The organism is Pseudomonas sp. 3B-A001-10F, assembly GCF_056313565.1.
In genome coordinates, this window is the sequence record NZ_JBQYFW010000017.1 from 55,024 (window position 1) to 111,579 (window position 56,556).

The 56,556-nt window shown below is 59.9% G+C and carries 52 protein-coding genes (2 of these 52 cut by a window edge); 38 read left to right on the forward strand and 14 right to left on the reverse strand.

The window, feature by feature from the left end; genetic code table 11:
• The 9 genes from pepP to gcvP form a co-directional block, all read left to right on the forward strand.
• A protein-coding gene (gene pepP / locus AC0ZWN_RS16940; RefSeq protein WP_093429756.1) for a Xaa-Pro aminopeptidase crosses the window boundary here: on the forward strand, positions 1-143 show its 3' end. 1,192 nt of this gene lie to the left of the window's left edge; only the last 143 of its 1,335 coding nucleotides appear in the window; its start codon lies off the left edge, out of view; its stop codon occupies positions 141-143.
• Positions 140-1,327: a 2-octaprenyl-6-methoxyphenyl hydroxylase gene (gene ubiH / locus AC0ZWN_RS16945; RefSeq protein WP_093429757.1), complete on the forward strand. Its 1,188-nt coding sequence runs from the start codon at positions 140-142 to the stop codon at positions 1,325-1,327. The genes pepP and ubiH overlap by 4 nt, the downstream gene beginning before the upstream one ends.
• Positions 1,320-1,805, forward strand: a complete 486-nt coding sequence (locus AC0ZWN_RS16950; protein WP_095049393.1) for a DUF4442 domain-containing protein — start codon at positions 1,320-1,322, stop codon at positions 1,803-1,805. Before ubiH ends, AC0ZWN_RS16950 begins: the two co-directional genes overlap by 8 nt.
• Before the next feature lie 9 nt (positions 1,806-1,814).
• Positions 1,815-3,032, forward strand: coding sequence for a 2-octaprenyl-3-methyl-6-methoxy-1,4-benzoquinol hydroxylase (locus AC0ZWN_RS16955; protein ID WP_177409260.1), 1,218 nt, complete (start codon positions 1,815-1,817; stop codon positions 3,030-3,032).
• A gap of 221 nt (positions 3,033-3,253) precedes the next feature.
• Positions 3,254-4,258, forward strand: a complete 1,005-nt coding sequence (locus tag AC0ZWN_RS16960; RefSeq protein ID WP_257356576.1) for an extracellular solute-binding protein — start codon at positions 3,254-3,256, stop codon at positions 4,256-4,258.
• A 349-nt stretch (positions 4,259-4,607) separates the two neighbouring features.
• Entirely contained in the window at positions 4,608-6,224 is a 1,617-nt protein-coding gene (locus AC0ZWN_RS16965; RefSeq protein WP_476335823.1) for an ABC transporter permease, read from the forward strand.
• Between the two features lie 156 nt (positions 6,225-6,380).
• Entirely contained in the window at positions 6,381-7,463 is a 1,083-nt protein-coding gene (gcvT, locus tag AC0ZWN_RS16970; protein WP_093429762.1) for a glycine cleavage system aminomethyltransferase GcvT, read from the forward strand.
• Positions 7,464-7,513: 50 nt separating this feature from the next.
• On the forward strand, positions 7,514-7,897 hold the full coding sequence (gcvH, locus tag AC0ZWN_RS16975) for a glycine cleavage system protein GcvH (RefSeq protein WP_095049398.1): 384 nt from the start codon (positions 7,514-7,516) through the stop codon (positions 7,895-7,897).
• Between the two features lie 193 nt (positions 7,898-8,090).
• Positions 8,091-10,964, forward strand: a complete 2,874-nt coding sequence (gene gcvP / locus AC0ZWN_RS16980) for an aminomethyl-transferring glycine dehydrogenase (RefSeq protein WP_476335825.1) — start codon at positions 8,091-8,093, stop codon at positions 10,962-10,964.
• 186 nt (positions 10,965-11,150) lie between these two features.
• Here the strand turns inward: gcvP and AC0ZWN_RS16985 are convergent, their stop codons facing one another.
• From AC0ZWN_RS16985 to AC0ZWN_RS16995, 3 genes are all read right to left on the reverse strand, one after another.
• Positions 11,151-11,471, reverse strand: coding sequence for a DUF2388 domain-containing protein (locus AC0ZWN_RS16985; protein ID WP_171057234.1), 321 nt, complete (start codon positions 11,469-11,471; stop codon positions 11,151-11,153).
• A 65-nt stretch (positions 11,472-11,536) separates the two neighbouring features.
• Positions 11,537-13,321, reverse strand: coding sequence for a type IV pilus assembly ATPase TfpB (gene tfpB, locus AC0ZWN_RS16990; RefSeq protein WP_476335827.1), 1,785 nt, complete (start codon positions 13,319-13,321; stop codon positions 11,537-11,539).
• A gap of 92 nt (positions 13,322-13,413) precedes the next feature.
• Positions 13,414-13,752: a hypothetical protein gene (locus AC0ZWN_RS16995; RefSeq protein ID WP_093429765.1), complete on the reverse strand. Its 339-nt coding sequence runs from the start codon at positions 13,750-13,752 to the stop codon at positions 13,414-13,416.
• Between the two features lie 126 nt (positions 13,753-13,878).
• Here AC0ZWN_RS16995 and AC0ZWN_RS17000 point away from each other — a divergent pair, with 126 nt between their 5' ends.
• Entirely contained in the window at positions 13,879-14,343 is a 465-nt protein-coding gene (locus AC0ZWN_RS17000) for an Lrp/AsnC family transcriptional regulator (RefSeq protein ID WP_095119879.1), read from the forward strand.
• A gap of 89 nt (positions 14,344-14,432) precedes the next feature.
• On the opposite strand, the gene AC0ZWN_RS17005 is transcribed toward AC0ZWN_RS17000, so the two are convergent.
• Positions 14,433-15,803 (reverse strand): CYTH domain-containing protein, encoded by a 1,371-nt coding sequence (locus AC0ZWN_RS17005; RefSeq protein WP_099757466.1) that lies wholly within the window; start codon positions 15,801-15,803, stop codon positions 14,433-14,435.
• Positions 15,804-15,958: 155 nt separating this feature from the next.
• Here AC0ZWN_RS17005 and argE point away from each other — a divergent pair, with 155 nt between their 5' ends.
• Together argE and argA are read left to right on the forward strand one after the other, a co-directional pair.
• A complete protein-coding gene (argE, locus tag AC0ZWN_RS17010) occupies positions 15,959-17,104 on the forward strand; it encodes an acetylornithine deacetylase (protein ID WP_476335829.1) in 1,146 nt (381 codons plus the stop codon).
• Positions 17,105-17,343: 239 nt separating this feature from the next.
• Positions 17,344-18,645: an amino-acid N-acetyltransferase gene (gene argA / locus AC0ZWN_RS17015; protein ID WP_194936147.1), complete on the forward strand. Its 1,302-nt coding sequence runs from the start codon at positions 17,344-17,346 to the stop codon at positions 18,643-18,645.
• Positions 18,646-18,712: 67 nt separating this feature from the next.
• Here the strand turns inward: argA and tauA are convergent, their stop codons facing one another.
• Complete coding sequence (tauA, locus tag AC0ZWN_RS17020) at positions 18,713-19,702, reverse strand: taurine ABC transporter substrate-binding protein (RefSeq protein ID WP_405122684.1); 990 nt, start codon at positions 19,700-19,702, stop codon at positions 18,713-18,715.
• 364 nt (positions 19,703-20,066) lie between these two features.
• Between tauA and AC0ZWN_RS17025 the strand changes: the two genes are divergently transcribed.
• From AC0ZWN_RS17025 to AC0ZWN_RS17060, 8 genes are all read left to right on the forward strand, one after another.
• Positions 20,067-21,434, forward strand: a complete 1,368-nt coding sequence (locus AC0ZWN_RS17025; RefSeq protein WP_116254284.1) for an OprD family porin — start codon at positions 20,067-20,069, stop codon at positions 21,432-21,434.
• Between the two features lie 296 nt (positions 21,435-21,730).
• A complete protein-coding gene (locus AC0ZWN_RS17030; protein WP_007913831.1) occupies positions 21,731-22,369 on the forward strand; it encodes a peroxiredoxin in 639 nt (212 codons plus the stop codon).
• A 297-nt stretch (positions 22,370-22,666) separates the two neighbouring features.
• Positions 22,667-23,260 carry an NADPH-dependent FMN reductase gene (gene ssuE, locus AC0ZWN_RS17035; RefSeq protein ID WP_007913832.1) on the forward strand — a complete coding sequence of 198 codons (594 nt, stop codon included), beginning with the start codon at positions 22,667-22,669 and terminating at the stop codon, positions 23,258-23,260.
• Between the two features lie 90 nt (positions 23,261-23,350).
• Positions 23,351-24,316, forward strand: a complete 966-nt coding sequence (locus AC0ZWN_RS17040) for a sulfonate ABC transporter substrate-binding protein (RefSeq protein WP_476335831.1) — start codon at positions 23,351-23,353, stop codon at positions 24,314-24,316.
• 25 nt (positions 24,317-24,341) lie between these two features.
• Positions 24,342-25,490: an FMNH2-dependent alkanesulfonate monooxygenase gene (ssuD, locus tag AC0ZWN_RS17045; protein ID WP_007939251.1), complete on the forward strand. Its 1,149-nt coding sequence runs from the start codon at positions 24,342-24,344 to the stop codon at positions 25,488-25,490.
• Positions 25,491-25,498: 8 nt separating this feature from the next.
• Complete coding sequence (gene ssuC / locus AC0ZWN_RS17050; protein WP_093429771.1) at positions 25,499-26,281, forward strand: aliphatic sulfonate ABC transporter permease SsuC; 783 nt, start codon at positions 25,499-25,501, stop codon at positions 26,279-26,281.
• Positions 26,278-27,084: an aliphatic sulfonates ABC transporter ATP-binding protein gene (gene ssuB / locus AC0ZWN_RS17055; RefSeq protein ID WP_093429772.1), complete on the forward strand. Its 807-nt coding sequence runs from the start codon at positions 26,278-26,280 to the stop codon at positions 27,082-27,084. The genes ssuC and ssuB overlap by 4 nt, the downstream gene beginning before the upstream one ends.
• A 27-nt stretch (positions 27,085-27,111) precedes the next feature.
• The gene (locus tag AC0ZWN_RS17060) at positions 27,112-27,327 is read left to right on the forward strand and encodes a TOBE domain-containing protein (protein ID WP_003229256.1); all 216 of its coding nucleotides are present in this window, start codon (positions 27,112-27,114) and stop codon (positions 27,325-27,327) included.
• 178 nt (positions 27,328-27,505) lie between these two features.
• On the opposite strand, the gene AC0ZWN_RS17065 is transcribed toward AC0ZWN_RS17060, so the two are convergent.
• Positions 27,506-28,144 carry a TetR/AcrR family transcriptional regulator gene (locus tag AC0ZWN_RS17065; protein WP_116254288.1) on the reverse strand — a complete coding sequence of 213 codons (639 nt, stop codon included), beginning with the start codon at positions 28,142-28,144 and terminating at the stop codon, positions 27,506-27,508.
• 277 nt (positions 28,145-28,421) lie between these two features.
• Entirely contained in the window at positions 28,422-29,798 is a 1,377-nt protein-coding gene (locus AC0ZWN_RS17070) for a glutamine synthetase family protein (protein WP_038358985.1), read from the reverse strand.
• A 278-nt stretch (positions 29,799-30,076) separates the two neighbouring features.
• On the opposite strand from AC0ZWN_RS17070, the gene AC0ZWN_RS17075 reads away from it, so the two are divergent.
• The 8 genes from AC0ZWN_RS17075 to AC0ZWN_RS17110 all read left to right on the forward strand — a co-directional run bounded on the left by AC0ZWN_RS17075 (position 30,077) and on the right by AC0ZWN_RS17110 (position 38,890).
• The gene (locus AC0ZWN_RS17075) at positions 30,077-30,433 is read left to right on the forward strand and encodes a gamma-glutamyl-gamma-aminobutyrate hydrolase family protein (protein ID WP_139213374.1); all 357 of its coding nucleotides are present in this window, start codon (positions 30,077-30,079) and stop codon (positions 30,431-30,433) included.
• 94 nt (positions 30,434-30,527) lie between these two features.
• Positions 30,528-31,886: a glutamine synthetase family protein gene (locus AC0ZWN_RS17080; protein WP_099757459.1), complete on the forward strand. Its 1,359-nt coding sequence runs from the start codon at positions 30,528-30,530 to the stop codon at positions 31,884-31,886.
• A 56-nt stretch (positions 31,887-31,942) separates the two neighbouring features.
• Positions 31,943-33,307: an aspartate aminotransferase family protein gene (locus AC0ZWN_RS17085; RefSeq protein WP_476335832.1), complete on the forward strand. Its 1,365-nt coding sequence runs from the start codon at positions 31,943-31,945 to the stop codon at positions 33,305-33,307.
• Positions 33,308-33,479: 172 nt separating this feature from the next.
• Positions 33,480-34,592 carry a polyamine ABC transporter substrate-binding protein gene (locus AC0ZWN_RS17090; RefSeq protein WP_007913851.1) on the forward strand — a complete coding sequence of 371 codons (1,113 nt, stop codon included), beginning with the start codon at positions 33,480-33,482 and terminating at the stop codon, positions 34,590-34,592.
• Positions 34,593-34,779: 187 nt separating this feature from the next.
• The gene (locus tag AC0ZWN_RS17095; RefSeq protein WP_095125825.1) at positions 34,780-35,877 is read left to right on the forward strand and encodes a polyamine ABC transporter substrate-binding protein; all 1,098 of its coding nucleotides are present in this window, start codon (positions 34,780-34,782) and stop codon (positions 35,875-35,877) included.
• Positions 35,878-35,943: 66 nt separating this feature from the next.
• Positions 35,944-37,086, forward strand: a complete 1,143-nt coding sequence (locus AC0ZWN_RS17100) for an ABC transporter ATP-binding protein (RefSeq protein WP_476335833.1) — start codon at positions 35,944-35,946, stop codon at positions 37,084-37,086.
• A 35-nt stretch (positions 37,087-37,121) separates the two neighbouring features.
• Positions 37,122-38,003, forward strand: coding sequence for an ABC transporter permease subunit (locus tag AC0ZWN_RS17105; protein ID WP_476335863.1), 882 nt, complete (start codon positions 37,122-37,124; stop codon positions 38,001-38,003).
• Positions 38,000-38,890 (forward strand): ABC transporter permease subunit, encoded by an 891-nt coding sequence (locus AC0ZWN_RS17110; protein WP_034151963.1) that lies wholly within the window; start codon positions 38,000-38,002, stop codon positions 38,888-38,890. Before AC0ZWN_RS17105 ends, AC0ZWN_RS17110 begins: the two co-directional genes overlap by 4 nt.
• Before the next feature lie 141 nt (positions 38,891-39,031).
• Here AC0ZWN_RS17110 and AC0ZWN_RS17115 read toward each other — a convergent pair whose 3' ends face one another.
• Positions 39,032-39,673, reverse strand: coding sequence for an HD domain-containing protein (locus AC0ZWN_RS17115; RefSeq protein ID WP_476335836.1), 642 nt, complete (start codon positions 39,671-39,673; stop codon positions 39,032-39,034).
• A gap of 152 nt (positions 39,674-39,825) precedes the next feature.
• Here AC0ZWN_RS17115 and AC0ZWN_RS17120 point away from each other — a divergent pair, with 152 nt between their 5' ends.
• Entirely contained in the window at positions 39,826-40,791 is a 966-nt protein-coding gene (locus tag AC0ZWN_RS17120) for a GlxA family transcriptional regulator (protein ID WP_476335837.1), read from the forward strand.
• A gap of 197 nt (positions 40,792-40,988) precedes the next feature.
• Here the strand turns inward: AC0ZWN_RS17120 and AC0ZWN_RS17125 are convergent, their stop codons facing one another.
• Together AC0ZWN_RS17125 and AC0ZWN_RS17130 are read right to left on the reverse strand one after the other, a co-directional pair.
• Positions 40,989-43,400, reverse strand: a complete 2,412-nt coding sequence (locus AC0ZWN_RS17125; RefSeq protein ID WP_476335838.1) for a penicillin acylase family protein — start codon at positions 43,398-43,400, stop codon at positions 40,989-40,991.
• A 102-nt stretch (positions 43,401-43,502) separates the two neighbouring features.
• Entirely contained in the window at positions 43,503-44,081 is a 579-nt protein-coding gene (locus tag AC0ZWN_RS17130; RefSeq protein WP_476335839.1) for a DUF6436 domain-containing protein, read from the reverse strand.
• A 99-nt stretch (positions 44,082-44,180) separates the two neighbouring features.
• On the opposite strand from AC0ZWN_RS17130, the gene bipL reads away from it, so the two are divergent.
• Entirely contained in the window at positions 44,181-45,128 is a 948-nt protein-coding gene (bipL, locus tag AC0ZWN_RS17135; protein WP_476335841.1) for a phospholipase BipL, read from the forward strand.
• Between the two features lie 131 nt (positions 45,129-45,259).
• Here bipL and AC0ZWN_RS17140 read toward each other — a convergent pair whose 3' ends face one another.
• A complete protein-coding gene (locus tag AC0ZWN_RS17140; RefSeq protein ID WP_007913867.1) occupies positions 45,260-45,991 on the reverse strand; it encodes a DUF2059 domain-containing protein in 732 nt (243 codons plus the stop codon).
• 108 nt (positions 45,992-46,099) lie between these two features.
• On the opposite strand from AC0ZWN_RS17140, the gene AC0ZWN_RS17145 reads away from it, so the two are divergent.
• Positions 46,100-46,732 carry a 2OG-Fe(II) oxygenase gene (locus AC0ZWN_RS17145; protein WP_476335843.1) on the forward strand — a complete coding sequence of 211 codons (633 nt, stop codon included), beginning with the start codon at positions 46,100-46,102 and terminating at the stop codon, positions 46,730-46,732.
• A gap of 1 nt (position 46,733) precedes the next feature.
• Positions 46,734-47,219, forward strand: coding sequence for a 2-thiouracil desulfurase family protein (locus AC0ZWN_RS17150; protein WP_476335845.1), 486 nt, complete (start codon positions 46,734-46,736; stop codon positions 47,217-47,219).
• A gap of 285 nt (positions 47,220-47,504) precedes the next feature.
• Here AC0ZWN_RS17150 and AC0ZWN_RS17155 read toward each other — a convergent pair whose 3' ends face one another.
• Entirely contained in the window at positions 47,505-48,068 is a 564-nt protein-coding gene (locus tag AC0ZWN_RS17155) for a transporter substrate-binding domain-containing protein (RefSeq protein WP_093429789.1), read from the reverse strand.
• Between the two features lie 135 nt (positions 48,069-48,203).
• Between AC0ZWN_RS17155 and AC0ZWN_RS17160 the strand changes: the two genes are divergently transcribed.
• On the forward strand, positions 48,204-48,629 hold the full coding sequence (locus AC0ZWN_RS17160) for a DUF4399 domain-containing protein (protein WP_095049424.1): 426 nt from the start codon (positions 48,204-48,206) through the stop codon (positions 48,627-48,629).
• A 62-nt stretch (positions 48,630-48,691) separates the two neighbouring features.
• On the opposite strand, the gene serA is transcribed toward AC0ZWN_RS17160, so the two are convergent.
• Positions 48,692-49,921: a phosphoglycerate dehydrogenase gene (gene serA, locus AC0ZWN_RS17165; RefSeq protein WP_008085296.1), complete on the reverse strand. Its 1,230-nt coding sequence runs from the start codon at positions 49,919-49,921 to the stop codon at positions 48,692-48,694.
• Between the two features lie 206 nt (positions 49,922-50,127).
• Here serA and AC0ZWN_RS17170 point away from each other — a divergent pair, with 206 nt between their 5' ends.
• From AC0ZWN_RS17170 to AC0ZWN_RS17185, 4 genes are all read left to right on the forward strand, one after another.
• Complete coding sequence (locus tag AC0ZWN_RS17170; RefSeq protein WP_257356567.1) at positions 50,128-51,522, forward strand: FAD-binding oxidoreductase; 1,395 nt, start codon at positions 50,128-50,130, stop codon at positions 51,520-51,522.
• A 41-nt stretch (positions 51,523-51,563) separates the two neighbouring features.
• Positions 51,564-52,229, forward strand: a complete 666-nt coding sequence (locus AC0ZWN_RS17175) for a fumarylacetoacetate hydrolase family protein (RefSeq protein ID WP_095186939.1) — start codon at positions 51,564-51,566, stop codon at positions 52,227-52,229.
• Between the two features lie 268 nt (positions 52,230-52,497).
• A complete protein-coding gene (locus AC0ZWN_RS17180; protein WP_476335846.1) occupies positions 52,498-53,421 on the forward strand; it encodes an SdiA-regulated domain-containing protein in 924 nt (307 codons plus the stop codon).
• A gap of 116 nt (positions 53,422-53,537) precedes the next feature.
• Complete coding sequence (locus tag AC0ZWN_RS17185) at positions 53,538-54,455, forward strand: SdiA-regulated domain-containing protein (protein WP_476335848.1); 918 nt, start codon at positions 53,538-53,540, stop codon at positions 54,453-54,455.
• Positions 54,456-54,601: 146 nt separating this feature from the next.
• On the opposite strand, the gene rpiA is transcribed toward AC0ZWN_RS17185, so the two are convergent.
• The gene (gene rpiA / locus AC0ZWN_RS17190; RefSeq protein WP_007913886.1) at positions 54,602-55,276 is read right to left on the reverse strand and encodes a ribose-5-phosphate isomerase RpiA; all 675 of its coding nucleotides are present in this window, start codon (positions 55,274-55,276) and stop codon (positions 54,602-54,604) included.
• A gap of 148 nt (positions 55,277-55,424) precedes the next feature.
• Here rpiA and ilvA point away from each other — a divergent pair, with 148 nt between their 5' ends.
• Positions 55,425-56,556 carry the 5' portion of a threonine ammonia-lyase, biosynthetic gene (gene ilvA, locus AC0ZWN_RS17195; RefSeq protein ID WP_476335850.1) on the forward strand. Its footprint extends 383 nt past the window's final position, so the window shows 1,132 of its 1,515 coding nt (coding positions 1-1,132); it begins with the start codon at positions 55,425-55,427; the stop codon falls past the right edge of the window.

Below are 56,556 nucleotides of genomic sequence, written 5' to 3' on the forward strand. Positions count from 1 at the left end.
AAAAATGGCGCGGCATTGGTGTACGTATCGAGGACGACGTGGTCGTGACCAAAACAGGTTGTGAAATCCTCACCAGCGGCGTGCCGAAAACCGTCGCTGAAATCGAAGCGCTGATGGCGCAAGCAAGGACCCACGCGGCATGAGTCGAGTCAATCTGGCAATCATCGGTGGCGGTCTGGTCGGCGCCAGTCTGGCGTTGGCCTTGCAGGCCGGGGCCAAGGCGCGTGGCTGGAAGATCGTCCTGATCGAACCGTTTGCACCAGGCGACAGCTGGCAGCCGAGTTACGACGCACGTTCGTCGGCGCTGTCCTTCGGCTCGCGGCAGATTTATCAACGGCTGGGCGTGTGGCAGGAAATCTCCCGTCGCGCCGAGCCGATCAAACAGATTCATGTTTCTGACCGTGGCCGCTTCTCCACCGCGCGTCTGTCGGCGATGGAAGAGGGCGTGCCGGCTCTCGGTTACGTGGTGGAAAATGCCTGGCTCGGCCAGTGCCTGTGGCAGCACATCGACAAAGACGTGATCAGCTGGCGTTGCCCGGCGGAGGTCACACGCATGGAACCGCTGCCCGATGGCTATCGCCTGACCCTCAATGATGAAACCACCCTTGAATGCGACCTCGCGGTGCTCGCCGATGGCGGTCGTTCCGGTCTGCGCGAGCAGCTAGGCATTAACGTGCGCAAGCGTCCGTACAACCAGAGCGCGCTGATCGCCAACATCACCCCGAGCGAAGCGCACAACGGCATGGCCTTCGAGCGTTTCACCGACGAAGGGCCGATGGCCTTGCTGCCGCTGCCGGAAAACCGCTGTGCTCTGGTCTGGACCCGTTTGGGCATGGACGCGCAGCGCCTGGCCGATTTGAGCGAGCGTGATTTCCTCAGCGAATTGCAGGGCGTATTCGGTTATCGCCTCGGCACGTTGAAACAGGTTGGCGCACGGCATTTGTATCCGCTGACGTTGGTCGAGGCCGAAGAGCAGGTGCGCTCGCATCTGGCTGTACTCGGCAACGCGGCGCACAGCCTGCACCCGATAGCCGGGCAGGGTTTCAACCTGTCGCTGCGTGACGCCGATGCCTTGGCCGCTGCGTTGCTGGCCAGCGATAAGCCGCTGGGCGACTTCGCCACGTTGCAGGCGTATCGCGAGCGTCAACGTCTCGATCAGGATCTCACCGTCGGTTTTTCCGATCAGGTCACACGCCTCTTCGGCAGCACGCAGCCATTGGTTTCGTTGGGCCGTAACATCGGCCTGCTTGGCCTCGATCTGTTGCCGCCGGCCAAGCGCTGGTTTGCCCGTCAGGCCATGGGTTTGGGAACGCGACCGGATGCTTAAGTGGTTGACCGCTAAATTCGGCAAGGCGCGGTTGATGCGCTGGGTGATGACGTTCTACCCGCCGTATCTTGGCGCCGGTGTACGGGTTCGGCATATCAGCGATGATTTCCGCGACGTTCAGGTGTCGATGGGGCTGGGCTGGTACAACCGCAACTACGTCGGCACTCAGTTTGGCGGCAGTCTGTATTCGATGGTCGACCCGTTCTTCATGCTGATGCTCATGGAAAACCTCGGCTCGAAGTACATTGTCTGGGACAAGGCTGCCGATATCGATTTCATTGCGCCGGGCAAAGGCCCGGTGTTCGCCCGCTTCAATATCGACGAGACCTTGCTCGCCGAGATTCGCCGGCAAACCGCCAATGGCGAGAAATACCTGCCACAGTTGCAGGTCGACATTCATGACGGCGCCGGCAATCTGGTGGCGCGGGTCGGTAAAACCCTTTACGTGCGGCTCAAGCCGCAAGCGAGACAGGCTTAAAGCATGGAAATGCGCGCAGATCTGCTGATTGTCGGAGCCGGAATGGTCGGCAGCGCCCTGGCGTTGGCGTTGCAGGACAGCGGGCTGGAAGTCCTGCTGCTCGATGGCAGCCCGCTGAGCGTCAAGCCGTTCGATGCCGACGCGGCGTTTGAACCGCGTGTGAGCGCGCTGTCGGCAGCCAGCCAACGCATCCTCGAACGCCTCGGCGTGTGGGACGGCATCGCCAAGCGCCGCAGCAGCCCGTACACCGACATGCACGTCTGGGACGGCAGCGGCACCGGGCAGATCCATTTCTCGGCGAGCAGTGTGCATGCCGAGGTGCTGGGTCATATCGTCGAAAACCGAGTGGTGCAGGACGCCTTGCTCGATCGCTTGCACGATTGTGATCTGGGCATGCTCGCTAATGCGCGGCTGGAACAGATGCGCCGCTCGGGCGATGACTGGTTGCTGACGCTGGCTGACGGTCGTCAGCTGCGCGCGCCATTGGTGATTGCCGCTGACGGCGCCAACTCGGCCGTTCGCCGCCTCACCGGGATGGCCACGCGCGAGTGGGATTACATGCACCACGCCATCGTCACCAGCGTGCGCAGCAGCAAGTCGCACCAGATGACCGCGTGGCAGCGCTTTACCGATCACGGGCCGTTGGCGTTTCTGCCGCTGGAGCGTGACGGGCAGCAGGATTGGTGTTCGATCGTCTGGTCGACCACGCCGAGCGAAGCCGAGCGCTTGATGGCGCTGGATGAAGCGGCGTTCTGCCGAGAGCTGGAGCGTGCCTTTGAAGGCCGCCTCGGCGCAGTCATCAGTGCCGATCCGCGACTGTGCGTGCCGCTGCGTCAGCGTCATGCCAAACGCTATGTGGCCGAAGGGTTGGCGCTGATCGGCGATGCGGCGCACACCATTCACCCGTTGGCGGGGCAGGGTGTGAACCTCGGTTTCCTTGATGCGGCGGTGTTGGCGGAGGTGCTGTTGCAGGCAGCCGAACGCGGTGAGCGTTTGGCGGATGCGAAGGTGCTGAGCCGTTACGAGCGTCGGCGCATGCCGCACAACCTGGCGCTGATGGCGGCGATGGAAGGCTTTGAGCGGTTGTTCCAGGCGGATCCGTTGCCGGTGCGCTGGTTGCGTAATGCCGGGTTGAAGCTGGTGGAGCAGATGCCGGAGGCGAAGGCGCTGTTTGTGCGTGAAGCCCTCGGGTTGACCGGGGATCTTCCAGCGCTGGCCAAACCCTGACATCTCCATTGAGGCTGATGGCCCCTTCGCAAGCAAGCTCGCTCCCACATTTGAAATGCATTCCAATGTGGGAGCGAGCTTGCTCGCGAAGGCGTCAGAACCGACACCACATATTTCAAACTGTGCAACATCTGGTAACTCCTTCAAAAAGAGTTCGATTGAGGTGGTAAATGTGAGTCCTTATCATTTGGCCCACATTTTCCGACCGAGAGACCACTCCCATGTTGGCACCCAAGCGTCTTCTGACCGCACTGGCCCTGACCCTGATCGGCAGCACAACGGCCCAGGCCGCTGATGAGGTGGTGGTTTACTCGTCGCGCATCGATGAGCTGATCAAACCGGTCTTCGATGCCTACACCGCCAAGACCGGGGTGAAGATCAAGTTCATCACCGACAAGGAAGCGCCGCTGATGCAGCGCATCAAGGCCGAAGGTGAGAACGCCACCGCCGACCTGCTGCTCACCGTTGACGCCGGCAACCTCTGGCAAGCCGAGCAGATGGGTATCCTCCAGCCGTTCACTTCGAAAGTTATCGATACCAACATTCCGCTGCAATATCGCTCGTCTACTCACGCCTGGACTGGCCTGAGCCTGCGCGCGCGGACCATCGCCTACTCCACTGAACGCGTGAAGCCGGGCGAGCTGACCACCTACGAAGCACTGGCCGACAAGAACTGGGAAGGGCGCCTGTGCCTGCGTACGGCGAAGAAGGTCTACAACCAGTCGCTGACCGCGACCATGATCGAAGTCCATGGCGCCGAGAAGACCGAAAAGATCCTCAAGGGCTGGGTCAACAACCTCTCCACCGACGTGTTCTCCGATGATGTCGCGGTGCTCGAAGCGATCAACGCCGGGCAATGCGATGTCGGCATCGTCAACACTTACTACTACGGCCGCCTGCACAAGCAGAAGCCGGAACTGCCGGTGAAGCTGTTCTGGCCGAATCAGGCCGATCGTGGCGTGCACGTGAACCTGTCGGGCATTGGCCTGACGAAGTACGCGCCGCACCCGGAAGCGGCCAAAGCTTTGGTTGAATGGATGACCACACCCGAGGCGCAGAAGATTTTCGCAGACGTGAACCAGGAGTTCCCGGCCAACCCGGCGGTGGCGCCTTCGGAAGAAGTGGCGGCGTGGGGCAAGTTTGTCGCTGACACCTTGCCGGTGGAAGTGGCGGGCAAGCGTCAGGCTGAAGCGATCCGGATGATGGATCGGGCGGGTTGGAATTGAGGCTTTTTCGATAGATTTGTCTGCTTCAAGATCGCAGCCCCTCACCCCAGCCCTCTCCCAAGGGAGAGGGAGCCGATCTGTGTTGGATTCAACTCCTGAGTTCAACTCGATATCTCAGGTCGATGTAGCTTGAGCGAGCGCCTCGGTCAGTCCCCTCTCCCTCCGGCTGAGGGAGCCGATTTATGTTGAATTTAAATCCTGAGTTCGGCTCGATGTTTCAGGTCGGCGTAATTCCCATAAACTACGCGGTCAGTCCCCTCTCCCTCCGGGAGAGGGTTAGGGTGAGGGCAACAATCCCGACCTGAAATACCCAATCCAAGAACACCTCAATCCCCCCAGAGATTCAAAAGTGGCCCACCCCGCCCAACGCCGCTGGTACCCCATCGTCTTCGCCATCGCCGCGCTGGTGCTGTTGCCCCTGAGCGTTCTGCTGCTCTCCTGGCAAACCATCGATCAACAGATCTGGTCGCACCTTTGGCAAACCCAGATGCCGCGCCTGCTCGGCAACACCCTGACGTTGGTAGTCGGCGTCGGTGTCGGTGTGACGCTGCTGGGTGTCAGCCTCGCCTGGCTCACCAGCCTCTGCGAATTCCCTGGCCGGCGCTGGCTCGACTGGGCGCTGATGCTGCCTTTCGCCATTCCCGCCTATGTGCTGGCCTTCGTTTTCGTCGGCCTGCTCGACTTCGCCGGCCCTGTGCAGACCCTGCTGCGCGAATGGTTCGGCAGCGGCCTGCGGCTGCCGCGCGTGCGCTCCACCGGCGGGGTGATCATCGTGCTGGTGCTGGTCTTCTATCCCTACGTTTATTTGTTGGCGCGCACCGCATTCCTCGCTCAGGGTAAAGGCCTGATGGAAGCGGCGCGGGTGCTTGGCCAATCGCCGTGGCAAGCGTTCTGGCGAGTGGCGTTGCCAATGGCGCGTCCTGCGATTGGCGCCGGCGTAGCGCTGGCGCTGATGGAAACCCTCGCTGATTTCGGCGCAGTGTCGGTGTTCAACTTCGACACCTTCACCACCGCCATCTACAAGACCTGGTATGGCTTCTTCAGCCTGTCGAGTGCGGCGCAGTTGGCCAGTCTGTTGCTGCTGGTGGTGATGCTGGTGCTCTACGGCGAACGTCGCGCGCGTGGCGCCAATCGGGCGAGCAACGAGCGGCCACGGGTGAAAGCCCTGTATCACTTGCGCGGGCTCAAGGCGTTCGCGGCGATGAGCTGGTGCGCACTGGTGTTCGCCTGCGCCTTCGTCATTCCGCTGCTGCAACTGATCGTCTGGTTCTGGCAGCGCGGCCGTTTCGATCTGGACGAGCGCTACGCCGGGCTGATCCTGCACACTTTGTATCTGGGCGGCATGGCGGCGCTGATTACCGTCAGTGTTGCGCTGTTGTTGGCGTTTGCCCGGCGGCTGGCGCCGACGCAGGCGATCAACTCTGGTGTTGGTCTGGCCAACCTGGGCTACGCCTTGCCGGGTTCGGTGTTGGCCGTGTCGATCATGCTGGCGTTCAGTTATTTGGATCGCGAGCTGGTGATTCCACTCTCCGGTTGGCTCGGCGGCGCGGGCAAACCGCTGCTGCTTGGCAGTCTGGCGGCGCTGCTGATGGCCTATCTGGTGCGTTTTATTGCGGTGGCGTACGGACCGCTGGAAAGCAGTCTGGCGCGTATACGGCCCTCTTTGCCCGAAGCAGCACGTAGCCTGGGTGTCAGTGGGCCGCGACTGTTTTTCAAAGTGTATCTGCCGCTGTTGCTGCCCGGCGCGCTGAGCGCGGCGCTGCTGGTGTTCGTCGATGTGCTCAAGGAAATGCCCGCGACCCTGCTGATGCGCCCGTTTGGCTGGGACACGCTGGCGGTGCGGATCTTTGAAATGACCAGTGAAGGTGAATGGGCGAGGGCGTCTTTGCCAGCGCTGACCCTGGTTCTGGTCGGTCTATTGCCGGTCATCGGACTGATCCGCCGCTCGGCGCACCGAAACACTTAGTCGTCAGTCCTGAATCATGCGGCTACAATGCGCGGCATTCGGTGCGGTTCGTCTGACAGACCCGTTCGCTGAAATCGGCTGAAAGCCTTCTATTTCGCGGCTTTCACCCCGTACAGCGGCTGTCCGCACCTTCGCCACGCCCGGAAGGAGAAACCCATGGGACAGCGTACGCCTCTGTATGACCTGCATCTCGCCCTCGGCGCGAAGATGGTCGATTTTGGCGGTTGGGACATGCCACTGCATTACGGCTCGCAGGTCGAGGAGCATCACGAAGTGCGCCGCGATTGCGGGGTGTTCGATGTTTCCCACATGACCGTGATCGATGTCACCGGCACCCAGGCCAAGGCCTGGCTGCAGCATTTGCTGGCCAATGATGTCGACCGCCTGCACCGCCCCGGCCGTGCGTTGTACAGCACCATGCTCAACGAGCGTGGCGGCATCGTCGATGACATGATCGTCTACCGCCTCGACGACGCTTATCGACTGGTGTTCAACGCTTCGACCCGCGATCAGGATCTGGCCTGGATGAACGCGCAGCGCGGCGATTACGACGTGCAACTGCACGAGCGCTCCGAGCTGGCGATGCTCGCCATCCAAGGCCCACAGGCCCGGCACAAGATTGCCGAACTGGTGACCCAGTCTCGCGCCACGCTGATCCAGCACCTCAAACCCTTCGAAGGCTATACCGACGGTGACTGGTTCATCGCGCGTACCGGTTATACCGGTGAAGATGGGCTGGAAATCTGCCTGCCGGCCAATCAGGCGCCGGGGTTCTTCAACGATCTGGTCGGTGCCGGCATTTCCCCGATCGGCCTCGGTGCCCGCGATACCCTGCGGGTTGAAGCCGGGATGAACCTCTACGGTCAGGACATTCACCAAGACGTTTCGCCACTGGCCTCGAACATGGCCTGGAGCATTGCCTGGGAACCGGCCACCCGCCAATTCATTGGCCGTGCTGCGCTAGAGGCGGAAAAAACTGCCGGCATTGCGCACAAACTGGTTGGTCTGGTCTTGGAAGAACGTGGTGTTTTGCGCGCTCATCAAGTGGTTCGCATCGCCGATGTTGGCGAAGGGGAGATCACCAGTGGTAGTTTCTCTCCTACGCTGAGCAAATCGATTGCCCTGGCGCGCGTTCCGATGGCAACCGCCGACCGCGCCGAAGTGGAAATCCGTGGCAAGTGGTACCCGGTACGGGTGGTCAAACCGACCTTCGTACGCCATGGCAAAACTTTGATCTAACCTTTTTCCGGCGGGCATGACCGCTGACCCAATTCCTGAGGACACCGAAGATGAGCAATATTCCCGCTGAACTGCGTTTTGCCGAAAGTCATGAATGGGCACGTCTGGAAGCCGACGGCACCGTCACCGTGGGCATCAGCGATCACGCGCAGGAAGCGCTGGGCGATGTGGTGTTCGTTGAGCTGACCGAAGTAGGCAAGGTGTTCGCCGCTGAAGATCAGGCTGGCGTCGTTGAATCGGTGAAAGCTGCTTCCGACATCTACTCGCCGATCAGCGGTGAAGTCATCGCGATCAACGAAGAGCTGGGCGGTTCGCCAGAGCTGCTGAACTCCGATCCGTACGGCGCATGGATCTTCAAGCTCAAGCCAAGCGATAAGGCTGAGCTGGACAAACTGCTGGATGCCGGCGCATACAAGGCTGCCATCGGCGAATAAGCGTTACGCAACACCGCAAAGCCCCGACCTGTCGGGGCTTTTTCATGCACGATGATTTTCCCCTTGTGGGAGCGAGCAGGCTCGCTCCCACAAGGGGAAAGGGGTTGCTCTGAAAATTGGCGGCGATAGGGGCTGCTATGCTGGTTTGACCGTGTTGCATTGACGCCGAGCGCCAGCCAAGAGAGAGCCCGTCATGTCCCAGTTGCCGTCCCTGAGCCAGTTACGCGATCCCGATGCCTTCCTGCGCCGTCACCTCGGCCCCGATGCAGCCGAGCAACAGGCGATGCTCGACAGCCTTGGCCTCGGTAGTCGAATTGAACTGATCGAGCAAACGGTGCCGCCAGGCATTCGCTTCAATCGCGCGCTCGAGCTGCCACCCGCGCTGGATGAACAAGCCGCGCTGGCCAAGCTGCGCAGTTACGCCGAGCAGAATCAGGTCTGGACCAGCCTGATCGGTATGGGCTACCACGGCACCCTGACGCCAACCGTCATCCTGCGCAATGTGCTGGAAAATCCCGGCTGGTACACCGCGTACACGCCGTATCAACCGGAGATCGCTCAAGGCCGGCTCGAAGCGCTGTTGAATTTCCAGCAACTGACCATCGACCTCACCGGCCTCGAGTTGGCCAACGCTTCGCTGCTCGATGAAGCGACGGCGGCTGCCGAAGCCATGGCACTCGCCAAGCGTGTGGCGAAGTCGAAGAGCAATCTGTTTTTCGTCGATGAGAACTGCCACCCGCAAACCATTTCCGTGGTGCAGACCCGTGCCGAAGGCTTCGGTTTCGAGCTGATCATCGACGCTGTGGATAACTTGAAACAACATCAGGTGTTCGGCGCATTGCTGCAGTATCCCGACACCCACGGCGAGATTCACGATCTGCGGCCATTGATCGACCACCTGCATGCGCAACAGGCGCTGGCTTGTGTCGCGACGGATTTATTGAGTCTGCTGTTGCTGACGCCGCCGGGCGAGTTGGGTGCCGATGTAGTGTTCGGTTCCTCCCAGCGATTCGGCGTGCCGATGGGATACGGCGGGCCGCACGCAGCATACTTTGCTAGCCGCGAGGAATACAAACGGGCGATTCCCGGGCGGATCATCGGCGTGTCGAAGGACGCTCGGGGTAACGCCGCATTGCGCATGGCGCTGCAAACCCGCGAACAACATATTCGTCGTGAGAAGGCCAATTCGAACATCTGTACCGCACAAGTCCTGCTGGCCAACATTGCCAGTTTCTACGCGGTCTATCACGGCCCGGAAGGCTTGAAGCGCATCGCCCAGCGCACGCATCGACTGACCTGCATTTTGGCGGCTGGGCTTGAGCGCAAGGGCATCAGTCGGGTCAACGCACAATTCTTCGACACGCTGACGCTGGACGTCGGCGGTGCGCAAACGGCGATCATCGAAAGCGCTCAGGCTGCGCAGATCAACCTGCGAATTCTTGGTCGCGGCCGTGTGGGGCTGAGTCTTGATGAGACAACCGATGAAAGCACAGTGGCCAAGCTGTTCGATGTATTGCTGGGTGCCGATCATGGGTTGAACGTCGATGAACTTGACGCTGAAGCCCTGAACTCGGGCATCCCCGACAACCTTCAGCGCAAATCCCCGTACCTGCGCCACCCGGTGTTCAACGCCCATCACAGCGAAACCGAGATGCTGCGTTATCTCAAGCAACTGGAGAACAAGGATCTGGCGCTCAATCAGTCGATGATCCCGCTGGGCTCCTGCACCATGAAACTCAACGCCACCAGCGAAATGATCCCGATTACCTGGCCGCAATTCGCCGACCTGCATCCGTTCGTGCCGCGTGAGCAGGCGGTCGGTTATACGCTGATGATCGAGGAGCTGGAGCGCTGGCTGTGCGCAATCACCGGGTTCGATGCGATCTGCATGCAGCCCAACTCCGGCGCTCAGGGCGAGTACGCCGGGTTGCTAGCGATCCGCAAATACCACGAAAGCCGTCAGCAGGGGGCGCGGGAGATCTGCCTGATTCCGTCCTCGGCCCATGGCACCAACCCGGCCTCGGCGCAAATGGCCGGGATGCGCGTGGTGATCGTCGAGTGCGACGAGGCGGGCAACGTCGATCTGGAGGATCTGCAAGCGAAAGCCGCCGAGGCTGGGGATAAGTTGTCGTGCCTGATGGCGACCTATCCGTCGACCCACGGCGTTTACGAGGAGGGCATCAGCGAGATCTGCGAGGTTATCCACAAGTACGGCGGTCAGGTCTACATGGACGGCGCAAACCTCAACGCGCAGGTCGGGCTGACGCGGCCGGCGGACATCGGCGCCGACGTGTCGCACATGAATTTGCACAAGACCTTCTGCATCCCTCACGGCGGCGGTGGGCCGGGCATGGGGCCGATCGGTATTCGTGCGCATCTGGCGCCGTTCGTCGCCAATCATCCAGTGGTGCCGATCGACGGGCCACTGGCGCAGAACGGCGCGGTCAGCGCGGCGCCCTGGGGCAGCGCGAGCATTCTGCCGATCAGCTGGATGTACATCGCCATGATGGGCCCGCAACTGGCGGATGCCAGCGAGGTGGCGATTCTGGCGGCGAACTATCTGGCGCAGCATCTATCCGGCGCATTCCCGGTGTTGTACACCGGGCGCAACGGGCGGGTCGCTCACGAATGCATTCTCGACCTGCGGCCCTTGAAGGCGCTGACCGGGATCAGCGAAGAAGACGTCGCCAAGCGCCTGATGGATTACGGCTTCCATGCGCCGACCATGTCCTTCCCGGTGCCGGGCACGTTGATGGTCGAGCCGACCGAGAGCGAATCGAAGGCTGAACTGGATCGTTTTATCGGTGCGATGCTGAGCATTCGTGCAGAAATCACCGAAGTGCAAAACGGCAACTGGCCGGGCGAGGACAACCCGTTGAAACGAGCGCCGCATACCCTGGCGGATGTCACCGGGGTTTGGGAGCGGCCCTACAGCATCGAGCAGGGCATTACCCCGGATGCGCACACCAAAGCGCACAAGTATTGGCCGGCGGTGAATCGGGTGGATAACGTTTACGGCGATCGCAACCTGTTCTGTGCCTGCGTCCCGGTGGATGATTACCGCTGACATTCAGACTGTATGCGGTCCTTGTGGGAGCGAGCTTGCTCGCGAAGACGGCGTGTCAGTCGCCGCATATTTCGGATGTGAAATTGCCTTCGCGAGCAAGCTCGCTCCCACAGGGTTTAGTGTTGGGCTCAGAAGACAGGCAAAAAAATGCCGCTCGATTGAGCGGCATTTTTGTTGGCGGATGGCTTACTCGGAAGCCACGGCGTTCTTCGCCAGGATCGCATTCGCCAATTCCATATCGGTCGCCTGCAGGCCTGGATTGTCGGCGCGGACTTTCTGCATCGCCGCTTCCAGATACGGTCCGCGAATGCCGCCATCACTGGCAACGAAGCTGCCGGCATCGTCCTGTGCGGCGATGATCAGCTTGTGATCCTTGAAGGTCAGGTAGGTCGAACCGGTAGTGGCACCGGACGAGATGACGTTACGCCAAAAGCTGTCCGCCATGGCCGAACCAACGGGAAGGGACAGCAAGGCCAGAGTGGCGACAGCAAGTTTGAGACGCATGATGAGATGACTCCAGGGGGTTAACTAGGGCCTTGGATCGCCATTCCCTGATCCGGTTCCGTGGCGGCTTATTTCTGCTCGCTCTGCGGCGTCACCCGCAGCACTTCTTCCACCGTCGTCAGCCCTGCTGCGACTTTCTGTGCCCCGGACAGACGCAAACTGCGCATGCCTTCCTTGAACGCCTGCCGACGAATCGCCGTGAGGTCGGCGTCCGGGGTGATGAACGCCTTGAGGCTGTCGCTCAGTTGCATGATCTCGTAGACCCCGGCGCGGCCGTGATAACCGGTGTCGCGGCATTCCACGCAACCAATGGCACGTTGTGCATTGCCCGGCAGCGGCGCCTGCCACGGGCGGGTCAGGGTTTGCCAGTCTTCCTCTGCCAGCGTCAGCGGTGCCTTGCAATGCGGGCACAGGGTGCGCACCAGACGCTGGGCCATGACACCTAGCACGGTGGCCTTGATCAGGTAATGCGGCACGCCGAGTTCGAGCAGACGACTTATTGCGCTGGGGGCGTCATTGGTGTGCAGCGTCGACAAGACCAGGTGCCCGGTGAGCGCCGCCTGAATCGCCATTTCAGCGGTTTCCAGGTCACGGATCTCGCCGATCATGATGATGTCCGGGTCTTGCCGCATCAGCGCGCGCACCCCGGCGGCGAAACTCAGGTCGATGTTGTGCTGCACCTGCATCTGGTTGAACGCCGGCTCGACCATCTCGATCGGGTCTTCGATGGTGCAGAGGTTCACTTCCGGCGTCGCCAGTTTTTTCAGCGTGGTATACAGCGTGGTGGTCTTGCCCGAGCCGGTCGGCCCGGTGACCAGAATGATGCCGTTGGGCTGGCGGGTCATGTCTTGCCAGCGGCGCAAATCATCGGCACTGAAACCCAGCTGGTCGAAATCCTTGAGCAGCACTTCCGGGTCGAAAATCCGCATGACCATTTTTTCGCCGAACGCGGTGGGCAGCGTCGAAAGGCGCAGCTCCACTTCACCGCCGTCCGGGGTCTTGGTCTTGACCCGGCCGTCCTGGGGTTTGCGCTTCTCGGCGACATTCATCCGCCCGAGGCTTTTCAGGCGACTGACAATTGCCATGGTCACCTGCGGCGGGAATTGATAGACGTTGTGCAGCACGCCGTCGATGCGAAAGCGCACCGTGCCTTGTTCACGCCGAGGCTCGATGTGGATATCGCTGGCGCGCTGCTGGAAGGCGTACTGGAACAGCCAGTCGACGATGTTGACGATGTGCGCATCGTTGGCATCCGGCTCCTGATCGCTGGCGCCGAGGTTGAGCAGTTGTTCGAAGTTGCCAAGGTTACCGCTCTGCTGATCGGCATTGCTGGCGCCGCTGACCGATTTGGCCAAGCGGAAGAACTCGACGCTGAAGCGCTGGATATCCGCCGGGTTGGCCACCACCCGTTTGATCGGCAGCTTCAATACGTGGGTGAGATCGGCCTCCCAGCCGGTGACATAAGGCTGGGCGCTGGCCACGGTCACCGAATCGCGGTCGACCGCCACGGCGAGAATCTTGTGCCGTTGCGCAAAGGCATAGGACATCAACGGCGTGATCGCGGCGACGTTGATCTTCAACGGGTCAATACGCAAGTACGGCTGGCCGGCCTGTTGCGCCAGCCACAGGGTCAGGCTTTCCAGGTCGAGGTGTTTGCCCGGACGACTGAGGTCGTCCAGTTGCTGGCTGGCGATGAATTCCAGTGGATGCATCTGGCCATGGACGGCGTGGCGACGACGGGCATTCAGCGCCTGCTCGGCCGCGTCCTGGCCGATAAAGCCTTGGGCGACCAGTTCACGCAGCACCTCGTTGAGTTCCAGCCAGCGGTCCTGAGTGGCAAGTTGAACGGACATGCGGGCTTCCTTTTGAGCGACAGTGCGCAAAAGGATAGTCGCGGCCCCGCAGACCGTTGGGCCACTACCCGATGAAGCCGTTGCCGGATTTGTCAGCCAGCGGCTTGCGCGGGGGCATCCCAAGCGCTGTCGGCGTTTTGCAGATTGACCGAACAGACGCTGATCAGGTTACGAAGTTTTTCCGCGATCACTTGCGCGCGATGCCAACTGAGACCGCCCATGACCAGGTCGATCGACAGCAGATCATCCATGCGTTGCACATTGACCTGCTCGGGCGTGAGGAACTGCAGTGCGAACAGGTTGAGCACCCGCACCAGCAGATCCGGCTCGGCCTCGGCGAGGATCTGATACTGCGCCAGGCAATGGGCGTTGCTGACGTTCCAGACGTCGGCGCGGGTAGGCGAGGTGGTTACGGCTTCGAGGTGCGGCATGGCGAGTCTCCAAAATCTCTGGAGGAATTTTTACATTCGTTGACGGGTATTTCTTGGCTATGATCGGCGTTATTGGCGAATGATCGAAACGATCAATTCGAAAGATCGTGGATTAGAGGTTTTTCTATGCACAGTGAGCTGGACGGCTACGACCGCAAGATTCTCGCCCTGCTGCAGGAGGATGCTTCCCTGTCGAGCGCGCAGATCGCCGAGCAGGTCGGCCTGTCGCAATCGCCGTGCTGGCGGCGGATTCAGCGGATGAAGGAGGAGGGGATCATTCGTGGCCAGGTGACCTTGCTCGATCGCAAGAAGATCGGCCTGAACACGCAGATCTTTGCCGAGATCAAACTCAACGCCCACGGGCGTTCGAACTTCACTGAGTTCACCGAAGCGATTCGCGGGTTCCCGGAGGTGCTGGAGTGTTATGTGCTGATGGGCGCGGTGGACTTTTTACTGCGCATTGTCGCGGCGGACATCGAGGCGTATGAGCGGTTCTTCTTCGAGAAACTGTCGCTGGTGCCGGGGATTCAGGAAGTGAATTCGATCGTGGCGTTGTCGGAGATCAAATCCACCACAAGCCTCCCTGTCTGAGGTCAGGCAGTTGGCCTCTTCGCGAGCAGGCTCGCTCCCACAGGGGATTGCATTCCAAAGTGGGAGCGAGCCTGCTCGCGAAAGCGGTGTTACATACGCAGGAGCATTTTCCACGCGCGATTCTGGTAAACCGCAATCGCCTGTTGCTTGCGCGCGTCGAGCAGTTCGTCAGTGATCGTCGGCTCGTTGGCCAGTTGCGCCAGTTTATTCAGTTCGCCGTACAAACGATCCATTTCCGGGATTTCCAGCACGTTGCGCGCGTGGTGCAGCCAGACCTGAATGCGCTCGATACGCGGCAGTTGCTCAGCCAGATCTTCTGGCTGCTGCTGATAACGCTGCAGTTGCAGAGCAGTGGCTTCTTCGCCCAGCAGACGCGGCAACCAACTGTGCAACTGCGCACCGCCCTGACGATTGCCACGCACGTTGCGCTCGGCGGTCCAGGTGCGAGCCAGCAACCAGCGTGACGTGCTCAGCGAGAACAGACCCCAGCGCGGATCTTCCAGTTCTTCGAGGAACTGCTCCGGCGCAGCCTTGCGTACGTCTTCATCTTCGATGCCGGCCTGTACCAGCGGACGCCAGTCTTCCAGCAATGCATCAAGCGCGACGCGCAAATCGTGAGTCGACTGACGCGGCGCGGCCTGGCCGAGGCTGCTGAGCAGGGCGCGCATTTCCGCGAGGTTCTCGACCCAGTCGAGCAACAGGCGCCAGTGGCCGTTGAAACGGTACTGTTCAGCCAGACGCTGGCTGCTGCCGAGCAAATGCCAGCTCAGCGCGGCGAAGGCGTCGTCGAGTTGGGTTTCCGGGGTCAGCTCCGGCGCCGGCAGGCTCAACGAGTAGCTGTTGGCGTCGTATAGACGGTAGCCGCGCTCAGCCTTGCTGATGTCACACGGCATCAACGCCAGGGTTTCAGCCAGTTCGGCGGCCAGTTCCAGCAGCGCGGCAGGCTCGCCTTCGCGCAGCTCCAGTTCCAGCTCGCAGATTTCTTCTTTCTGCTTGCCGACGACAACGTGGCCGAGATCCAGCGCGGCTTCGATGACCACTTTGCTCTTGCCACGGCCCCAAGCGATTTCGGCGCGTTCGCGGACGAAATCGGTGGTGAAGATCGGCTTGAGGGTTTTCTTGTCCAGCTCGGCCAGCGACTCGGGCCAGCATTCGCCGTCGAGTTTTTTCACGTCGAGCTTGGCTTTCGGCAACTTCCAGTCGTATTCATTGCGTTCGGACAGACCAGCAACGCTTTGGCCACGGGTCTTGAGGGTTTGAATGACTTCGTCACCGTCCTTGCGCAGGCGCAGGGCGACTTTGGCCTGGGCCAGATCGCGCTCAGGGGTGTCGAAGTACTGGTTCATCAACTCACGGCGTTCCCAGCCACTTTTGTTGCGTTTTTTCAGTAACGGGTGCTCGCGCAGCGCAGCGAGGGTTTCGCGGCTGACGCGGAGTTTGATTTCGGTTTCTTTCTGCATGGCCGGAAAATCCAGGATCGGGAGCGCAGCCGGGGAATATGTGGCTGCCAAGGCCGTGCAGTGTACAGGACTGATTCGTCCTACGCCCTGCGGCGGTTTATTCCTGACGCCGGATGGTTCTATGATGGACTTCAATTCGGGAGTTGGAGTCAGCGATGCCTTTGCCGTCCATGCAAGACCAGTTCGCTGCGCTGATCGCCGCGCCATCGGTCAGCTGTACCCAACCGAACCTCGACCAATCCAACCGCGCGGTGATCGATTTGCTCGCCGGCTGGCTGGGGGATCTGGGTTTCAACTGCGATATCCAGCAGGTCAGCCCCGGAAAATTCAATCTGCTCGCCAGTTTCGGCAGCGGCCCCGGCGGGCTGGTGCTGGCCGGGCACAGCGACACGGTGCCGTACGACGATGCGTTGTGGCAGACCGACCCGCTGAAACTCACCGAAGTCGATGGCCGCTGGGTTGGCTTGGGCAGTTGCGACATGAAAGGGTTCTTCGCGCTGATCATCGAAGCGGTGCGGCCGCTGCTCGATCAGCCGTTCAAGCAGCCGCTGCTGATCCTCGCCACCTGCGATGAAGAAAGCTCGATGTCCGGCGCCCGCGCACTGGCCGAGGCCGGGCGTCCAATCGGCCGCGCGGCGGTGATCGGCGAGCCGACCGGGCTCAAACCGATCCGCATGCACAAAGGCATCATGATGGAGCGCATCGACATCCTCGGGCAGAGCGGCCATTCGTCGGATCCGCGCCTGGGCCACAGCGCCCTCGAAGCGATGCACGATGCGATCGGCGAACTGCGCGGCCTGCGCCTGCTGTGGCAGCGCGAATTCAACAATCCGCAGTTCAGCGTGCCGCAACCGACGATGAACTTCGGCTGCATCCATGGCGGCGATAATCCCAACCGTATCTGCGGCCAGTGTTCGCTGGAATTCGATCTGCGGCCATTGCCGGGCATGGACCCGAAAGTCTTGCGTGCGGAGATTCTGCGCAAACTCAACCCGGTCGCCGAACGCCACCAGGTGAAGATCGACTACAAACCTTTGTTCCCGGAAGTGCCGTCGTTCGAGCAGGATGAAGACGCTGAACTGGTGCGCATCGCCGAAAAGCTCACCGGTCACAGCGCTGAAGCGGTAGCGTTTGGCACCGAAGCGCCTTATCTTCAGCGCCTTGGTTGCGAAACCATCGTGCTTGGCCCCGGTGACATTGCCTGTGCGCATCAGCCCGGCGAGTACCTTGAAATGTCACGTTTGCAGCCTACCGTGCATCTATTACGGCAACTGATTGAACATTACTGCCTGAAGAATTGAACGCATCCCTTGTAGGAGCTGCCGAAGGCTGCGATCTTTTGCCTTTGTTTCAGATGATCAAAAGATCGCAGCCTGCGGCAGCTCCTACAGGGGCAAGTCGTTAAATTAGTGGGAATCCAACCCGTATTCATGAGGAGAGCACGCGTGTCGCCAAGCCTGTTCCGACGATAACCATCAGCCCGCTGTGCGTTTTCCGTTTCGCCCCTTTTTCGGCTGCTATTTATTACAGGCCCAGGTTCATGCCCGAATACGTCAATTGGCTTCGTCACGCGTCTCCTTACATCAATGCCCACCGCGACTGCACCTTCGTCGTCATGCTGCCTGGCGACGGCGTGGAGCATCCTAATTTCGGCAACATCGTCCACGACATCGTCCTGCTGCACAGCCTCGGCGTGCGCCTGGTGCTGGTGCACGGTTCGCGCCCGCAGATTGAAACCCGCCTTGCCGCCCGTGGCCTGACCCCGCATTACCACCACGGCATGCGCATCACCGACGCCGCAACCCTGGAATGTGTGATCGACGCGGTCGGCCAATTGCGCATCGCCATCGAAGCACGGCTGTCGATGGACATGGCTTCGTCGCCGATGCAGGGCTCGCGTTTGCGTGTGGCCAGCGGCAACCTTGTTACCGCGCGGCCGATCGGTGTGCTGGAAGGCGTCGACTATCACCACACCGGCGAAGTGCGCCGGGTCGACCGTAAGGGCATCAATCGCCTGCTCGACGAGCGCTCGATCGTGTTGCTGTCGCCGTTGGGCTACTCGCCAACCGGTGAAATCTTCAACCTCGCCTGCGAAGACGTCGCCACCCGCGCTGCTATCGACCTTGGCGCTGACAAGCTGCTGCTGTTCGGTGCTGATCTCGGTCTGATCGACGAGAACGGCAAACTGGTGCGTGAGTTGCGTCCACAGCAAGTGCCAGCGCATTTACAGCGTCTGGGCAACAGCAACTATCAGGCAGAGCTTCTGGATGCCGCTGCCGAGGCTTGCCGTGGCGGCGTGGCGCGCAGCCATATCGTCAGTTACGCCGAAGACGGCGCGCTGCTGACCGAGCTGTTCACCCGTGACGGTGGCGGTACGCTGGTCGCGCAAGAGCAATTCGAACTGGTGCGTGAGGCGGCGATTGAAGACGTCGGCGGTTTGCTCGACTTGATCAGCCCGCTGGAAGAGCAGGGGATTCTGGTGCGTCGTTCGCGCGAAGTGCTGGAGCGTGAGATCGAGCAGTTCAGCGTGGTCGAGCGTGAAGGCATGATCATCGCCTGCGCGGCGCTGTATCAGATTGCCGATTCCGATGCCGGTGAGCTGGCGTGCCTGGCGGTGAATCCGGAGTACCGCCATGGCGGCCGCGGCGATGAACTGCTGGAGCGCATCGAAACCCGTGCGCGGGCGCAAGGTTTGAAGACGCTGTTCGTCCTCACCACACGCACCGCGCACTGGTTCCGTGAGCGTGGGTTCGAGCCAAGCAGCGTTGAACGCCTACCAGCGGCGCGGGCTTCGTTGTACAACTTCCAGCGCAATTCGAAAATCTTCGAAAAAACCCTTTAACCGAGTTGCTCCATTCGCGAGCAGGCTCGCTCCCACTCCTGTGGGAGCGAGCCTGCTCGCGAAGCTTTTATTGCGCCACAAACTTCGCGCTGACATACGGCGAATAATCCGGCAGCACCGTTTCAACCTTGCCCTGCTCCTTCAAAAACTTCGCCGTCTCGCCAATCGCTTTCGCCGTGCCGCCATCCAGCAGCGCCGTGGTTTGCTGCGCCTTGGCGTCCGGGAACGCCGACCCTGCGAGCAATTCCGGCACATCAGCGGCATTGGCACCGGTCAGTTTGGCGATTTTCTGTACCGGCACCGAGTCAGCCGTCCAGCTGTCTTTATGCGCCGCGTAATCGGCAAATGAATCCAGCGTAACCTTGGCGAACTTCGCGACAACGTCAGGATGCTTCTCGGCGAAGTCCTTGCGCGCGACCCAGACCTCGAAGGTCGGCGCGCCCCATTGGCCCACTTGCGCCGCATCGGTCAGGGTCTTGCCGGTCTTGCGAATTTCCCCAAGCGCCGGCGACCAGACAAACGCACCATCGATATCCCCACGTTTCCACGCGGCAGCGATTTCTGCAGGTTGCAGGTTCACCACTTTGACTTTCGAGGCGTCCAGGCCCCAGTGCTTGAGGGCGCCGAGCAAGCTGTAGTGTGAGGTGGAAACGAAAGGTGTGGCGATGGTTTTGCCGACCAGATCCTGCGGTGTGTTAATGCCGCTGCCATTGCGCACCACCAAGGCTTCGGCGGCATTGATCTGTGCCGAAACGATGAACGCCACAATCGGCAGATTGCGCGAAGCGGCAGCGGCCAACGGGCTGGAGCCAAGGTTGCCGATCTGCACATCACCGGAAGCAATGGCTGTCACAACTTCCGGGCCACTGTTGAAGCGGCGCCAGTCGATTTTCTCGCCGATGGTCTTCTCGTAGACGCCGTCGGCTTGGGGGACTTTGCTCGGGTCGATACCAGTTTGATAACCCACGGTGAGGTTGGCGGCATGGGCCGAAAAAGAAATCAGCGCTGACACACAAACTGTAACAAATTGACTAGATAGTGCGCGTTTGGCCATCATGGCGTCGCCTTTTCGATAGGGTTTGACGAATTGCGGTTGCGCCAAAGCTAATCGATATAAAAAAAGGCCAACAAATACCATTTAGGAATGAGCTTAGTCGCCGATACGCTGTTTCCCGGCGGAGGTGGCAAGATACTGGCCATATTCCGAAATGGTATGAAAAAGAATGAATAAATTCTTTTTGGGTTTATCAGGAAATCTTTACTCTGCACGGACCAAATCACTGCGATTAGACCTTGGTCGTAGACACACAAGGTTACGATTGACTTGTCAGTCACGGTCTGGCGCTAATCGCGCATCTTAGGACCCAGGGCATCAGACCCAGGGCCAGGAACACAAGAATTAGAAACGAGAGGAGCTTTACATGAACAAGTCCACCTTGGCCCTGGCTGTGGCCGTAGGGGTTATGGCGCAGCAGGCAGGCGCCGCCGGTTTCATCGAAGACAGCAAAGCTACTTTGGGGCTGCGTAACTTCTACATCAACACTGATAACCGTGATGGCGATACCAAAGCTGCCAAGGCTCAGAACAAGCAAGAAGAATGGGGCCAAGGCTTCGATCTGCGTTTCATCTCCGGTTACACCCAAGGCACCGTAGGCTTCGGTATCGACGCCATCGGCCTGGTGGGCGTGCGTCTGGATTCGGGTGGCGGCACCAACGGTGCCACGTCGACTTCCTATGGCGGCACTGTATTCCCGAGCAAGTCCAACGGTGAAGCGGTCGACAACTACTCCAGCCTGGGTCTGACTGCCAAAGCCAAGATCTCCCAGACCGAACTGAAGCTCGGCACCCTGCAGCCAAAACTGCCGGTTATCGTGACCAACGACGGTCGTCTGTTGCCGCAAACCTTCCAGGGTGGCCAGATCACTTCCAACGAGATCAAGGATCTGACGCTGGTTGCTGGTCAAATCGAGCACGCCAAGGGCCGTAACTCCAGCAACAACGAAGAGTTGTCGATTGCTGGCTCCAACGCTCACACCGCTGCCGGTCGTGACAGCAACAAGTTCATCTACGGTGGTGGCGACTACAAAATCACCAAAGACCTGACTGCCCAGTACTACTACGGCAACTTGCAGGATTACTACAAGCAGCACTTCCTCGGTCTGGTACACAACTGGGCAATCGGCCCGGGTGTATTGAAGTCTGACTTCCGTTACTTCAACAGCCGTGACGATGGCGCCAACGGTAACGACCCGGCTTACTACACCACGGGTGACTACGGCACTGGCATCACCAAAGGTAAAGTCGACAACAACCTGTACAGCGGCTTGTTCCTGTACACCGTTGAAGGTCACACCTTCGGTGGCGGTTATCAGGTCAGCAACGGCAACAGCGACTTCCCTTGGCTGAACCAGGGTGACGGCTCGTCGGCGTACATCACCACCGACATGCAGATCGCCAAGTTCGCTCGCGCAGGTGAGCGTACCTGGCAAGCTCGCTACTCGTACGACTTCGCCAAAGTTGGCGTACCTGGCCTGACCGCCGGTGTGGTTTACCTGCGTGGCGATAACATCGACACCACCGGTAAAGTCGGCGACCGCCAAGTCAGCACCAACGCGACCGGCCGTTCCGAGTGGGAACGCGACCTGACCATCGGTTACGTCGTACCGGAAGGCCCGCTGAAAAACGTTGGCGTGATGTGGAAAAACGCCATGTGGCGCAACGACATCCCAGGTCAGCGCGACCAGGATGAAAACCGCCTGATCGTCAGCTACTCGATCCCGCTGCTGTAATAGCGCGCCTCGATTCGCTGATGTAAAAAAGCCCCGTCCGGCATCACGCCGGACGGGGCTTTTGCTTTTTCGAGTCAGGCTCACCCCCGTAAGCCATCCCCGAAACTTCCCTCTTTAAAGCAACTCAAGGCCTTCTCGAACCTTGCGACCGATGGTCGTCGGGATGCCTGCCAGCGTCCAGTGAACAGATATTTAATATTCAATAATGATCTAGATATCTAGTTATTTATTCTTTTTAATGATGTCGAATCCCGAGCTACAGTTGAGGTCTCGAACAACTCATCAGGAGCAGCACCATGAGCCTCAGACTCGGCGACATCGCCCCCGATTTCGAACAGGATTCCAGCGCCGGCAAGATTCGTTTTCACGAATGGCTGGGCGATAGCTGGGGCGTGCTGTTCTCCCACCCGGCGGACTTCACCCCGGTGTGCACCACTGAGCTGGGCTTCACCGCCAAGCTCAAGGATGAGTTCAGCAAACGCGGCGTCAAAGCCATCGCGCTGTCGGTCGACCCGGTGGATTCGCACCACAAGTGGATCGAAGACATCAACGAAACCCAGAACACTGTCGTCAACTTTCCGATCCTCGCCGATGCCGATCGCAAGGTTTCGGATCTGTATGACCTGATCCATCCGAACGCAAACGACACGCTGACCGTGCGTTCGCTGTTCGTGATCGATCCGAACAAGAAGATTCGTCTGACCATCACGTATCCGGCGAGCACCGGGCGTAATTTCCACGAGATTCTGCGGGTGATCGATTCGCTGCAGCTCACCGACAACTACAAGGTGGCTACGCCGGCCAACTGGCAGGACGGTGAAGAGGTGGTGATCGTGCCTTCGCTCAAGGATGAAGAAGAGATCAAGCAGCGCTTTCCGAAAGGCTATCGCGCGGTGAAACCGTACCTGCGCCTGACGCCGCAGCCGAACAAGTGATCTTCTTGGGCAGATCGTTCCCGCGTCGAGGCGTCGAACCCCACAGTGGACGCGGAGTTCATGGATTCATTCCCACGCAGAGCGTGGGAACGATCAGTGGTTGCTACTAAGCAGGGGATTTCAGGCCGTTTCGACGGCCTTTTTTTTCGCCCGAAACAAAGCGAATCGCATATCTCCAAAATGCATAACCAAATGAATAAATATGATTTATAGATATATAAATCAGCTGGTAAGGTCACTCCATCGAAGCGAGATTGCAACCCGCGAATCGCCTGAAACGCTTAAGGAATTGTCTCAATGCTGGTCGTCTCACTCGGTGGCAGTCCCAGCCTGCGCTCCCGTTCCGGGGTGCTGCTGGAACGCTCGCAACGTTGGTTGCAGGCGCAAGGGGTGGAAGTGGTGAGTTATCAGGTGCGGGACTTCCCGGCTGAAGATTTGCTTCACGCCCGCTTCGACAGCCCGAAGGTGCTCGACCTGCTGCAACAGATCGAAAACGCCGACGGCCTGTTGATCGCCACGCCGGTGTACAAGGCTTCGTTTTCCGGCGCGTTGAAGACGTTGCTGGATCTGCTCCCGGAGCGCGCCCTGAACCACAAGATTGTTTTGCCAATGGCCACCGGCGGCAGCATCGCCCACATGCTGGTGGTCGATTACGCGCTCAAGCCTGTGTTGTCCGCGCTGAAAGCCCAGGAAATGCTCCAAGGGATTTTCGCCGAGGACAGCCAGATCGCTTACGGCGAAGGCAGTGCCGCAGCACAACTGGCACCGGCGCTGGAGCAGCGACTGCATGAAGCGCTGGATCAGTTTGTCGGCGCCATGGCCCGCCGGCCGAAACCGCTGGAACCGGGCCTGTTGAACGAACGTTTGTTGAGTGCTCGCTGGAGCATTTAAGCCACACCCGCATTTGATGTAACTCACCTTACTTCGCCGCTAACGGTCAAGCAGGTGCAGCCAAAACCCAACAGCAAAAAGGAGAGCGCTATGCGCACTGTATTTTTGCGTCGTGGTCTGGTCGCTCTGTTTGCTGCGGCTGTCACCTTCGGCGCCATCACTCAAGCTCAAGCCGAGACTCTTCGGATCGGTTATCAGAAGTACGGCACGCTGGTGCTGCTCAAGGCCAAGGGCACTCTGGAAAAACGTCTGGCCGCCCAAGGCGTCGACGTGCAATGGACTGAATTCCCCGGCGGCCCGCAACTGCTGGAAGGCCTGAACGTCGGCTCGATCGACTTCGGTGTCACCGGCGAAACCCCGCCCGTCTTCGCTCAGGCGGCCGGCGCCGATCTGCTTTACGTTGCCTACGAACCGCCAGCGCCGAACAGCGAAGCGATCCTTGTGCCGAAAGACTCGCCGATCAAATCGGTGGCCAATCTGAAGGGCAAGAAAGTCGCCCTGAACAAAGGCTCCAACGTCCACTACCTGCTGGTGCGCGCACTGGAAGACGCCGGCCTCAAATACTCCGACATTCAAACCGTCTTCCTGCCGCCAGCCGATGCCCGCGCTGCGTTCGAACGTGGCAGCGTCGACGCTTGGGTCATCTGGGATCCATACCAGGCTGCCGCCGAGAAACAACTGCAAGCGCACACCCTGCGCGACGGTAAAGGCATCGTCGACAACCACCAGTTTTACCTCGCGACCAAGCCTTACGCCGAGAAAAATCCTCAGGTGATCAAGACCCTCGTGGAAGAAGTGCGCGCAGTCGGCGAGTGGTCGAAAGCCAATCCTGAAGACGTGACCCAACAGGTTGCGCCACTGCTCGGTCTGCCGGCGGACATCACCCTGACCTCGGTGAAACGCCAGGGCTACGGCGCGCTGTTCCTGACCCCGGAAGTGGTCGCCGCGCAGCAAAAGATCGCCGACACGTTCTTCCAGCTCAAGCTGATTCCCAAGCCATTGAGCATCAAGGATGTGATCTGGACACCACCGGCCGCTGTGGCTAAAGCGCAGTAATTCGAATTCCTAAGGAGACCACTCCATGAGCCTCAATATCTTCTGGTTCCTGCCTACCCACGGCGACGGCCATTACCTTGGCACCGCCGAAGGCGCTCGCGCCGTCGACCACGGTTATCTGCAACAGGTCGCGCAAGCGGCGGATCGTCTGGGCTTCGGCGGTGTGCTGATTCCTACCGGCCGTTCTTGCGAAGACTCATGGCTGGTGGCAGCGTCGCTGATCCCGGTGACCCAGCGCCTGAAATTCCTCGTGGCTCTGCGCCCCGGGATCATTTCCCCGACGGTGGCGGCGCGGCAGGCAGCCACGCTGGATCGTCTGTCCGGCGGCCGTGCGCTGTTCAATCTGGTCACTGGTGGTGACCCGGAAGAATTGGCCGGCGATGGTCTGTTCCTCAGCCACGAAGAACGCTATCAGGCTTCGGTGGAATTCACCCGCATCTGGCGTCGTGTGCTGGAAGGCGAAACCGTCGATTACGACGGTCAGCACATCAGCGTGAAAGGCGCGAAGTTGCTCTATCCGCCGATCCAGCAACCGCGTCCGCCGCTGTACTTCGGTGGTTCTTCGGAAGCGGCGCAGGATCTGGCTGCAGAACAAGTGGAAATGGTTTTGACCTGGGGCGAGCCGCCCGCAGCGGTTGCGGAGAAGATCGAACAGGTGCGCGCCAAAGCCGCCAAGCTCGGCCGCACCGTGCGCTTCGGCATTCGTCTGCATGTGATCGTCCGTGAAACCAACGCTGAAGCCTGGCAAGCGGCGGATCGGCTGATCTCGCATCTGGACGACGACACCATCGCTCGTGCTCAGGCTTCGCTGGCGCGGTTCGATTCGGTCGGCCAACAACGCATGGCCGCCCTGCACGGCGGCAGCCGCGACAACCTCGAAGTCAGCCCTAACCTCTGGGCCGGCGTCGGTCTGGTACGCGGCGGTGCCGGTACGGCGCTGGTCGGTGATGGCCCGACCGTCGCGGCACGCGTGAAGGAATACGCGGATCTGGGTATCGACACCTTTATCTTCTCCGGTTATCCACACCTCGAAGAGTCGTACCGCGTCGCTGAACTGCTGTTCCCGCACCTCGACATCGAGCGCCCGGAACTGCCGAAAAGCGCCGGTTATGTCAGCCCGTTCGGCGAGATGGTCGCCAACGACATTCTTCCCAAAGCCGCGTCGCAGAGCTGAGGCGCGCCATGAAGAAAATCATCCACAGCCTCGCGCCCTGGGCGTTGCCGGTGTTGTTGCTAGCGGTGTGGCAGTTGTCGGTGTCGGCGGGTTGGTTGTCGACACGGATCCTGCCGGCACCGGTGGCGGTGATCGAAGCCGGCGTGAGTCTGGTGCGCAGTGGCGAGATCTGGACGCACCTGGCCATCAGCGGCTGGCGTGCGGCCCTCGGTTTCACCATCGGCGGCAGCATCGGTCTTGCCTTGGGTTTCATCACCGGTCTGTCGAAGTGGGGCGAACGCCTGCTCGACAGTTCGGTGCAGATGATCCGCAACGTGCCGCACCTGGCACTGATTCCGCTGGTGATCCTCTGGTTCGGCATCGACGAGTCGGCGAAGATTTTTCTGGTGGCGCTGGGCACGTTGTTCCCGATTTACCTGAATACCTATCACGGCATCCGCAACGTCGATCCGGCGCTGGTGGAGATGGCGCGCAGCTATGGCCTGAGCGGTTTCAGCCTGTTCTGGCAGGTGATTCTGCCGGGTGCGCTGCCTTCGATTCTGGTCGGCGTGCGCTTCGCCCTGGGCTTTATGTGGCTGACGCTGATCGTCGCCGAAACCATTTCCGCCAGCTCGGGCATCGGCTACTTGGCAATGAATGCCCGGGAGTTTTTGCAGACCGACGTGGTGGTGCTGGCGATCCTGCTTTACGCAGTGCTCGGCAAACTCGCTGACCTTGCGGCACGTGGACTTGAACGTGTGTGGTTGCGCTGGCACCCGGCTTATCAGGTTGCCAAAGGAGGTGCGGCATGACTGCTCAACAACCTCCACGCCTGCTGCGCGGGATTCCGCTGGCGGTGCGCAACCTGCAGAAAACCTTCGGCGCGCGGCAGGTGTTGCGTGACATCGATCTGCATATTCCGGCAGGGCAGTTTGTCGCCGTGGTTGGGCGTAGCGGTTGCGGCAAAAGTACCTTGCTGCGCTTGCTCGCCGGGCTCGATCAACCGACTGGCGGCGACTTGCTCGCCGGTTCTGCGCCGCTCAGCGATGCGCGGGAAGACACCCGATTGATGTTCCAGGAAGCACGTCTGCTGCCGTGGAAAAAGATCATCGACAACGTTGGCCTTGGGCTCAAGGGCAACTGGCGTCAGCAAGCACTGGATGCGCTGGAAGCAGTCGGTCTGGCGGATCGTGCCAATGAGTGGCCGGCAGCGTTATCTGGCGGACAGAAGCAGCGCGTTGCACTGGCGCGGGCGCTGATCCATCAACCGCGTCTGCTGCTGCTCGACGAACCGCTCGGCGCACTGGACGCACTGACCCGCATTGAAATGCAGCAACTGATCGAGCGTCTCTGGCAGCAACACGGCTTCACCGTGCTGCTGGTGACTCACGACGTCAGTGAAGCGGTGGCGATTGCCGACCGGGTGATTCTGATCGAGGACGGCGAAGTCGGCCTCGATCTGCATGTGGAACTGCCGCGGCCGCGAGTGCGTGGTTCGCACCGACTGGCAGCGCTGGAAACCGAAGTGCTTAACCGTGTTCTCTCCCTGCCCGGCGAACCGCCGGCGCCGGAACCTGTTTCACCACTGCCTACGCAACTGCGTTGGGCTCAATAACTCAAGCAAACGACAGGAATCATTGCCATGACTATCAAAGCCATCAACGTCCGCAACCAGTTCAAAGGCTCGATCAAAGAAATCGTCCTCGGTGACGTGCTGTCGGAAATCGACGTGCAGACCGCTTCGGGCATCGTCACTTCGGTGATCACCACCCGCTCGGTCAAGGAGCTGGAACTGGTGGTCGGCAGCGAAGTGATCGCCTTTGTAAAATCCACCGAGGTGTCGATCGCCAAGTTGTAAGCCGGTGAGTAAAAAACAACCCCGGAGGGCGTGAGCCCTTCGGGGTTTTTTGTGCCTGATCTGAAAACTGCGGTGCGGCCTTCGCGAGCAGGCTCGCTCCCACAGGTTCGGTGTTGCCCACAGATGTTGTATTCACTACAAATCACTGTGGGAGCGAGCTTGCTCGCGAAAGGGCCAGTCAGAGCACTAGAGATCTTTTGGGTAGATACGGCGGCAGATACAGGCCGATATAGGCATCAAACACGCGCATGCCTTCCTCGGCCATGCGCGGCGTGATCTGCCCATGCTGCTGCACCGAACGCGCATATACCCGATCACCCAACTCCATCGCCAGGGCGAACACATCGACATCCTTCGGCAGCCTAGGCAATTCGAAGTGATGATCGAACAGCTTGTGCATCAGGTCGCCCAGTTCAATATCGTGCTGACGGTCAGCCTGAGTGACTTCGGTCAGACCATGCTGGGCAAGGATCAACTGCCGTGCCGCCGCGTCTTCATCGTAGATCTCCAGCATCCGTTGCTCAACCAGCCGCGACAGATCGCGCCAGTCGCGCAAGGCGTCATGATCAATCGGCGCTTGCAGGCAGGCGCGAAACGCGGCGTGCACATCTGCCGTCAGTGCCTCAAGCAACGCCGGGACGCTGGCGAAGAAGTGGTACACGGAGGAGGGCGGAATCTGCGCGCGCTCGGCGACGCTGTAGATCGACAGACTCGCCACACCCTCGGCGGCCAGCAATGTACGCGCGGCGTCGAGTATCGAATCGATGCGCGCCTGACTGCGGGCACGGGGTTTGCGGACGGGGGCGGGTCGCGTCATGGAAGTCTCCTGCGGGGCAGCGGGCATTGTACGAGCCGGCTTGTGTGTTGTCTTGTCGACCGCTTTCGTCGGAACGCCGCCCGGAGCAAGCTCGCTCCCACAGGGGATCTCCTGTGTACACACAACCCATGTTCACTGAAGATCTCTGTGGGAGCGAGCTTGCTCGCGAACCGCCGCAGGCGACCATTCACCCCCACCCTTGGGATCTGAGTCCGGGCATAAAAAAAACGCCGCCGGCTGCAAGAGCCGACGGCGTTCTGTTTGGCGCTACAACCGCTTACACGGTATGCAGATACCAGTTGTACTCAAGGTCGGAGATGGAGTGTTCGAACTCCTCCAGCTCGCTTTCCTTGCAGGCGACGAAGATATCGATGTATTTCGGATCGATGTACTTGGCCATCACCTCGCTGTCGTCCAGCTCACGCAGGGCATCGCGCAAGTTGTTCGGCAGGCTTTGCTCGTTCTGCTCGTAGCTGTTGCCTTCTACAGGTGCGCCCGGTTCGATCTTGTTGGTCAGACCGTGGTGCACGCCGGCCAGTACCGAAGCCATCAGCAGGTACGGGTTGGCGTCGGCACCGGCCACGCGGTGTTCGATACGCACGGCATCGGCAGAGCCGGTCGGTACGCGAATCGCCACGGTGCGGTTGTCCAGACCCCAGCACGGCGAGTTCGGCACGTAGAACTGTGCGCCGAAACGACGGTAGGAGTTGACGTTCGGGCAGAGGAACGCCATCTGCGCGGGCAGGGTCTCGAGCACACCGCCGATCGCGTGACGCAGCGCGGCGTTCTGCTCGGGATCCTCGCTGGCAAAAATGTTTTTGCCTTCTTTATCCAGAATCGAAATGTGTACGTGCAAACCGTTACCTGCCTGGCCCGGATACGGCTTGGCCATGAAGGTGGTGTCCATTTCATGGTCGTAGGCGATGTTTTTGATCAGACGCTTGAGCAGTACCGCGTAGTCGCAGGCCTTGATCGGGTCGGCTACGTGGTGCAGGTTCACTTCGAACTGCGCCGGGGCACTTTCCTTGACGATGGCGTCGGCCGGAATGCCTTGCTCTTTGGCGCCTTCCAGAATGTCCTGGAGGCAGTCAACGTATTCGTCGAGGTCGTCGATCAGGTAGACCTGCGTCGAGTGCGGACGTTTGCCGGAGATCGGCGAGCGTGGCGGCTGAGGACGGCCGTTCACGTTTTCCTGGTCGATCAGGTAGAACTCGAGTTCAAATGCGGCGCAAATGGTCAGGCCCAGTTCGTCAAACTTTGCAACAACTTGACGGAGCACTTCGCGCGGATCGGCGAAGAACGGGTCGCCTTCGAGTTCGTGCATGGTCATCAACAGTTGCGCAGTCGGGCGCTTCTGCCATGGCTCGTTGCACAAGGTATCGGGGATTGGATAGCAGATACGATCGGCATCGCCGATGTCCAGGCCCAGGCCGGTGCTTTCCACCGTAGAACCATTGATATCCAGAGCAAATAGAGAGGCCGGCAGGTTGATGCCTTTCTCGTAAACCTTGTGGAGGCTGGTGCGTTCAATGCGCTTGCCGCGCACCACACCATTCATATCCGCAATCAGAAGGTCAACGTACAGAACCTCAGGATGTTCCTTAAGGAACGCGTTCGCTTCGTTAAGCTGAACGGCACGCGGGGGTACCGACATGATGCAACACCTTTGTTGTTAAAAATATCAATCATTGATCTTTTCTGGTTTCAGTCAACCCGAACGGCCTGCCGAAGTCAAGCGAGGCCTTTTTTGCCCTAAAAAAGCGCTGCGAGGGCATTTATGGGGCATTTTTGGGCAGTTTTCTGTGCTGAGGGAGCTTGCCACCCGCGGGCTTGAGCAGGCCGTGTTGTATTTTTTACGGGGGTGTTGTGTAAAAAAATGAACAAGGCTAAGCTCCGATCAAACCCATAACAGCAATAATACCGGGGTGCTTCATGTCTCGCCTGCCGTTAATCGGCATCACCGACTGCTCGCAACAGTCCGGTCTGCATGCTCATCACATCAGTGGCGAAAAATCCGTCCGTAGCGCAGCCAGCATGGCTGAACCGTTGCCGACGATGTTCCCGTCCATGGTCGCTCAAGCGCAAGCGTCCGATATTCTGGACGTACGGGACAGCATCCTGTTTATGGCGTCCCCTTCCAATATAGATCGCTTTCACTCCCAAAGCCTGTGTCGCGTGCCCAGCCGTGCTCATGATTCTGCACGCCTCGTCTGTGCACAGGAAATGCAACGCCAGCGTAAAGGGCAGGTAAGCTCCTCTTTCATTGTCTATGCGCGGTGCCAGGCGTAAGCCGGTACTGCGCGAGCAAGCCCCCTTTAACGCGACGCTCAAAGCGTCAAACTTTGCCTGACATCCTGTCAGGAGACTCAGCCCAGAGGCATTTATGAGTAACAACCTCGACCAGCTCACCGATTGGTTGAAAGACCACAAGATCACAGAAGTCGAATGCATGATCGCCGACTTGACCGGTATCACCCGGGGCAAGATTTCGCCGACCAACAAGTTCATCGCCGAAAAAGGCATGCGCCTGCCAGAAAGCGTGCTGTTGCAGACCGTAACCGGCGACTACGTCGAAGACGACATCTATTACGAACTGCTCGACCCGGCCGACATCGACATGATCTGCCGCCCCGACCAGAACGCCGTGTACCTGGTGCCGTGGGCCATCGAGCCGACCGCCCAGGTAATCCACGACACCTACGACAAGCAGGGCAACCCGATCGAGCTGTCGCCGCGCAACGTTCTCAAGAAAGTTCTGAAGCTCTATGCCGACAAGGGCTGGCAGCCGATCGTCGCGCCGGAAATGGAGTTCTACCTGACCAAGCGCAGCGACGACCCTGACTATCCGTTGCAGCCTCCGATTGGCCGCTCGGGCCGTCCGGAAATCGGGCGTCAGTCGTTCTCCATTGAAGCGGCGAACGAATTCGATCCGCTGTTCGAAGACGTCTACGACTGGTGCGAACTGCAGGAGCTGGACCTCGACACGCTGATCCACGAAGACGGCACGGCGCAGATGGAAATCAACTTCCGTCACGGCGACGCGCTGTCGCTGGCCGACCAGATTCTGGTGTTCAAACGCACCATGCGCGAAGCCGCACTCAAGCACGACGTGGCCGCGACTTTCATGGCCAAGCCAATGACCGGCGAGCCGGGCAGCGCGATGCACTTGCACCAAAGCATCATCGACATCGAAACCGGCAAGAACGTCTTCTCCAATGAAGACGGAACCATGAGCCAGTTGTTCCTGCACCACATCGGTGGCCTGCAGAAACTGATCCCGGAATTGCTGCCGCTGTTCGCACCCAACGTCAACTCGTTCCGCCGCTTCCTGCCAGATACCTCGGCACCGGTGAACGTCGAGTGGGGCGAAGAGAACCGCACCGTTGGCCTGCGCGTACCGGATGCCGGCCCGCAGAACCGCCGTGTGGAAAACCGCTTGCCGGGCGCCGACGCCAACCCGTACCTGGCGATTGCCGCGAGCCTGCTCTGCGGCTACATCGGCATGATCGAAGGCCTGAACCCGAGCGCGCCGGTAGTGGGGCGAGGCTATGAGCGCCGCAACCTGCGCTTGCCACTGACCATCGAAGACGCGCTGGAACGTATGGAAAACAGCGCGACCATCGAGAAGTACCTGGGCAAAACCTTCATCACTGGCTACGTCGCGGTAAAACGGGCCGAGCATGAAAACTTCAAGCGCGTGATCAGTTCCTGGGAGCGTGAGTACCTGCTCTTCGCCGTCTGATACGCCGGGCGCGGCTGGCAGCAGCCGCGCCTTCACCGATAACAAGGAGAATTGGCATGACCAGCAACAACCCGCAAACCCGCGAGTGGCAAGCACTCAGCAATGATCACCACCTGGCCCCGTTCAGTGACTTCAAACAACTGAAAGAGAAGGGCCCGCGGATCATTACCAACGCCAAGGGCGTTTACCTGTGGGACAGCGAAGGCAACAAGATTCTCGACGGCATGGCTGGTCTGTGGTGCGTGGCTATCGGTTATGGTCGTGATGAGCTGGCCGATGCCGCCGCCAAACAAATGCGCGAACTGCCGTACTACAACCTGTTCTTCCAGACCGCGCACCCGCCAGCGCTGGAACTGGCCAAGGCAATCGCCGACGTGGCGCCGGAAGGCATGAGCCATGTGTTCTTCACCGGTTCCGGCTCCGAAGGCAACGACACCATGCTGCGTATGGTTCGCCACTACTGGGCGATCAAGGGCCAGCCGAACAAGAAAGTCATCATCAGCCGCAAGAACGGTTATCACGGTTCGACCGTAGCCGGCGCGAGCCTCGGTGGCATGACGTATATGCACGAACAAGGCGACTTGCCGATCCCGGGCATCGTTCATATCGCGCAGCCGTACTGGTTCGCCGAGGGTGGCGACATGTCCCCGGAAGAGTTCGGTATCTGGGCGGCCAACCAGCTGGAAGAGAAGATTCTCGAAGTCGGCGTCGACAACGTCGGTGCCTTTATTGCCGAGCCGATCCAGGGCGCCGGCGGCGTGATCATTCCGCCCGATACCTACTGGCCGCGCATCAAGGAAATCCTCGCCAAGTACGACATCCTCTTCGTCGCCGACGAAGTGATTTGTGGTTTCGGCCGTACCGGTGAGTGGTTCGGTAGCGATTTCTACGACCTTGCGCCCGACATGATGACCATCGCCAAAGGCCTGACTTCCGGCTACATCCCGATGGGTGGCCTGATCGTTCGCGACTCCGTTGTGGCGGTGCTCAACGAAGGCGGCGATTTCAACCACGGCTTTACTTACTCCGGTCACCCGGTGGCAGCAGCAGTGGGCCTGGAAAACATCCGCATCCTGCGCGACGAAAAAATTATCGAGAACGCGCACAACGAAACGGCACCGTATTTGCAGAAACGTCTGCGGGAACTGAACGATCACCCGTTGGTGGGTGAAGTTCGCGGAGTCGGTCTGTTGGGCGCGATCGAGCTGGTGCAGGACAAGGCCACGCGCAAGCGTTATGAAGGCAAGGGCGTCGGCATGATCTGCCGCCAGTTCTGCTTCGACAACGGCCTGATCATGCGCGCTGTGGGCGACACCATGATCATCGCGCCGCCGCTGGTGATCAGCAAAGCCGAGATCGATGAGCTGGTGACCAAGGCACGCAAGTGTCTGGACCTGACCCTCAGTGCGTTGCAGGGCTAAGTGCTAGGCTTTGAGCGGGGGAGCCGTGGCGCTCGCGCTCAAAGCTGTCAGAAAGGCTGGTCTTTTCTTGAAAGACCGCCTCGGATCTTGCCAGACTAACCGCGGTTCCAGTTGTCCGGGTTCGGCCGCTGAACAAAGTGGTTCAAAAAAGAAAAATTTGGAGCATTAACGCATGAAGGCATTAGGCAAAAAGCTCGCTGGCAAGACTCTGCTCGCCATGTCCCTGATGGGAGTCATGGCGGCTGCGGCTCAGGCGGACGACAAGGTGTTGCACGTCTACAACTGGTCCGACTACATCGCCCCGGACACTGTGGCCAACTTCGAAAAAGCCACCGGGATCAAAGTCGTCTATGACGTCTTCGACAGCAACGAAACCCTGGAAGCCAAGCTGCTGGCCGGCAAGTCCGGTTACGACATTGTGGTGCCTTCCAATAACTTCCTCGCCAAGCAGATCAAGGCCGGTGTTTACCAGGAGCTGGACAAGTCCAAGCTGCCAAACTGGAAGAACCTCGACGAAGACCTGCTCAAGGCTGTTGGCGATGCCAGCGACCAAGGCAACAAGCACGCGTTCCCGTACATGTGGGGCTCGATCGGCATCGGCTACAACCCGGCCAAGGTCAAGGCAGCGCTGGGCATCGACAAGATCGATTCCTGGGACGTGGTGTTCAAGCCTGAAAACATCGAGAAGCTCAAAAGCTGCGGCGTAAGCTTCCTCGACGCACCGACCGAAATGATTCCGGCGGCGTTGCACTATCTGGGCAAGCCGACCAACAGCAAGGACAAGGCTGACCTGAAAGCCGCCGAAGACTTGTTCCTGAAGATTCGTCCTTCGGTTGCCTACTTCCACTCCTCCAAGTACATCTCCGACCTGGCCAACGGCAACATCTGCGTCGCCGTCGGTTACTCGGGTGACCTGGAACAATCCAAGACCCGCGCCCAGGAAGCCGGAGACAAGGTCAAGCTGGCCTACACCATTCCAAAAGAAGGTGCTGGCACGTTCTACGACATGGTCGCCATTCCCAAGGATGCCGAAAACGTCGAAGCCGCCTACAAGTTCATGAACTACCTGCTTGAGCCACAAGTGATGGCCGGCATCACCAACGCCGTGCGTTTCCCGAACGGCAACAAAGCTGCCACGCCACTGGTGGACAAGGACATCACCAGCGATCCGAGCATCTACCCGTCGGCTGAAGTGAAGAAACAGCTCTATGCGATCAGCGATCTGGACGCAGCGACCCTGCGCCTGATCACTCGCAGCTGGACCAAGATCAAATCCGGTAAATAAGCCGGTTTGACGCAACAACCGCTGGCCGTCGTCCCCGCGAGGGCGGCCAGCGGATTAATTAAATGACAGGAAGTTTTGCAGGAACGGTTTTTCGAGGGTAAGTTGCGCGCCGGTTTTGTTGCCGGGCAGCCATGGCTGTCATGCAGCGCGGGGCAACTTGGGCCCAACTAATTTAGAGGACCTCCACTTGCCTATTTTTTCTTCTTTGCGCAAAGCCCTGCTGGCCACTGCCGGCCTGACGATCGCTGTCGGAGCCCAGGCCGCCGGTACGGTGCATATTTATAACTGGTCCGATTACATCGGCGAGACCACGCTGGCCGATTTCCAGAAAGAAACCGGGATCAAACCGGTCTACGACGTCTTCGATTCCAACGAAACCCTGGAAGGCAAGCTACTGGCCGGGCGTACCGGTTACGACGTGGTCGTGCCGTCGAACCACTTCCTCGGCAAGCAGATCAAGGCGGGGGCGTTCCAGAAGCTTGACCGTGCGCAACTGCCGAACTACGCCAATCTCGACCCGGCGCTGCTCAAGCGTCTGGAGCAGAACGATCCGGGCAACCTGTACGCCGTGCCGTACCTGTGGGGCACCAACGGCATTGGTTACAACGTCGATAAAGTGAAGGCTGTACTGGGTGTCGACAAGATCGATTCGTGGGGCGTTTTGTTCGAGCCTGAGAACATCAAGAAGCTGCAAAGCTGCGGCGTGGCATTCCTCGATTCGGCGGATGAAATGATGCCGACCGTGCTCAACTATCTGGGCCTGAATGCCAACAGCACCAATCCGAAGGACTACGAAAAAGCCACCGACAAATTGCTCGCGGTGCGTCCTTACGTGACCTACTTCCACTCGTCGAAATACATCGGTGATCTGGCCAACGGCGACATCTGTGTGGCCATCGGTTTCTCCGGCGATATCTTCCAGGCGAAGAACCGCGCAGCCGAAGCCAAGAAGGGCGTGAACATCGCCTACACGGTGCCGAAAGAGGGTGGCGCATTGTGGTTCGACATGCTGGCAATCCCCAAGGATTCGTCGAACGTGAAGCAGGCCCATGCCTTCATCAACTATCTGCTGAAACCTGAGGTGATCGCTCAGGTCAGTGATTACGTCGGTTACGCCAACCCCAACCCGGGTTCGGACAAGTTGATGGAGCAATCCATCCGCACCGATGCGTCGGTGTATCCACCGCAGGCCGTTATCGACAAGGCCTACGTATCGACCGAGTTGCCACCGAACATTCAGCGTCTGATGACCCGCAGCTGGACCAAGGTCAAGTCGGGGATGTAAGGCACACACTATCCTGGGTTCGCCTTGCGGGGCGAACTGCATTGTTTTTTTCTGGGAGTTTCGTAAATGGCAGTTGCCTCCGGCGCCTATAAGAAAGCCCTCGAGGGCGACCAGACACCGAAACAGGTGTTGGTCAAAATCGACCGGGTCACGAAGAAGTTCGACGAGACGATTGCCGTGGACGATGTGTCCCTGGAAATCAAGAAGGGCGAGATCTTCGCCTTGCTCGGCGGCTCGGGATCGGGCAAATCCACTCTGCTGCGGATGCTGGCAGGGTTCGAACGGCCCACGGAGGGGCGCATTTTCCTCGACGGCGTCGACATCACCGACATGCCGCCGTACGAACGTTCGATCAACATGATGTTCCAGTCGTACGCTCTCTTCCCGCACATGACCGTGGCGCAGAACATCGCCTTCGGCTTGCAGCAGGACAAGATTCCCAAGGCCGAGGTCGATGCCCGTGTGGCCGAGATGCTCAAGCTGGTGCAGATGAGCCAGTACGCCAAGCGCAAGCCGCATCAATTGTCGGGCGGTCAGCGTCAGCGTGTGGCGCTGGCACGTTCGCTGGCCAAGCGACCGAAGTTGCTGCTGCTCGATGAGCCGATGGGCGCATTGGACAAGAAACTGCGTTCGCAGATGCAGCTGGAACTGGTGGAAATCATCGAGCGCGTCGGCGTGACCTGCGTGATGGTGACCCACGACCAGGAAGAGGCCATGACCATGGCCGAGCGCATCGCGATCATGCACCTGGGCTGGATCGCCCAGATCGGCAGCCCGATCGACATCTACGAAACCCCGACCAGCCGTCTGGTCTGCGAATTCATCGGTAACGTCAACATCTTCGAAGGTGAAGTGATCGACGACGCCGAAGGCCACGCGACCATCACCTGTAAGGATCTCGATCGGCAGATCTACGTCGGCCACGGCATCAGCACCTCGGTGCAGGACAAGTCCGTGACCTACGCGATCCGCCCGGAGAAGCTGCTGGTCACCGCCGACCAGCCGACCTGCGAGTACAACTGGTCCAGCGGCAAGGTGCACGACATCGCCTACCTCGGCGGGCACTCGGTGTTCTACGTTGAATTGCCGAGCGGCAAACTGGTGCAGTCGTTTGTGGCCAACGCTGAACGTCGCGGCGCGCGTCCGACCTGGGGTGATCAGGTCTACGTGTGGTGGGAAGACGACAGCGGCGTGGTACTTCGCTCATGAACATGCGCAAATTCAAACGTCGCATCAACCGAATAATCCCCAATGGCCGGCAACTGGTCATCGGGGTTCCGTTCATCTGGCTGTTTCTGTTCTTCATGTTGCCGTTCTTCATCGTCCTGAAGATCAGCTTCGCCGAAGCCGACGTGGCCATCCCGCCGTACACCGAGATCTACACGTACGCCGAGCAGAAGCTGCAACTGCTGCTGAACCTGGGCAACTACGCGATGCTGGCGGGCGACGAGTTGTACATCGCCGCTTACCTCGGCTCGTTGAAGATGGCGTTCATCAGCACCGTCCTCTGTCTGCTGATCGGCTACCCGATGGCCTACGCCATCGCCACCGCCCGTAAAGAAATGCAAACGGTGTTGGTATTGCTGATCATGATGCCGACCTGGACCGCGATCCTGATCCGCGTTTACGCGTGGATGGGCATCCTCAGCAACAACGGTTTGCTCAATGGTTTCCTGATGAGCATGGGGCTCATCGACGAGCCGCTGCAAATCCTCAACACCAACCTGGCGGTGTACATCGGTGTTGTTTATTCGTACCTGCCGTTCATGATCCTGCCGCTGTACGCCAACCTGGTGAAGCACGACAACAGTCTGCTCGAAGCGGCTTCGGACCTCGGCTCGAGTACTTTCAACAGCTTCTGGAAGATCACTATTCCGCTGTCCAAGAACGGCATCATTGCCGGCTGCATGCTGGTGTTTATCCCCGTGGTCGGTGAGTTCGTGATCCCGGAACTGCTTGGCGGTCCGGAAACCCTGATGATCGGCAAGGTGCTGTGGCAAGAGTTCTTCAACAACCGTGACTGGCCGGTGGCGTCCGCGCTGGCGGTGGTGATGCTGGCGATCCTGATTGTGCCGATCATCCTGTTCAACCGCAGTCAGGCCAAAGAAATGGAGGGCAAAGAATGAAGCGCATCCGTTTCTCCAGCCTGATGCTGGTCATCGGTCTGTTGTTCATCTACCTGCCGATGCTGATCCTGGTGATCTACTCCTTCAACGCCTCGAAACTGGTGACGGTGTGGGGCGGCTGGTCGATCAAGTGGTACGTCGGCCTGCTCGACAACACGCAACTGATGGGCTCGGTGTTGCGCTCGCTGGAAATCGCCTGCTACACCGCGGTCGCCGCGGTGGCGCTGGGTACGCTGGCAGCGTTCGTGCTGACCCGTATCACCCGCTTCAAGGGCCGCACGCTGTTCGGCGGTCTGGTCACAGCGCCGTTGGTGATGCCGGAAGTGATCACCGGTCTGTCGCTGTTGCTGCTGTTCGTGGCCATGGCGCAGATGATCGGCTGGCCGCAGGAACGTGGCATCGTCACCATCTGGATCGCCCACACCACGTTCTGCGCGGCGTATGTGGCGGTGGTGGTGTCGGCGCGTCTGCGTGAGCTGGACCTGTCGATCGAAGAAGCGGCCATGGACCTCGGTGCACGGCCGTGGAAGGTGTTCTTCCTGATCACCATCCCGATGATCGCGCCGTCGCTGGCGGCGGGCGGCATGATGTCGTTCGCGCTGTCGCTGGATGATCTGGTGCTGGCGAGCTTCGTCTCCGGTCCGGGGTCGACAACCCTGCCGATGGAAGTGTTCTCGGCAGTGCGTCTGGGCGTGAAGCCTGAGATCAACGCGGTGGCCAGTCTGATTCTGCTGGCGGTGTCGATCGTGACCTTCATGGTCTGGTTCTTCAGCCGCCGTGCCGAAGAAGCGCGCAAGAAAGCCATCCAGCAAGCCATCGAAGAAAGCGCAGCCGATTCGTGGAAGCAGCCGGACGTGCGTCGCGCCCCGGCGCCGGAAGCGGCGTAAGCAATATCGGGTTGGCCTTAACCTAGAGGCCAACCCAAATTCAAATGTAGGAGTGAGCGTGCTCGCGATAGCGGTGTATCGGCCAGGAAGTTTTCAGCTGACACACCGCTATCGCGAGCAGGCTCACTCCTACAATGGGATTTATGCCGTCCAGGGAGATTGGCGGATGACTTCAACAAAGTTCATCGGCTTGAACCCCGGCTGCTGATCCTTCAGGACATCAGTCTTCACATTGCCAAACGTCGTCTGCGGACGATGCCGCAAGCCATCGGCAAACGCGCAGATAATGCACTCCTTGAAACCGTCCCCACGCGGGTGCGCATGCACCACCGCTTCGCGCTGCACAGTGCTGAACGCTGCGTAATCCATCCCCAGTACATCCATTTCCACACCAGCGGTGACCAGCGCTACGGTCGGGCGCAGATGCTTCGGCACGCCCGGCGTGGTGTGCAGGGCAATCGACAGCCACACCTGTTCGATGTCGTCATCGCTCAACCCGTACGGTTTGAGAAACGCCGCCGCTGCGTTGGCACCGTCCACTTCGAAGCGCTCATCATCACTGCGGTGACCTTCGACCAGACCGAGGTCATGGAACATTGCGCCGACGTACAGCAGCTCCGGGTTGTAGGCCAGTTGCTGGCGCTCGCCGCTCAACGCGCCGAACAGAAAGACCCGGTGCGAGTGGTGGTAGAGCAGGTCGGATTCGATGTCGCGGATGTATTCGGTGGTGGCCCGGGCGAGGGCGCTGTCAGGGATTTTGATGCCGGCGATGGTTGTGGTCATGGCAAGTTTCCTCACTGAAACGCCGTTGTGGCGCTGATGGGGAAAGTCTGTTCCTGGCGCTGGAAGCGGACAATCGATGCATGGCTGCGATCCTTGCCAATCCACCTGCAAATCGTGCCAACTCGGGTCAGACCCAAAGGAGCTTTGCCGCCATGACCAAAACCGTCGCCATCGTCGTGTTCCCCGGCGTGCAGTCGCTGGACGTCAGCGGCCCGATGGATGTGTTCGCCGAGGCTAATCGCTTCCTGGCACCCGAGAATCACTATCGGCTCGAAGTAATCGGCGTCGTGCACGGGCCGATGGCCTGCTCCAACGGTTTGACCCTGAATGCCCATCGGCATTTCAGCGAAGCACTCGACGCCTACGATCTGCTGCTGGTCGCCGGTGGGCCGCAATTACCCTTCATGGATTTCGGCGCGACGTTCGACGGTTGGCTGCGTGAGGCCTGTGCACGGGCGCAGCGCTTCGGTTCGATCTGCAACGGCGCGTTCATGCTGGCCCGGGCCGGTTTGCTGGACGGGCGCACCGTCACCACGCACTGGAACGACGCCGTCGCGTTGGCGCAGTTGTGTCCGACGACGCAGGTCGAAGCGGATCGCTTGTATGTCGAGGACGGCACGCTCTACACCTCGGCCGGGGTCACGGCGGGGATTGATCTGTCGCTGTACCTGCTGGCGCGGGATCATGGCGCTGAAGTGGCGCTGAGCGTGGCCAAGCGTCTGGTGGTGTTCACCCAGCGTTCCGGTGGGCAATCGCAGTTCAGCCCGTTCCTCACACCGCACGCGGAACCGACATCGGCGGTGGCGCTGGTGCAGTTGTATGTGCTGGCCAATCTGACGGGCGATCTGACGATTGCCGATCTGGCCAATGCGGCGAACATGAGTGCGCGCAATTTCTCGCGGGTGTTTGCCCGGGAAGCCAAAGTCACCCCGGCGGAGTTCGTCGAGCGGGCGCGGGTGGATGCGGCGCGGGTGATGCTGGAAAGCACGGCGGCGCCGTTGAAGACGGTGGCGTATCAGTGCGGGTTTCGGGATGCGCAGCATATGCGCGGGGTGTTCAACCGGCGGTTGGGGGTTACGCCGCAGCAGTTTCGGCTGAATTTTGCGGTGCTGCTTTAACCCTCACCCCAGCCCTCCCGAAACGTCGGACCGCCCATAGGGAGAGGGGGGCCGATTGGGGGATATTGGCGAGATACGCCGACCTGAGCGAGCGGTTGTGAATCCATAATCGACACCGTTCTTTCAGGTCGATGTATGACAAAAGACACCTCGGTCAGTCCCCTCTCCCCCCGGGAGAGGGTTAGGGTGAGGGGCTTTTAAGGCGCTGCCCGCGCCGGCAACAGCTTCAAGGTACTGCGCGTATTCGCCGTCACCTCTTCGGCATTGAAATGCGCCTGCACATAAATCCCGTCGACATACGCCTCAGCCTGATCGTCATAGTGGCTGTCGAACGGCACACCGCTCTGCCCGACCGGGTTGATCGTCAGGCCGTGTGCAGGATCGGCAAAATCCACCAAGCGCCGCGTCGACGGCCCATAAGTCACCGGCCAAGGCGCAGGCCCGATCTTCGCCGACAGGTTGTTCGGCACTTCATGACTGCCCGGCGCCGCAAACGGCCCGACATTGAAAATCCGCTCCAACGGCTTCTGCTGTCCCAACGGATGGCCGTGAGTCAGCGTGTGCGCAGTGCCCCATTTCCACTCGGCAGAGTTATCGCCGAGGGTCAGCTTCAGGTGCTGCATGCTCGCCTGCCACGCCGCGCGCACGACATCGGCGCGGGTCTCCTTGTTCGGCGTGTTGCGGTTATCCCACCACGGTGAATCGGCGTTCGCCGCCAGCTTCGGCAGCGCCGCATCGATCACTCGCGTCGCCAGCAGCGTGTCGAAAAAATCATTGCCCAACTCATCACGCATCGCTGCATCGGCTAGGTCGTAGAGGAACTGGTTGAACACAGTCGCATTGACTGAGTCCAGCGGATAGTCGCCCGGCCACTGCGCCAGTTGCTCGACCAGTTTCAGTTGCGCCGGATCGCTCACCACCTCACGCAGCACCGGCAGCAATGGCGCCAGCAAGCGCGGGCCGTAGCCGGTGGCGGTGCCCAGTTGCAGTTTCTGATTGGCCTCGTTGGTCCACTTCACGCTCTTGTCGCTGAGCTGGCGATTGAGTTGCTGGCCGCGATCGGCGAGGTTGTAGTAACCGGGAATCTCCATGCCGGTCGGCGACAGCGGCTGGAAGTTAGCCGAGACGATATAGCCGCGCGCCGGGTTCTCTTCCTGCGGGTTGGCGCTGAACGGGTAGAAACCGTCCTTGTCGGCCTGATTGCCGCTGCCGTCGAGAATGAATTCCGGCCGCACCCCGGCCGGACGCTTGGGCAGCAGTGCCGAGGCCCACCAGGCGATATCGCCCTTGGCGTTGGCGTAAACCAGGTTCAGCCCCGGTGCCTGCACTTTCGCGGCAGCGGTGCGGGCCTTGGCCAGGGTGTCGGCGCGGTTGAGCTGGTAGAAGCCTTCGAGGATCGGGTTCGGCGTTTCGAGGAAGGCCCACCACATGGCGATCGGCGTTTTGCCGGCAGCGGTGCCGAGGGCATCATTGACGATCGGGCCGTGGGACGATTGGCGCAGGGTGAGGGTGACCGGCGGCTGGCCCTTTACATTGATCTGCTGTTGGGTGACGACCATGTCGGTCCACTGGCCGCGATACCAGACCTGATTCGGGTTATCCGGATTGACCTTCTCGGCGATCAGGTCCAGATCGTCGTTCTGGAACATGGTCAGGCTCCAGCCGAAATCCAGGTTGTGTCCCAGAAACGCGAACGGCACCAGCGCCTGATGATGGCCGTAAAGCTCGAAGCCCGGCGCCGACAAATGCGCCTCGTACCACACCGACGGCACCGAAAAGCGAATGTGCGGATCACCCGCCAGCAGTGGCTTGCCACTCTGGCTGCGGCTGCCGGCGATGACCCAGGCGTTGCTGCCTTCGAACTGCGGCAGGCCTTGGTCGATCAGCGCCTGTTCGCTGAGGCGGGCGAGGGCGTTGAGGTCTTTCCAGTCGCCGGCGGCGAGGACCGGCGCAGGTTTGGCGTGACCGTTGGCCAGCACACCGTTTGGTTGCCAGTCGAGATCGAAGACCTTGAGGTAATCAGCGCCGAGTTGATCGCGCACATAGGTCAGCAACGGCTCGGTGCGAAACGCCGCCGCAAAGCTGTAGGCCATATAGCCGGCGACGCTGATGCTGTCTTCTGCCGTGAACGGTCGTTTGGGGATGCCCAGCACGTCAAACTCGATCGGTGCGGCGTGGGTGTCCTGATATTGGTTAATACCATCCAGATAGGCTTGTAGGCCCTTCCACGCCGGTGACTGTTTATCGAGACTGGCGACGTAACTGGCCGCGCGTTCGCGGATGCGCAGGCTGCGGAAGAGTTTGTCGGTGTCGAGCAGTTTCGGCCCGAGCACTTCGGCCAGTTCGCCGCGAGCGAGGCGGCGCATGGCTTCCATCTGGAACAGGCGATCCTGGGCATGCACATAGCCGAGGGCGCGGTAGAGGTCGGTTTCGTTCTCGGCGCGCAGGTGTGGCACGCCCCGCTCGTCATAGCGCACGATCACCGAACCTTGCAGGTTGCGCAGTTCAACCTGGCCCTGGCGTGTGGGTTGTTTGCTGTAGACATACCAGCCGACGCCGGCAAGCAGAACAACGATGAGCAAGCCAAGTACGGTGAACACGCGCTTCATGGTGACTCCTTGTGCATGCGGGAATGCCGCCCGTCGGGCTGCAAACAATTAGCACAGACCTTCTGTGCCGTGCAGCGCTGTCCTTGAAAAGTCCGGAATGCCTTACGGCGTTTCCACCGGCCACGTGCAATAACAACCGACCGCCAGGGTGTGCGTGGCATTGACCGGGCGATCCTCCGTCAGGGCATTCAAAATCGGTTCGATAAAGCTGTTGCTGGAATTGCAGGTCAGGCCTTCACTGTACGGGCCGAAGTACGCCAGTTTGCCGCTGCGATCCCAGATCGCCACGGCCGGGCTGGCCGGAACCTGTTCGGAGCCGGGCAATATCGTGATGGTTTTCAGACTGCTGAGGGTCGCGGGCAACTGACCGTGGCTGCCGGTTTTCTGCACGGCGAAGAACTCCACGCCTTTGGCGCCAAACCGCTCGACCATCTCGGTCAGGTGCTGTTGATTGCCGACGTTGCACGGGCAGGCCGGGTCCCAGAAGTGCACCAGACGAATCTTGCCGGGGCCGGCGAGACTGTCCGGCAGGCGCAGCGGATCACCGGAAAACACCGCCGTGTGTTCGCTGAACGCGCGCAGATAACGCCCCTGAAACCAGTCGTACGCCGCCCACAATACCCCGGCGCAAATCAACGCGAGCAGGCTGGCAAACAGTGCGGTGCGGTAGGGCGAACGCATGGTTTTCGTTCCAGAAGAGGTGGGCTAGCTTGCCATGCTTGCTCCGACAGATGAATATCGCAGGCCGATAAAGTCTGTTTACCGCTTTGGAATTTCCGCATGCCTGCCACTTTCGACTCCGATCAAATCCGCGCCAGCCTCAAGCCTTTGGCCGAGTGGCAGCCGTTGTCGGACGAGGCCAAGGCCTACCAGCGCTTCTACCAGACCGACTTTCCCCATCGCGATGTCTGGCGTGGCATGGGCCGTTTCGAGGTCGATGGCTATGAAGTGGTCAGCCATTGCTGGTGGCCGGAGAAGGTCAAGGCGACGCTGTTTTTGCTGCACGGTTACTACGATCACACCGGGCTGTATCGGCATGTGATCGAGTGGGCGCTGGATCAAGACTTTGCGGTAATCGCCTGTGATTTGCCGGGGCATGGTCTGTCGAGCGGGCCGCGTGCGAGCATCCGCGATTTCTCTGAATACCAGGACGTCCTGCAAGCGTTGTTCGCCGAGGCGCAGTCGATCGCGTTGCCGCAGCCGTGGCACTTGTGCGGGCAAAGCACCGGCGGGGCGATTGTGGTTGATCACCTGCTCAACCATGGCGAAAACAGCCCGGCGCAAGGCCAGGTGATTTTGCTGGCGCCGCTGGTGCGTCCAAGGGCATGGGGCTGGTCGCAATTCAGTTATTACCTGCTCCGGCCTTTCGTTCGGGGGGTCACGCGACGCTTTAGCGAGAATTCCAATGACCCGGATTTCCTGCCGTTTCTCCAGGCCGATCCGTTGCAGCCACGGCGCTTGCCGACCAAATGGGTGGGCGCGCTGTCACGCTGGATCATCCGCGTCGAGCACGCGAAAAAAAGTCCGCGACGGCCGCTGATCATTCAGGGACAGGCGGACATGACGGTGGACTGGCAGCACAATTTGCAGGTGATGAAGTGGAAGTTCGACCGGCCGCAGATCCTGTTGCTGGCCGAGGCGCGGCATCATCTGGCGAATGAAACGGCGGAGATGCGGGAAGAGTATTTCGAGTTTCTGAGCAAGCGCATCAGGGGCCGGAATCTCTAGCGCCTGTTAGGGCCCCTTCGCGAGCAAGCTCGCTCCCACAGGGGGGCAGGATGCTCACAAATTTTGTGTCCGCTGAAGATCCAATGTGGGAGTGAGCTTGCTCGCGAAGGCGGTTTGTCAGGCAACAAGGATCATTGCCCGACCGCCAACCCCGCGCGAATCGCCGCCAACGCTGCCTGGTAATAAGCCTTGCCCTCAGTCGATTCGGCAAATGTCGCAAACTCCTCCAGCTCTTCATCCGACAAGTCGCGATACACGTAGAGCAGCGTGTTGTTCATGTCCGCGCCAATCTGATCCATCAAACGCTGGCGCTGACCATTGAGCATGCCCTGCGCCTGACCGCCACCGAGCAATCCCGGGATCATCGAACTCAAACTGTCCGCCGCCACGCCGGCAATCGCCAGGCTCACTTCGGCGCCGGCCTCACGCGCCGGCAAGGCCTGAGCGAGGTGGCCAATGATCAGCAGACGGCTGTCGCTGGCCTGCATCTTCGGCAAGCCCTTGGCATTTTTCGCCAGTTGATCGCGACGGGTGGCGAGCAATTCAGCCGCGACAATTTTCTTGCCCAGCGGCGATTGAAAGAAAGTCAGGGCCGGTTTTGGATCAGCGAGCTTTTGCCGCAGTTGCGCCTCGGCGCGTTGATCCACAGCTTGCGGGGCGAAGCGCTGGTTGCTGTTGTTCACCAGTGCCTGAAACACGGCGGGCGGCAGGCTGTTCTGGTAGCGCTGCTGCGCGGCGGTCAGGGCGTCATTGAAATGCGCACGTTGATCTGGCCAGCCGGCGACCTTGTACAACTGATCGTGGCCGTCCGCCCAGGCGGGCAAAACGCAGAACATCAACAGTGAAAAAAGCAAACGGCGCATAGGGACTCCTGTCAGCAGCGGACTATTCTCCGTGCGGTGCCGGTACTTGTCGAGAATTCGTAGCAAGCCGCCGCGTGGCTCTGTCGGATTTCTTGCCGCCGACATACTATGCGCGCCATGCAAATATCCTCTGAACACCCACTGCTGTTACGCATCGTCGACGACCTGGCCGACCACGGCTGGTCGCAGCAGAACATATTCCTGCCCGCCGGTTTGACCCGTGAGCTGGCAGCCGAGTGCCGTAAACGTGAGGCCGAAGGTGAACTGGCGCCGGCGGCGGTGGGGCGTGGGCCGTTTTCGGAGATACGCGAGGGGATTCGTGGCGACCACATTCAGTGGATCGACCCCGGCCAGGCCGAGGCCAGCGACCGTTATCTGAACTTGATGGAAAGCCTGCGTGAGGCGCTTAACCGTGGCCTGTTTCTCGGGCTTGAGGATTTTGAATGCCATTTCGCGCTGTATCCGCCGGGCGCGTTCTATCGCAGGCATGTCGACCGTTTTCGCGACGATGACAAGCGCATGGTGTCAGTGGTGGTCTACCTCAATGATGCCTGGCTGCCGGAGGATGGCGGTCAATTGCGAATGTACCTGAGCGATGAGCGCGTGCAAGACGTGCAGCCTACCGGCGGTTGCCTGGTGGTGTTCCTTTCCGGTGAAGTGCCTCATGAAGTGCTGCCGGCGAACCGCGAGCGCCTGTCGCTGACCGGCTGGTTCCGCCGCCGTGGCAACGAGCCGTTCTGAGATGGAAAAGATTCTGGTCAGCCGCTGCCTGTTGGGCCATCGCGTGCGTTACGACGGTGGCGCGAGCGGGCCGTTCGATCTGCTCGAACAGTGGATTGTTGAAGGGCGTGTGGTGCCGTTGTGTCCTGAGGTCGCTGGCGGATTGCCGACGCCACGGGCGGCGGCGGAGATTCCGGGCGGGCAGGGTGGTGAAGTGCTGGATGGCATTGCCTCGGTCATGACCACCGAAGGCGAGGATGTCAGTGCGCAGTTTCTGGATGGCGCGTGGCAGGCGCTGGAGCTGGTGCAGAAGCACGGCATTCGCGTAGCAGTATTGAAAGCCAACAGTCCCTCCTGCGGGAATTTGCTGACGTATGACGGGACGTTCAGTGGCGTCAAAGTCAATGGAGAGGGCGTGACGGCTGCGCTGCTCAAGCGCCATGGTGTGCAGGTGTTCAGTGAGCTTGAATTGCCTGAGGCGGCGGTGGCTCTGGCGGCTTTGGGCTGATCCGGAATCGTTGCCCTCACCCCAGCCCTCTCCCGGAGGGAGAGGGGGCCGACCGAGGTGTCTGGCGCTGTCCATCGACCTGAAACACCTTGTCGATTATGGATTCGACACAGCCATGACCGATCGACTATGGATTCGACACAGCCATGACCGATCGATTATGGCTTCGACAAAGCCATGACCAGTCGATTTCGGATTCGGTATAGCAATCCCAGGTCGGCGTACCTCTAAAGCATCCCCCAATCAGTCCCCTCTCTTTCTGGGAGAGGGCCAGGGTGAGGGGCTTTAAGGTTTCAACCACTTCTCAGTCAGCGCCGCCAAACGTCCATCCGCCTTGATCCGCTCCATCGCGCTCGCAAGACTGGCCTGAAACGCCGGATTACCCTTCTGGAACGGAATCGCCAAATCCACCGGCGCTGCCGCTTTCGGCTTCTCTTCCGTCAACGCCTGCACCAGCACCATCGGCCGTGGCTGCTCATCCTTCTTCGCCAGCAGCTGCGAATCGACCTTGCCGTACGGCTCGCTGAAGTCGAAACGATCCTTGAGTTCGGGTGTCAGTGCTATGTGGTTGAGCGCAACGTCGTACTTGCCGCTTTCAACGCCCTGGAGCAGGTCGGCTTCGTCAGTGACGATGAAGTCGGCGCGCACATCCAGCTCGTTGGCCAGCAGTTGCCCAAGCTCGACCTCGAACCCCGTGAGTGTGTCGCCATCCTTGAAATTGAAGGGCGGTGTATTAGCCTCAAGGGCAATGCGCAGCTCGCCACGGTCATTGACGTCATCAATCAGTTCGGCGTGAGCCAAAGGGCTCAGAAGGGGTAGCAGGCAGATCAGGCCAGGCAGAAAGCGCATGGTCACTCCTTTGAAATCATTATCGCGACGCTCTGAGTGAGGCTCGCTTTGCTATGGTTGTCGAGTGCCTTCGACAACGAATGGTCATGAAGTTGTCATGACCCTGCGGATTTTACGGAAAAACTGGAGAAGAAAATGAAAAGCTTTATGTCACGTGCAGCGCTGGCGGGTGTGCTGATGGGTGTTTCGGTACTGGCCAGTGCGGCTACTCCGGCCCCGAAGGGCGCCGAAGTGTTCATCGTTTCTCCCGAAGACGGGGCCACGGTTTCGCAGACCTTCACCGTCAAATTCGGTACCAAGGGCATCGCACTGGCGCCGGCCGGTGACGTCACCAAGAACACCGGTCACCATCACCTGCTGATCGACGCCAAGGAAATTGTTCCTGCCGGTTCGGTTGTCCCTACCGATGCCAACCATATGCACTTCGGCAAGGCGCAGACCCAGGCTGACATCAAGCTCGCCCCTGGCAAACACACCTTGCAGCTGGAACTTGGCGACAGCGGTCACATGGCATTCGATCCGCCAATCGTCTCGAAGAAAATCACCGTCAACGTCGAATAACGTTTCGGCGTGCATGAAAAAGGGAGCCCGAAGGCTCCCTTTTTTTGTCGCTCAACGCTTGATCAGAACAACACGCGGCTACGGATAGTGCCGTTGATGTGCTGCAGCTTCTCTTGCGCCAGATCCGAGTACTCGGCGTCGACGTCGATCACCACGTAGCCAACCTTCTCGTTGGTCTGCAGGAACTGACCGGAAATGTTGATGCCGTTTTCGGCGAAGACCTTGTTGATCTCGCTCATCACACCCGGGATGTTCTCGTGGATGTGCAGCAGGCGGTGCTTGCCAGGGTGAGCCGGCAGGGCCACTTCCGGGAAGTTCACCGACGAAACGGAGGTACCGTTGTCGCTGTACTTGACCAGTTTCTCTGCCACTTCCAGACCGATGTTGGCTTGCGCTTCGGCGGTCGAACCACCGATGTGCGGGGTCAGGATCACGTTGTCGAGGCCACGCAGCGGGCTTTCGAACTCTTCGTCGTTGGAGCGTGGCTCCACCGGGAACACGTCGATGGCCGCGCCGATCAGGTGCTTGTCCTTGATCGCGTCCGCCAGGGCGTCCAGTTCGACCACGGTGCCGCGCGCGGCGTTGATCAGGATGCCGCCCTTCTTGATGGCGCGGATTTCCTTCTCGCCGATCATCCACTGGGTCGCAGCGGTTTCCGGAACGTGCAGGGTGACGATGTCGGACATGCCCAGCAGCTCGGTCAGGCTGCCGATCTGAGTCGCGTTGCCCAGCGGCAGCTTGGTCACGGTGTCATAGAAGTACACCTGCATGCCCAGGCCCTCAGCCAGAACCGACAGCTGAGTACCGATCGAGCCGTAGCCGACGATTCCGAGTTTCTTGCCACGGATCTCGAAGGAGTTGGCTGCGGACTTGATCCAGCCGCCACGGTGGCAGGAAGCGTTTTTCTCAGGGATGCCGCGCAGCAGCAGGATCGCTTCGGCCAGCACCAGCTCGGCAACGGAGCGGGTGTTGGAGTATGGCGCGTTGAACACGGCGATACCGCGCTCGCGGGCAGCACTCAGGTCAACCTGGTTGGTGCCGATGCAGAAACAGCCGACCGCTACCAGCTTCTTCGCGTGATCGAAGATCTCTTCGGTCAGTTGGGTGCGCGAACGAATGCCGATGAAGTGAGCGTCAGCGATCTTTTCCTTGAGCTGGGCTTCCGGCAAGGAACCTGTCAGGTATTCGATGCTGGTGTAGCCCGCCGCCTTGAGGACGTCGACAGCCGATTGGTGGACGCCTTCGAGAAGAAGGAACTTGATCTTGCTCTTATCGAGAGAAGTCTTGCTCATCTGCGTAAACCTGTATCCCGGAGAAAAATGGCAGGGAGGGGAGCAGCCTGGAGCTGACCCAAACGGCAGGAAAGCCGTTACCGCAGAACTGGCCTTGGGCACTGGCCTGCGGGGTCGGTATGCTAGCATAGCCTCCCCGCTAAACACTCATTCCTGCGACGTGAAGCGTTCTCAGGATGACCATGAATTGTTCGAGAGTTCTGTCGATGACCAATCCTGCCCTGATTGATGAACTGAAGACCCTGGTCGAGCCTGGCAAGGTCCTGACCGACGCCGACTCCCTGAATGCGTACGGCAAGGATTGGACCAAGCACTTCGCCCCGTCGCCAAGCGCCATCGTGTTTCCCAAGACCATCGAGCAAGTGCAGGCCGTGGTGCGTTGGGCCAACACCCACAAGATTGCGCTGGTGCCGTCGGGCGGGCGCACCGGGCTTTCCGCCGCTGCGGTGGCGGCCAACGGCGAAGTGGTCGTCTCCTTCGACTACATGAATCAGATTCTCGACGTGAACCTCACCGACCGCACTGCCGTGTGTCAGCCGGGCGTGGTCACCGAGCATTTGCAGAACGTTGCCGAAGAAAAAGGCTTGTACTACCCGGTCGACTTCGCCTCGGCAGGTTCCAGTCAGATTGGCGGCAATATCGGCACCAATGCCGGCGGAATCAAGGTGATTCGCTACGGCATGACACGCAACTGGGTGGCCGGCATGAAAGTCGTCACCGGCAAGGGCGATGTGCTGGAACTGAACAAAGACCTGATCAAGAACGCCACCGGTTACGACCTGCGTCAGCTGTTCATCGGCGCTGAAGGCACCCTCGGTTTCGTCGTCGAAGCGACCATGCGTCTGGATCGTGCGCCGAAAAACCTCACCGCGATGGTCCTCGGCACCGCCGATTTCGACTCGATCATGCCGGTGCTACACGCTTTCCAGGGCAAGCTCGACCTGACCGCGTTCGAATTCTTCTCCGACAAGGCCCTGGCCAAAGTCATGGGCCGTGGCGACGTGCCGGCGCCGTTCGAGACCGACTGCCCGTTCTATGCATTGCTGGAATTCGAAGCTACCACCGAAGAAGTGGCCAACAGCGCACTGGAAACCTTCGAACACTGCGTCGAACAGGGCTGGGTGCTGGACGGTGTGATGAGCCAGAGTGAAACCCAGCTGCAGAATCTGTGGAAGCTGCGCGAGTACATCTCCGAAACCATCTCGCACTGGACGCCGTACAAGAACGACATCTCGGTCACCGTGTCGAAAGTGCCAGCGTTCCTGAAGGAAATCGACGCGATCGTCGGCGAACACTATCCGGACTTCGAAATCGTCTGGTTCGGCCACATCGGCGACGGCAACCTGCACTTGAACATTCTCAAGCCGGATAACCTGAGCAAGGACGAGTTCTTCGCCAAATGCGCGACCGTCAACAAGTGGGTGTTCGAAACCGTCGAGAAGTACAACGGTTCGATCTCCGCCGAGCACGGCGTGGGCATGACAAAGCGCGATTACTTGACCTACAGCCGCTCTCCGGTCGAGATCGAGTACATGAAAGCGGTGAAAGCGGTGTTCGACCCGAACGGCATCATGAACCCGGGCAAGATTTTTGCGGTTTGATCGACAATCTTTGATGAATCAATGAAGGCAGGAGTCGGTAAATGAGCTATCAGCACCAGTACGTCGACGGTACGCGCATTCACTTCCCGATCGGGAAAGTCGTGTGCATTGGCCGCAATTACGCCGAACACGCCAAGGAACTGGACAATCCGGTGCCTACCGAGCCGTTGCTGTTCATCAAGCCGGGCAGTTGTGTGGTGCCGCTGGAAGGCGGTTTCAGCATTCCGACCGAACGCGGTTCGGTGCACTACGAAGCGGAAATCGCCGTGTTGATCGGCAAACCGTTGTCGACCAAACCGAGCCGTGAAGAAGTGCTCGATGCCATTTCCGGTTTCGCCCCGGCGCTCGATCTGACCCTGCGCGACAAACAGGCCGAGCTGAAAGCCAAGGGTCTGCCGTGGGAAATCGCCAAATCGTTCGACGGCGCGGCGGTGCTTGCACCGTTCGTGGTCGGCAGCACCTTTGCTGACCTGACCGACATCGGCATTCGCCTGACCATCAACGGCGAAGTGCGTCAGGACGGCAACAGCAGCGCGATGCTCAACCCGATCGTGCCGATGATCCAGCACATGGCCGGCTGCTTCTCGCTGCAGGCCGGTGACGTGATCCTCACCGGCACGCCAGTGGGCGTCGGCCCGCTGAACGTTGGCGATGACATCGTCCTCGAACTGGTCGGCGCGAGCAGCTTCAACAGCAGCGTGCGCTAACCACCACACTGCAAATCCCCTGTGGGAGCGAGCTTGCTCGCGAAAGCATTTTGTCAGTCAACAAAGATGTCGACTGACACTCTGCCTTCGCGAGCAAGCTCGCTCCCACATTGTTTTGTGCTGCCCTGAAGATCGCTGGCAACACACGGCAATCCCGCCATTTGCCGTTTTTTTCACATCCTGTACGGATAATTCCTCTCATTCTGGCGTCTGAGCCGGCCTCTTTGTGCTATTACCCATAGCCTGAATTTTCGGAACGCGTCCCTCGATGTCATCTCAAACTCAGCTCAAACCCACCCGCCGTTCACGTTTCGCCCTGCGCTGGTATGTCTGGCTGTTGCTGGTGCTTGCCGCGGCATATGCCTTGGCGTTTGCCATGCATTGGGATGATCGCGGTGTGCTTTGGCTGCAGGAGCGCTTTGAAAGCCAGGCCGAGCAGAAGGAAAGCATCTGGCTGCCGGACTATCGGGTGGTCATCGATGCCAAACCGCTGAAGAGTATGGAGAAGGACGAGGCTTCGGATCTGGCGTACAACCCGCAGACCAAAACGCTGTTCTCGGTGATGGGCAAGAACCCGTTTCTCGCTGAACTGACGTTACAGGGCGATCTACTGCGCAAAATGCCGCTGGTGGGCTGGAGCAATCCGGAAGGCCTGACGATGATGGAAAACGGCTTGATGGCCATCGTCGACGAGCGCCAGCACATGCTGTCGATCGTCAAAGTCGATGCCGATACTCGCGAGCTGAATATCGCCGACTTCCCGAAATACGACCTCGGCCCGTCGAAAGACCAGAACAAAGCCTTCGAAGCCATTACCTGGGATTCCCACAACCAGCAATTGCTGCTCGGTGAGGAGCGGCCACCGGCGCTGTTCACCTGGAAAAGCGATGGCAGCCAGACCCTCAAGGGCGACAAGCAGAAACTTGCCAGTGATGAACTGGATATTCGCAACCTCTCGGCCTTGGCGATTGACCCGCGCACTCAGCACACACTGGTGCTGTCCGCCGACTCGCATCTGCTGCTGGAACTGGACGAGAAGGGCGAACAGGTCAGCTTCATGACCCTGCTTGGCGGCTTCAATGGCCTGAAAAACACCATTCCCCGCGCCGAAGGCGTGACCATGGACGAGGCAGGTACGCTGTACATGGTCAGCGAGCCCAACCTGTTCTATCGCTTCGAGAAACAGCAATAACTGTCCTCGCGGCAATTTCAGACATGTCTGATTGTCCTGACAGGCAAGTGGCCATTAAGCTTCAGTTCAGACGGGCGTGGTATTTCATCCGCCTGTTTTGATCCCGAGCCATCCACATGCGTCGACTTGCCCGCCCCAAGCCTCTGATTATCTTCCTGTCGGTGATTGCCCTGATCGCGTTGATTGCGATCGGTCAATACATGCGCCTGTTCGAGCGCGCCTGGTTTAACTTGCACACCCTGTGGAAACCGCAGAGTAGCGAGTCGATTGGGCTAAATCAGTATCGCGTGGAGATTGAGGCGCGGGTGATTGACGGGCTGGACGACGATGTTTCGGCGCTGACCTTCGATCCAGTGCGCAAAAGCCTGTTCACCGTGACCAACAAGAATTCCGAGCTGGTCGAATTGTCGCTTGAAGGCAAGATCCTGCGGCGCATTGCCCTGATTGGTTTTGGCGATCCCGAAGCCGTCGAGTACATCAGCGCCGACACCTACGTGATCACTGATGAGCGTCAGCAGCGACTGATCAAGATTCACTTGGAGGCAGGCACCACATTCCTCGACGCGGCGGACGCCGAGCAGATGACCCTCGGCGTGCATATGGCCAGCAACAAAGGTTTTGAAGGCCTGGCGTATGACTCGGTGGGTAAGCGTCTGTTTGTCGCGAAAGAGCGTAATCCGATGCTGATCTACGAAGTGCACGGCTTTCCGCACTTCAATCCGGAAAAGTCCTACGCGGTGCATGTGATCAACGACCCCAAGCGTGACGCCGGGATGTTTGTGCGCGATCTGTCGAGTTTGCAGTACGACGAGCGCAGCGGGCATTTGCTGGCGCTGTCGGATGAGTCGCGGTTGATTCTGGAGCTGGATGTCGGCGGACGGCCGTTGAGCACCATGTCCATCAGTGGCGGCCGGCAGGGTTTGAAGAAAACCGTGCCGCAGGCGGAAGGCATTGCGATGGATGATGACGGGACGTTGTATCTGGTGAGCGAGCCGAATCTGTTCTACGTCTTCAAAAAGCCTGCACAGCCCTAACTCACACCACAAAACACTGTGGGAGCGAGCTTGCTCGCGAAGGCGTCGTGTCAGCCAATGAAGATGTTGGCTGAACTGGCGCTTTCGCGAGCAGGCTCGCTCCCACAGATTTATTCGTCTGCCCATTAATTGCGGGCAGTCTGGGATTACTCAGCCTTGAGGGTTTTCACGCCTTCGCTAGTACCCAGCAGCAACAGGTCCGCCGGACGCGCCGCGAACAAGCCGTTGGTGACCACACCGACAATCGCATTGATCTGCGCTTCCAGCTCCACCGGGTTGGTGATCTGCAGGTTGAACACATCCAGAATGATGTTGCCGTTATCGGTCAAAACGCCTTCGCGGTACACCGGGTCGCCGCCCAGTTTCACCAGTTGGCGGGCGACGTGGCTGCGGGCCATCGGGATCACTTCGACCGGCAGCGGGAACTCGCCCAGCACCGGCACCAGTTTGCTGGCGTCGGCGATGCAGATGAAGGTCTTGGCCACGGCTGCAACGATCTTCTCGCGGGTCAGCGCTGCGCCGCCGCCCTTGATCAGGTTCAGGTGCGCGTCGCTTTCATCGGCGCCGTCGACGTAGAACTCCAGGTCGCTGACGGTGTTCAGCTCATACACCGGAATCCCGTGGCCCTTGAGGCGCGCGGCGGTAGCTTCGGAACTGGCCACCGCGCCATCGAACGCACCCTTGTGCTGGGCCAGGGCGTCGATGAAGCAGTTGGCGGTGGAGCCGGTGCCGACCCCGACGATGCTCTTGTCGTCGAGTTTCGGAAGGATGAAGTCGACGGCGGCCTGAGCCACTGCCTGTTTGAGTTGATCCTGGGTCATGCGGGCTCCGGAAGCGGGCAAGGTGAGAACGGAAAGGCCGGCATTATAGCCGCAAGCGAGGCTAAAACCTCTGGATTCGTGTGGTCGTCCGGGCAAAAGCCGGGTTAGACTCCTTGGCCCTGCCCAACCCGCTCAGTGATGCTTTCCGATGCTCGAACAGTACGTCAAAAAGATCCTCACCTCGCGCGTTTATGACGTTGCCGTAGAAACCCCGTTGCAGAACGCTCGCCAGCTCTCCGAGCGGCTGGGCAATGACATCTGGCTCAAGCGTGAAGACTTGCAGCCAGTGTTCTCGTTCAAGATTCGCGGCGCCTACAACAAACTCACCCAACTGACTGACGAAGAGCGTGCCCGTGGCGTGGTCACTGCGTCGGCGGGCAACCATGCGCAAGGTCTGGCCCTGGCGGCGAAAGTGCTTGGCGTCAAAGCCACCATCGTCATGCCCAAGACCACCCCCGAGATCAAAGTCGAAGGCGTGCGCTCGCGTGGCGGCAAAGTAGTGCTGCACGGTGACTCGTTCCCGGAAGCTCTGGCGTACTCGCTGAAACTGGTCGATGAAAAAGGCTACGTCTACATCCACCCGTACGACGATCCGCACACCATTGCCGGGCAGGGCACCGTGGCGATGGAAATTCTGCGCCAGCACCCGCAGCCACTGGACGCGATTTTCGTTCCGGTCGGCGGCGGCGGCCTGATCGCCGGCATCGCTGCCTACGTGAAATACCTGCGTCCGGACATCAAAGTCATCGGCGTCGAGCCGGACGACTCCAACTGCCTGCAAGCGGCGATGGCCGCCGGTGAGCGCGTGGTGTTGCCGACCGTGGGCATCTTCGCCGACGGCGTGGCGGTGGCGCAGATCGGCCAGCACACCTTCGATATCTGCAAAGACTACGTCGATGAAGTGATCACCGTCAGTACCGACGAGATCTGCGCGGCGATCAAGGATATCTACGACGATACCCGCTCGATCACCGAACCTGCCGGCGCATTGGGCGTGGCCGGGATCAAGAAGTACGTCGAGTTGCGCGGCGTCAGCGGCCAGACCTTTGTGGCCATCGACTCCGGCGCCAACGTCAACTTCGATCGCCTGCGCCACGTCGCCGAACGCGCCGAGCTGGGTGAAGGCCGCGAAGCGATAATCGCTGTGACCATCCCCGAGAAGGCCGGCAGCTTCAAGGCGTTCTGCGAAGCGATCGGCAAGCGCCAGATCACCGAATTCAACTACCGCTACAACACCGGCAGCGAAGCGCACATTTTCGTTGGCGTGCAGACCCATCCGG

Excerpts from the sequence above, each read along its gene's own strand:
- AC0ZWN_RS17000 (WP_095119879.1), top strand. The coding sequence starts at position 13,879 with ATGCACAGTGAGCTGGACGGCTACGACCGCAAGATTCTCGCCCTGCTG.
- AC0ZWN_RS17060 (WP_003229256.1), top strand. The coding sequence starts at position 27,112 with ATGACTATCAAAGCCATCAACGTCCGCAACCAGTTCAAAGGCTCGATC.
- ssuC (WP_093429771.1), top strand. The coding sequence starts at position 25,499 with ATGAAGAAAATCATCCACAGCCTCGCGCCCTGGGCGTTGCCGGTGTTG.
- tauA (WP_405122684.1), bottom strand. The coding sequence starts at position 19,702 with ATGATGGCCAAACGCGCACTATCTAGTCAATTTGTTACAGTTTGTGTG.
- AC0ZWN_RS17145 (WP_476335843.1), top strand. The coding sequence starts at position 46,100 with ATGCGCGCCATGCAAATATCCTCTGAACACCCACTGCTGTTACGCATC.
- AC0ZWN_RS17125 (WP_476335838.1), bottom strand. The coding sequence starts at position 43,400 with ATGAAGCGCGTGTTCACCGTACTTGGCTTGCTCATCGTTGTTCTGCTT.
- argA (WP_194936147.1), top strand. The coding sequence starts at position 17,344 with ATGCCCGAATACGTCAATTGGCTTCGTCACGCGTCTCCTTACATCAAT.
- tfpB (WP_476335827.1), bottom strand. The coding sequence starts at position 13,321 with ATGTCCGTTCAACTTGCCACTCAGGACCGCTGGCTGGAACTCAACGAG.
- AC0ZWN_RS17155 (WP_093429789.1), bottom strand. The coding sequence starts at position 48,068 with ATGCGCTTTCTGCCTGGCCTGATCTGCCTGCTACCCCTTCTGAGCCCT.
- AC0ZWN_RS17040 (WP_476335831.1), top strand. The coding sequence starts at position 23,351 with ATGCGCACTGTATTTTTGCGTCGTGGTCTGGTCGCTCTGTTTGCTGCG.
- ssuB (WP_093429772.1), top strand. The coding sequence starts at position 26,278 with ATGACTGCTCAACAACCTCCACGCCTGCTGCGCGGGATTCCGCTGGCG.
- rpiA (WP_007913886.1), bottom strand. The coding sequence starts at position 55,276 with ATGACCCAGGATCAACTCAAACAGGCAGTGGCTCAGGCCGCCGTCGAC.
- AC0ZWN_RS17115 (WP_476335836.1), bottom strand. The coding sequence starts at position 39,673 with ATGACCACAACCATCGCCGGCATCAAAATCCCTGACAGCGCCCTCGCC.
- AC0ZWN_RS17185 (WP_476335848.1), top strand. The coding sequence starts at position 53,538 with ATGCGTCGACTTGCCCGCCCCAAGCCTCTGATTATCTTCCTGTCGGTG.
- ssuD (WP_007939251.1), top strand. The coding sequence starts at position 24,342 with ATGAGCCTCAATATCTTCTGGTTCCTGCCTACCCACGGCGACGGCCAT.
- ssuE (WP_007913832.1), top strand. The coding sequence starts at position 22,667 with ATGCTGGTCGTCTCACTCGGTGGCAGTCCCAGCCTGCGCTCCCGTTCC.
- AC0ZWN_RS16955 (WP_177409260.1), top strand. The coding sequence starts at position 1,815 with ATGCGCGCAGATCTGCTGATTGTCGGAGCCGGAATGGTCGGCAGCGCC.
- AC0ZWN_RS17175 (WP_095186939.1), top strand. The coding sequence starts at position 51,564 with ATGAGCTATCAGCACCAGTACGTCGACGGTACGCGCATTCACTTCCCG.
- AC0ZWN_RS17030 (WP_007913831.1), top strand. The coding sequence starts at position 21,731 with ATGAGCCTCAGACTCGGCGACATCGCCCCCGATTTCGAACAGGATTCC.
- AC0ZWN_RS17120 (WP_476335837.1), top strand. The coding sequence starts at position 39,826 with ATGACCAAAACCGTCGCCATCGTCGTGTTCCCCGGCGTGCAGTCGCTG.
- bipL (WP_476335841.1), top strand. The coding sequence starts at position 44,181 with ATGCCTGCCACTTTCGACTCCGATCAAATCCGCGCCAGCCTCAAGCCT.
- AC0ZWN_RS17140 (WP_007913867.1), bottom strand. The coding sequence starts at position 45,991 with ATGCGCCGTTTGCTTTTTTCACTGTTGATGTTCTGCGTTTTGCCCGCC.
- AC0ZWN_RS16950 (WP_095049393.1), top strand. The coding sequence starts at position 1,320 with ATGCTTAAGTGGTTGACCGCTAAATTCGGCAAGGCGCGGTTGATGCGC.
- AC0ZWN_RS17085 (WP_476335832.1), top strand. The coding sequence starts at position 31,943 with ATGACCAGCAACAACCCGCAAACCCGCGAGTGGCAAGCACTCAGCAAT.
- AC0ZWN_RS17130 (WP_476335839.1), bottom strand. The coding sequence starts at position 44,081 with ATGCGTTCGCCCTACCGCACCGCACTGTTTGCCAGCCTGCTCGCGTTG.
- AC0ZWN_RS17075 (WP_139213374.1), top strand. The coding sequence starts at position 30,077 with ATGTCTCGCCTGCCGTTAATCGGCATCACCGACTGCTCGCAACAGTCC.
- AC0ZWN_RS17150 (WP_476335845.1), top strand. The coding sequence starts at position 46,734 with ATGGAAAAGATTCTGGTCAGCCGCTGCCTGTTGGGCCATCGCGTGCGT.
- AC0ZWN_RS17080 (WP_099757459.1), top strand. The coding sequence starts at position 30,528 with ATGAGTAACAACCTCGACCAGCTCACCGATTGGTTGAAAGACCACAAG.
- AC0ZWN_RS16995 (WP_093429765.1), bottom strand. The coding sequence starts at position 13,752 with ATGCCGCACCTCGAAGCCGTAACCACCTCGCCTACCCGCGCCGACGTC.
- AC0ZWN_RS17180 (WP_476335846.1), top strand. The coding sequence starts at position 52,498 with ATGTCATCTCAAACTCAGCTCAAACCCACCCGCCGTTCACGTTTCGCC.
- AC0ZWN_RS17090 (WP_007913851.1), top strand. The coding sequence starts at position 33,480 with ATGAAGGCATTAGGCAAAAAGCTCGCTGGCAAGACTCTGCTCGCCATG.
- AC0ZWN_RS17005 (WP_099757466.1), bottom strand. The coding sequence starts at position 15,803 with ATGCAGAAAGAAACCGAAATCAAACTCCGCGTCAGCCGCGAAACCCTC.
- gcvH (WP_095049398.1), top strand. The coding sequence starts at position 7,514 with ATGAGCAATATTCCCGCTGAACTGCGTTTTGCCGAAAGTCATGAATGG.
- gcvP (WP_476335825.1), top strand. The coding sequence starts at position 8,091 with ATGTCCCAGTTGCCGTCCCTGAGCCAGTTACGCGATCCCGATGCCTTC.
- AC0ZWN_RS17160 (WP_095049424.1), top strand. The coding sequence starts at position 48,204 with ATGAAAAGCTTTATGTCACGTGCAGCGCTGGCGGGTGTGCTGATGGGT.
- AC0ZWN_RS17065 (WP_116254288.1), bottom strand. The coding sequence starts at position 28,144 with ATGACGCGACCCGCCCCCGTCCGCAAACCCCGTGCCCGCAGTCAGGCG.
- AC0ZWN_RS16960 (WP_257356576.1), top strand. The coding sequence starts at position 3,254 with ATGTTGGCACCCAAGCGTCTTCTGACCGCACTGGCCCTGACCCTGATC.
- AC0ZWN_RS17110 (WP_034151963.1), top strand. The coding sequence starts at position 38,000 with ATGAAGCGCATCCGTTTCTCCAGCCTGATGCTGGTCATCGGTCTGTTG.
- AC0ZWN_RS17100 (WP_476335833.1), top strand. The coding sequence starts at position 35,944 with ATGGCAGTTGCCTCCGGCGCCTATAAGAAAGCCCTCGAGGGCGACCAG.
- ubiH (WP_093429757.1), top strand. The coding sequence starts at position 140 with ATGAGTCGAGTCAATCTGGCAATCATCGGTGGCGGTCTGGTCGGCGCC.
- serA (WP_008085296.1), bottom strand. The coding sequence starts at position 49,921 with ATGAGCAAGACTTCTCTCGATAAGAGCAAGATCAAGTTCCTTCTTCTC.
- gcvT (WP_093429762.1), top strand. The coding sequence starts at position 6,381 with ATGGGACAGCGTACGCCTCTGTATGACCTGCATCTCGCCCTCGGCGCG.
- argE (WP_476335829.1), top strand. The coding sequence starts at position 15,959 with ATGCCTTTGCCGTCCATGCAAGACCAGTTCGCTGCGCTGATCGCCGCG.
- AC0ZWN_RS17070 (WP_038358985.1), bottom strand. The coding sequence starts at position 29,798 with ATGTCGGTACCCCCGCGTGCCGTTCAGCTTAACGAAGCGAACGCGTTC.
- AC0ZWN_RS17170 (WP_257356567.1), top strand. The coding sequence starts at position 50,128 with ATGACCAATCCTGCCCTGATTGATGAACTGAAGACCCTGGTCGAGCCT.
- AC0ZWN_RS17025 (WP_116254284.1), top strand. The coding sequence starts at position 20,067 with ATGAACAAGTCCACCTTGGCCCTGGCTGTGGCCGTAGGGGTTATGGCG.